This window comes from Bradyrhizobium sp. USDA3010 (assembly GCF_056429065.1).
Genome location: NZ_JBWJZD010000048.1, coordinates 1 through 41,032 on the forward strand (window position 1 = coordinate 1; position 41,032 = coordinate 41,032).

38 protein-coding genes are annotated in these 41,032 nt (G+C 65.2%); 21 read left to right on the forward strand and 17 right to left on the reverse strand.

Going from position 1 to position 41,032, the window contains the following annotated elements; genetic code table 11:
- Positions 1-142: 142 nt before the first annotated feature.
- Together AC066Y_RS38370 and AC066Y_RS38375 are read right to left on the reverse strand one after the other, a co-directional pair.
- Positions 143-631 (reverse strand): SRPBCC family protein, encoded by a 489-nt coding sequence (locus AC066Y_RS38370; RefSeq protein ID WP_092121721.1) that lies wholly within the window; start codon positions 629-631, stop codon positions 143-145.
- 7 nt (positions 632-638) lie between these two features.
- Positions 639-1,595, reverse strand: a complete 957-nt coding sequence (locus AC066Y_RS38375) for a LysR family transcriptional regulator (RefSeq protein ID WP_478278391.1) — start codon at positions 1,593-1,595, stop codon at positions 639-641.
- Between the two features lie 100 nt (positions 1,596-1,695).
- Between AC066Y_RS38375 and AC066Y_RS38380 the strand changes: the two genes are divergently transcribed.
- Positions 1,696-2,877, forward strand: coding sequence for an MFS transporter (locus tag AC066Y_RS38380; protein WP_478278392.1), 1,182 nt, complete (start codon positions 1,696-1,698; stop codon positions 2,875-2,877).
- Between the two features lie 25 nt (positions 2,878-2,902).
- The gene (locus AC066Y_RS38385; RefSeq protein WP_478278393.1) at positions 2,903-3,937 is read left to right on the forward strand and encodes an aldo/keto reductase; all 1,035 of its coding nucleotides are present in this window, start codon (positions 2,903-2,905) and stop codon (positions 3,935-3,937) included.
- Between the two features lie 30 nt (positions 3,938-3,967).
- Here the strand turns inward: AC066Y_RS38385 and AC066Y_RS38390 are convergent, their stop codons facing one another.
- Complete coding sequence (locus AC066Y_RS38390) at positions 3,968-4,870, reverse strand: helix-turn-helix transcriptional regulator (RefSeq protein ID WP_478278394.1); 903 nt, start codon at positions 4,868-4,870, stop codon at positions 3,968-3,970.
- Positions 4,871-5,168: 298 nt separating this feature from the next.
- On the opposite strand from AC066Y_RS38390, the gene AC066Y_RS38395 reads away from it, so the two are divergent.
- Together AC066Y_RS38395 and acmB are read left to right on the forward strand one after the other, a co-directional pair.
- Complete coding sequence (locus AC066Y_RS38395) at positions 5,169-6,809, forward strand: flavin-containing monooxygenase (protein WP_478278395.1); 1,641 nt, start codon at positions 5,169-5,171, stop codon at positions 6,807-6,809.
- A gap of 90 nt (positions 6,810-6,899) precedes the next feature.
- Positions 6,900-8,093 carry a methyl acetate hydrolase AcmB gene (gene acmB, locus AC066Y_RS38400; protein ID WP_478278396.1) on the forward strand — a complete coding sequence of 398 codons (1,194 nt, stop codon included), beginning with the start codon at positions 6,900-6,902 and terminating at the stop codon, positions 8,091-8,093.
- Here acmB and AC066Y_RS38405 read toward each other — a convergent pair.
- Together AC066Y_RS38405 and AC066Y_RS38410 are read right to left on the reverse strand one after the other, a co-directional pair.
- The gene (locus AC066Y_RS38405) at positions 8,090-9,454 is read right to left on the reverse strand and encodes a sensor histidine kinase (RefSeq protein ID WP_478278397.1); all 1,365 of its coding nucleotides are present in this window, start codon (positions 9,452-9,454) and stop codon (positions 8,090-8,092) included. The genes acmB and AC066Y_RS38405 overlap by 4 nt on opposite strands.
- Positions 9,451-10,125: a response regulator transcription factor gene (locus AC066Y_RS38410; RefSeq protein ID WP_478278398.1), complete on the reverse strand. Its 675-nt coding sequence runs from the start codon at positions 10,123-10,125 to the stop codon at positions 9,451-9,453. Before AC066Y_RS38410 ends, AC066Y_RS38405 begins: the two co-directional genes overlap by 4 nt.
- 334 nt (positions 10,126-10,459) lie before the next feature.
- Between AC066Y_RS38410 and AC066Y_RS38415 the strand changes: the two genes are divergently transcribed.
- The 4 genes from AC066Y_RS38415 to AC066Y_RS38430 all read left to right on the forward strand — a co-directional run bounded on the left by AC066Y_RS38415 (position 10,460) and on the right by AC066Y_RS38430 (position 13,860).
- Positions 10,460-11,038: a class I SAM-dependent methyltransferase gene (locus tag AC066Y_RS38415; protein WP_092121744.1), complete on the forward strand. Its 579-nt coding sequence runs from the start codon at positions 10,460-10,462 to the stop codon at positions 11,036-11,038.
- Positions 11,039-11,048: 10 nt separating this feature from the next.
- Entirely contained in the window at positions 11,049-11,708 is a 660-nt protein-coding gene (locus AC066Y_RS38420; RefSeq protein WP_478278399.1) for a DedA family protein, read from the forward strand.
- A gap of 284 nt (positions 11,709-11,992) precedes the next feature.
- Positions 11,993-12,829: a UDP-2,3-diacylglucosamine diphosphatase gene (locus AC066Y_RS38425; protein WP_478278421.1), complete on the forward strand. Its 837-nt coding sequence runs from the start codon at positions 11,993-11,995 to the stop codon at positions 12,827-12,829.
- On the forward strand, positions 12,829-13,860 hold the full coding sequence (locus AC066Y_RS38430; protein ID WP_478278400.1) for a glycosyltransferase family 4 protein: 1,032 nt from the start codon (positions 12,829-12,831) through the stop codon (positions 13,858-13,860). The genes AC066Y_RS38425 and AC066Y_RS38430 overlap by 1 nt, the downstream gene beginning before the upstream one ends.
- Positions 13,861-13,884: 24 nt before the next feature.
- Here the strand turns inward: AC066Y_RS38430 and AC066Y_RS38435 are convergent, their stop codons facing one another.
- Genes AC066Y_RS38435 through AC066Y_RS38445 form a run of 3 tightly spaced genes read right to left on the reverse strand, consistent with a single transcriptional unit; the run spans position 13,885 to position 16,863 of the window.
- Positions 13,885-15,015: a threonine synthase gene (locus AC066Y_RS38435; protein WP_478278401.1), complete on the reverse strand. Its 1,131-nt coding sequence runs from the start codon at positions 15,013-15,015 to the stop codon at positions 13,885-13,887.
- Positions 15,016-15,028: 13 nt separating this feature from the next.
- Entirely contained in the window at positions 15,029-15,685 is a 657-nt protein-coding gene (locus AC066Y_RS38440; RefSeq protein WP_478278402.1) for an HAD-IA family hydrolase, read from the reverse strand.
- Between the two features lie 17 nt (positions 15,686-15,702).
- Complete coding sequence (locus AC066Y_RS38445; protein ID WP_478278403.1) at positions 15,703-16,863, reverse strand: alanine racemase; 1,161 nt, start codon at positions 16,861-16,863, stop codon at positions 15,703-15,705.
- 71 nt (positions 16,864-16,934) lie between these two features.
- Between AC066Y_RS38445 and AC066Y_RS38450 the strand changes: the two genes are divergently transcribed.
- Positions 16,935-17,858, forward strand: coding sequence for a LysR substrate-binding domain-containing protein (locus tag AC066Y_RS38450; RefSeq protein WP_478278404.1), 924 nt, complete (start codon positions 16,935-16,937; stop codon positions 17,856-17,858).
- A gap of 16 nt (positions 17,859-17,874) precedes the next feature.
- Here the strand turns inward: AC066Y_RS38450 and AC066Y_RS38455 are convergent, their stop codons facing one another.
- The gene (locus tag AC066Y_RS38455) at positions 17,875-19,920 is read right to left on the reverse strand and encodes an acetoacetate--CoA ligase (RefSeq protein ID WP_478278405.1); all 2,046 of its coding nucleotides are present in this window, start codon (positions 19,918-19,920) and stop codon (positions 17,875-17,877) included.
- 186 nt (positions 19,921-20,106) lie between these two features.
- Between AC066Y_RS38455 and AC066Y_RS38460 the strand changes: the two genes are divergently transcribed.
- Together AC066Y_RS38460 and AC066Y_RS38465 are read left to right on the forward strand one after the other, a co-directional pair.
- A complete protein-coding gene (locus AC066Y_RS38460; protein WP_478278406.1) occupies positions 20,107-21,108 on the forward strand; it encodes a glycoside hydrolase family 3 N-terminal domain-containing protein in 1,002 nt (333 codons plus the stop codon).
- Positions 21,109-21,204: 96 nt separating this feature from the next.
- Positions 21,205-21,387, forward strand: a complete 183-nt coding sequence (locus AC066Y_RS38465; RefSeq protein WP_092121771.1) for a hypothetical protein — start codon at positions 21,205-21,207, stop codon at positions 21,385-21,387.
- Between the two features lie 89 nt (positions 21,388-21,476).
- Here AC066Y_RS38465 and AC066Y_RS38470 read toward each other — a convergent pair whose 3' ends face one another.
- Positions 21,477-21,875 carry a hypothetical protein gene (locus AC066Y_RS38470; protein WP_478278407.1) on the reverse strand — a complete coding sequence of 133 codons (399 nt, stop codon included), beginning with the start codon at positions 21,873-21,875 and terminating at the stop codon, positions 21,477-21,479.
- 587 nt (positions 21,876-22,462) lie between these two features.
- Between AC066Y_RS38470 and AC066Y_RS38475 the strand changes: the two genes are divergently transcribed.
- Positions 22,463-23,071, forward strand: coding sequence for a helix-turn-helix domain-containing protein (locus AC066Y_RS38475; protein ID WP_176534299.1), 609 nt, complete (start codon positions 22,463-22,465; stop codon positions 23,069-23,071).
- Between the two features lie 148 nt (positions 23,072-23,219).
- On the opposite strand, the gene AC066Y_RS38480 is transcribed toward AC066Y_RS38475, so the two are convergent.
- The 3 genes from AC066Y_RS38480 to AC066Y_RS38490 all read right to left on the reverse strand — a co-directional run bounded on the left by AC066Y_RS38480 (position 23,220) and on the right by AC066Y_RS38490 (position 25,249).
- Entirely contained in the window at positions 23,220-23,612 is a 393-nt protein-coding gene (locus AC066Y_RS38480) for a hypothetical protein (RefSeq protein WP_478278408.1), read from the reverse strand.
- Positions 23,613-23,624: 12 nt separating this feature from the next.
- A complete protein-coding gene (locus AC066Y_RS38485) occupies positions 23,625-24,344 on the reverse strand; it encodes a Crp/Fnr family transcriptional regulator (RefSeq protein ID WP_478278409.1) in 720 nt (239 codons plus the stop codon).
- Positions 24,345-24,538: 194 nt separating this feature from the next.
- Positions 24,539-25,249 carry a Crp/Fnr family transcriptional regulator gene (locus tag AC066Y_RS38490; RefSeq protein WP_478278410.1) on the reverse strand — a complete coding sequence of 237 codons (711 nt, stop codon included), beginning with the start codon at positions 25,247-25,249 and terminating at the stop codon, positions 24,539-24,541.
- Positions 25,250-25,805: 556 nt separating this feature from the next.
- On the opposite strand from AC066Y_RS38490, the gene AC066Y_RS38495 reads away from it, so the two are divergent.
- From AC066Y_RS38495 to AC066Y_RS38520, 6 genes are all read left to right on the forward strand, one after another.
- Positions 25,806-27,404 carry a flagellin N-terminal helical domain-containing protein gene (locus AC066Y_RS38495; protein WP_478278411.1) on the forward strand — a complete coding sequence of 533 codons (1,599 nt, stop codon included), beginning with the start codon at positions 25,806-25,808 and terminating at the stop codon, positions 27,402-27,404.
- A gap of 387 nt (positions 27,405-27,791) precedes the next feature.
- Positions 27,792-30,506, forward strand: coding sequence for a hybrid sensor histidine kinase/response regulator (locus tag AC066Y_RS38500; RefSeq protein WP_478278412.1), 2,715 nt, complete (start codon positions 27,792-27,794; stop codon positions 30,504-30,506).
- Positions 30,507-30,579: 73 nt separating this feature from the next.
- Positions 30,580-31,053: a chemotaxis protein CheW gene (locus AC066Y_RS38505; RefSeq protein WP_478278413.1), complete on the forward strand. Its 474-nt coding sequence runs from the start codon at positions 30,580-30,582 to the stop codon at positions 31,051-31,053.
- A 43-nt stretch (positions 31,054-31,096) separates the two neighbouring features.
- The gene (locus tag AC066Y_RS38510; RefSeq protein WP_478278414.1) at positions 31,097-31,486 is read left to right on the forward strand and encodes a response regulator; all 390 of its coding nucleotides are present in this window, start codon (positions 31,097-31,099) and stop codon (positions 31,484-31,486) included.
- Positions 31,487-31,522: 36 nt separating this feature from the next.
- On the forward strand, positions 31,523-32,380 hold the full coding sequence (locus tag AC066Y_RS38515) for a CheR family methyltransferase (RefSeq protein WP_478278415.1): 858 nt from the start codon (positions 31,523-31,525) through the stop codon (positions 32,378-32,380).
- A gap of 3 nt (positions 32,381-32,383) precedes the next feature.
- Positions 32,384-32,701, forward strand: coding sequence for a pilus assembly protein PilZ (locus tag AC066Y_RS38520; protein ID WP_092121804.1), 318 nt, complete (start codon positions 32,384-32,386; stop codon positions 32,699-32,701).
- Positions 32,702-32,858: 157 nt separating this feature from the next.
- Here the strand turns inward: AC066Y_RS38520 and AC066Y_RS38525 are convergent, their stop codons facing one another.
- Complete coding sequence (locus tag AC066Y_RS38525; protein WP_092121807.1) at positions 32,859-33,167, reverse strand: hypothetical protein; 309 nt, start codon at positions 33,165-33,167, stop codon at positions 32,859-32,861.
- 153 nt (positions 33,168-33,320) lie between these two features.
- On the opposite strand from AC066Y_RS38525, the gene AC066Y_RS38530 reads away from it, so the two are divergent.
- From AC066Y_RS38530 to AC066Y_RS38540, 3 genes are all read left to right on the forward strand, one after another.
- Complete coding sequence (locus tag AC066Y_RS38530) at positions 33,321-33,953, forward strand: response regulator transcription factor (protein ID WP_092121810.1); 633 nt, start codon at positions 33,321-33,323, stop codon at positions 33,951-33,953.
- 233 nt (positions 33,954-34,186) lie between these two features.
- Positions 34,187-35,926: an L-arabinonate dehydratase gene (gene araD, locus AC066Y_RS38535; protein ID WP_478278416.1), complete on the forward strand. Its 1,740-nt coding sequence runs from the start codon at positions 34,187-34,189 to the stop codon at positions 35,924-35,926.
- Between the two features lie 151 nt (positions 35,927-36,077).
- Positions 36,078-36,797 carry a ribonuclease activity regulator RraA gene (locus AC066Y_RS38540; RefSeq protein ID WP_478278417.1) on the forward strand — a complete coding sequence of 240 codons (720 nt, stop codon included), beginning with the start codon at positions 36,078-36,080 and terminating at the stop codon, positions 36,795-36,797.
- A 223-nt stretch (positions 36,798-37,020) separates the two neighbouring features.
- On the opposite strand, the gene AC066Y_RS38545 is transcribed toward AC066Y_RS38540, so the two are convergent.
- From AC066Y_RS38545 to AC066Y_RS38555, 3 genes are all read right to left on the reverse strand, one after another.
- Positions 37,021-39,129 (reverse strand): S9 family peptidase, encoded by a 2,109-nt coding sequence (locus AC066Y_RS38545; protein WP_478278418.1) that lies wholly within the window; start codon positions 39,127-39,129, stop codon positions 37,021-37,023.
- A 217-nt stretch (positions 39,130-39,346) separates the two neighbouring features.
- Positions 39,347-40,045: an ABC transporter permease gene (locus AC066Y_RS38550; protein WP_478278419.1), complete on the reverse strand. Its 699-nt coding sequence runs from the start codon at positions 40,043-40,045 to the stop codon at positions 39,347-39,349.
- Positions 40,042-41,032: ABC transporter permease (locus AC066Y_RS38555; protein ID WP_478278420.1), on the reverse strand; the 991-nt coding region annotated here is incomplete at its 5' end. The genes AC066Y_RS38550 and AC066Y_RS38555, both read right to left, overlap by 4 nt.

Here is a 41,032-nt window from a genome sequence, read left to right on the forward strand (position 1 = left end):
CTCCAACGCGTTCACGAAGTCGGGTCGAAAAGCGGCGAAAAAGCCGAAGCGTTCGCGCGCGCCTTCACCCCGACCGGAAATGTTCCAGCTGCCCCGCCCGGCAATCATGAATAAGACGGGCTAGAGCGCTTTCGAGACCTCGCTATTGCGCGGCGCGTCCTTGCTCGACGGCCTGCTTCAGGCGCGGCAGCGTCATGCGCCAGTAGAACGCGACGTGCTTCGCACCGGAATCGGCGCCGATTTCCCAACCGTCCCCGCGCCGAATCGGCGACGGCGGCACCTGCTGGGTGACGGTCAGCAACGTCTCACCGCCGTCAGCCGCGAGCGTCATCGTGATTGTTGCATAGGATTGCGGAATATCCGGCAGGCCGGAGACCTGCGACCAATAGGAATATTCGAGCCGTGACGGCGGTTCGACACGGAGGACGTGGCCCTTGTCGCGATAGCGCTTCACGCCGATCTCCGCCTCGATCTCGATCGACGCGCCGATCTGCCAATCGGTGTTGAAATGCGCGTTGCGCCATGTCTCGCCCGCTTTGGGACCCGTGATCGCGTCCCACACCTGCGTTGGCTGCGCAGCGATCCGGATCGATTCGGTGACAGTCTGCAAGACCGAGGTTTCGTTCGTCATCAAATGCTCACTTGTCGCTTACGACTTTCCATTTCCCATCCGCGCCACGGCGCAGCGCCGGATCGCCGATGCGGACATTGCTTGCAAGAAAATCGATGAACGCCCGCACCCGCGCCGGCAGCGGGCCGGCGTGGCCGACATAGACCGCGTGGATGTCCTCGCGATCGCCGGGATTGAGATTTTGCAGCACGGGCACCAGACGCCCGGCCTCGATGTCGGGTCCGATGTGAAACAGCGCCAGCCGTCCGAGCCCGATGCCACCGAGCGTGAGTTGGCGCGCGGCTTCGCCGTCGCTGACGCGGGCGACCGGCGGCGGCAGCGCCTCCTCGATCTTTTCAGCGCGGCGGAACGGCCAGCCGCGTATGCTGCGCGGAAAGGTCCAGCCGATGCCGCGATGGGCGGCGAGGTCGGCCGGGGTCTTCGGCGTGCCGAAGCGCGCGAGATAGGACGGTGCGGCGACCACCACCATGCGGCTGGTGCCGAGCTTGCGCGCGATCAGCCGCGAGGCGCCGAGCGGGCCGACCCGGATCGCGACGTCGGCGCGCGCCTGCATCAGATCGACCAGCGTGTCGGTCAGCACGATGTCGAGCGTGATGTCGGGATGCTCTCCCATGAAGCGCGGCAGCAGCGGCATCACATGCAGCATGCCGAACGGGATGTTGCTGTTCACGGTGAGATGGCCGCGCGGCACGCATGAGGCGGCCTCGCGTTCGGCCTCGTCGATGTCGGCGAGGATGCGCTGGGCGCGCTGGTAGAAGGCCTGGCCCTCCTCGGTGAGCTGGAGCTTGCGGGTGGTGCGGTTGACCAGCCGCGTGCCGAGCCGCGTCTCGAGCCGGGAGACCAGCTTGCTGACGCCCGACGGCGTCAGGCGCAGGCTGTTCGCCGCCGCCGTGAAGCCGCCGAGATCGACGACGCGGACGAACACGTCCATCTCCCCGGAGCGGTTGGTGTCTGTTCGGGACATCTTGAATTCACGTCACAAATGATTGGATTGCGGCCATTCTAATCCTTCCTCGTCCGGGCCGCTATGTCGCATTGCGGAATCCTTCCCTCCGGAGCGACACATGCCTGCTGCAGTCCTTGCCTTGACCGCCGGTGCCTTTGGCATCGGCACCACCGAATTCCTCATCATGGGACTGTTGCTGCAGGTCGCTGCCGACATGCATGTGTCGGTCTCCGCCGCGGGCCTGCTGATCTCCGGCTACGCGCTCGGCGTGTTCGTCGGCGCGCCGATCCTGACGCTGGCAACGCGGCGGATGCCACGCAAGGCGGTGCTGCTGGCACTGATGGCGATCTTCACGCTCGGCAACGCGGCCTGCGCGCTGGCGCCGAACTACGAACTGCTGATGGCTGCGCGCATTCTCACGTCGCTGGCGCATGGCACCTTCTTCGGCGTCGGCTCGGTGGTCGCGACAAGCCTCGTGCCGGAAGACAAGCGCGCGTCGGCGATCGCCACGATGTTCATCGGGCTGACGATCGCGACCCTGCTCGGCGTTCCCTTCGGCGCCTGGTTCGGCCTGATGCTGGGCTGGCGCGCGGCGTTCTGGGCGGTGGCCGTGATCGGCGTGATCGCGTTCATCGTGCTGGCCGTGCTGGTGCCCGGCCATGTCGGAGCCAACGACAAGCCCGCGCCGCTGCGCGAGGAGCTTGCCGTGCTTGGCCGTCCGCAGGTCCTGCTCGGGCTTGCCATGACGGTGTTCGGCTTCGGCGGGCTGTTCGCGGTCTTCACCTATGTGCAGCCGATCCTGACGCGTCTCACCGGATTTTCCGACGCCGCGGTGTCGCCGATCCTGCTGGTGTTCGGCGCCGGCCTTGCGATCGGCAATGTCGCGGGCGGGCGGCTCGCCGACAAGGGAGTTGCGCGTGCGTTGCTGGTGTCGCTCGGTGGCCTTGCCGCCGTTCTGGTCGCGCTGGCGGCGGTGATCTCGATCAAGGCGTTGGCAGTCGTACTCTTGTTCGTGCTCGGCATCGCGGCGTTTGCAACCGTCGCGCCGCTGCAGCTTCGCGTGCTCGAAGCCGCCGGTGCGGAAGGGCGGACGCTGGCTTCCAGCCTGAACATCGCGGCCTTCAATCTCGGCAACGCGCTCGGCGCCTGGGCCGGCGGCGTCACCATCGATCGTGGCTTCGGTCTCGGCGCGCTGCCGCTGGTGGCTGCCGTCATCACCGCGGTCGGGCTGCTGCTCGCGCTGTGGAGCCTGCGCCTCGACCGGCCGGTCGTCCTCGCCACGCAGTGCCCGGCCGAATGAACCGGATCATCAAAGGAGTATGACGATGGAATATCGCAATCTCGGTGCGTCCGGCCTCAAGGTCCCCGTGCTCAGCTTCGGCACCGGCACCTTCGGCGGCCAGGGACCGTTGTTCTCGGCCTGGGGCCGCAGCGGCGTCGACGAAGCGCGACGGCTGATCGACATCTGCCTCGAGGCCGGCGTCAATTTGTTCGACACCGCCGATGTCTATTCGAACGGCGCGTCGGAGGAGATCCTCGGCGCCGCGCTCAAGGGCCGCCGCGACAAGGTCTTGATCTCGACCAAGACCGGCCTGCCGATGGGCGACGGCCCGCTCGATGCCGGCACGTCGCGATACCGCCTCGTCGCTTCGGTCGATGCCGCGCTGAAGCGGCTCAACACCGACTATATCGATCTCCTGCAGCTTCATGCCTTCGACGCCTTCACGCCGATCGACGAGGTGCTGTCGACCCTCGATGCGCTGGTGCGCGCCGGCAAGCTGCGCTATGTCGGCGCCTCGAATTTCTCCGGCTGGCATCTGATGAAATCGCTCGGCGTTGCCGACCGGCACGGCTGGCCGCGCTATGTGGCGCACCAGGTCTATTATTCGCTGGTCGGCCGCGACTATGAATCCGAGCTGATGCCGCTCGCGCTCGACCAGGGCGTCGGCGCGCTGGTCTGGAGTCCGCTCGGATGGGGCCGGCTCACCGGCAAGATCAGGCGCGGGCAACCCTTGCCGGCGAACAGCCGTCTGCACGAGACCGCGCAGTTCGGACCGCCGGTCGACGACGACAAGCTTTATGCGATCGTCGACGCGCTGGACATCGTCGCCACAGAAACCGGCCGCAGCGTGCCGCAGGTTGCGATTGCGTGGCTGCTGGCACGGCCGAGTGTCTCGTCCGTGATCATCGGCGCGCGCGACGAGACGCAGCTTCGCGACAACCTCGGCGCAGTCGGGTGGTCGCTCTCGGCGGACCAGATCGCGCGTCTCGACAAGGCAAGCGCGGTGATGCCGGCTTATCCGTACTACCCTTACCGAATCCAGGAAGGCTTTGCGCGGCTGAACCCGCCGCCGGTGTGAGCCGGCCGCGGGCCTGCCGGCGCCACGGTCTCACGCTTGTGTGGAATGTTCGCAGACTTGCCGGCGGTATTCCGCCGGCGTGACGTTCATGTGCTGGCGGAAGACGCGATTGAGGTGGCTCTGATCGGCAAAGCCACTCAGCAGCGCGATCTCCTTCAGGGCAACGCGGTCCTTGCGCAGATGCTGGCACGCGTGCTCCACCTTGCGCCTCAGGACATAGGCATGTGGCCGCGTGCCGTAATGCACGCGGAATTTGCGGGCGAACTGGATCGGTGTGCAATTGCAGATGTTCGCGAGCTCTTCCAGCGTGATGTTCCGGAAAATGTTCTGCTCGATATAGTCCTCGATCAAGCGCGCATGTGCCGGGCGAAAGCGTCCTTGCGCGCACGGCATCTTGAATTCGATCGCCGCATATTTCCGCAGGATGTGCACGCTGGCCTGCAGCGCCAGCGCGTCATAGCAGAGGCGTCCGCCCGGACCGGCTGCGGCAACCTCCTGGACCATCTGGTCGTTGATCCAGGTCAGCATCGGGTCTTCCGCCTTGAGCAGGTCGTGAAGCTCGATCGCCTCGGCGTCGCGGTCGAAGGCATCGCTCGCGGTCTTCATCATGAGTGCAGGGGCGATATAGAAATGGGTGACCTCGATGTCGTTTTTCCAGTGCCAGCTTGATGGCTCGGCGCGGGTCAGCAACGACGTGACGCCGCGACCGACGTGATCCTGCTTCCACGCGCCGGTGACGCGACGATTCATCGACGTCACGCCGTCGCGATAGAGCACGAGCAGGAAGTTTTCCGACGGGGGAACCCAGATATCCGATGGTTTGTAGCGGAAAATCCGCAGCCGGAAGTCGCTCCTCCCGACTGAGGCGCTGTCCAGCTTCAGCTCACCGGGCGCATAGCGCGGCAGCTCCTCGACCGTGATCAATTGGCCCATCCCGCGAGCCTCCTCCGTGGAATCCGTAGCGCGGTTGACCGCTTCTTCTTGGCCGAACGTCTGAGCGCAGGATAGGCCGCTTTCGCCGTTTGCCAAGGCGACCAACGGCCGATGCGCGATTGCACGGCCGCGTTCCAGAGATTGTCGGTTTCATCCAAGCCGCCCGGTTGCACAATCCGTAGCCTGCTCTGCGTCTCGGCGACAACGCCAGTGGCCGAGATCCAATTGACGCAACGCACCATCGCCCGGCGACACGGCGGGTATGAGCGCGTGCGAAGCAAGACAACAGGAGGACACGATGACCGAGACCGTCACAAGGTCGAATGGAAGCAATGGTGCGCGTGCAACGACCAGGCTCGACGCCGTGGTCGTCGGCGCCGGCGTCGCCGGTCTTTACCAACTGTTCCGTCTGCGCGAGCAGGGGCTGAGCGTGAGGGCGATCGATGCGGGTTCAAGCGTCGGCGGCACCTGGTACTGGAACCGCTACCCCGGTGCACGCTTCGATTCCGAAGGCCACACCTATCAGTACCTGTTCTCCGAAGAACTCTACAAGGGTTGGAGCTGGAGCGAGCGGTTCCCGGGCCAGCCGGAGATCGAGCGCTGGCTGAACTACGTCGCCGACCGCCTCGCCCTCAGGAAGGACATCCAGTTCGGCACCACGGTCAAGAGCGCGCATTTCAATGAGGCGACGCAACGCTGGCTGGTGACGACCGACCAGGGCGATGTGATCGATACCCAATTTCTGGTCACCTGCTGTGGCATGCTCTCGGCGCCGCACGTATCCTTTCCGGGACAGGAGACATTCAAGGGCGAGCTGTTCCACACCGCGCGCTGGCCCAAGGGACCGATCGAACTCGCCGGCAAACGTGTCGGCGTGGTCGGCAACGGCGCGACCGGAATCCAGGTGATCCAGTCGATTGCCGGCGAGGTCGGTCATCTCAAGGTGTTCATCCGCACCCCGCAATACATCATTCCGATGAAGAACCCGAAATGGGATGCGGCGGATGCCGAGGCCTACAAGTCGAAATTCAAATTCCTTAGCGAACGGCTGCCGAAGACATTCACCGGATTCGAGTTCGACTTCGAGCACGCCTGGGTCGACCTGACGCCGCAGCAGCGCCGCCAGGTGATCGAGGACTGCTGGAATGACGGATCGCTCAAACTGTGGGTTTCGTCCTTCGCCGAACTGTTCTTCGACGAAGCCATCAACGCCGAGATCACGGAGTTCGTGCGCGAAAAGATGCGCGAGCGGATCAAGGACCCCAGGCTGTGCGAGCAGCTGATTCCGTCCGACTATGGTTTCGGCACGCACCGGGTGCCGCTGGAGAGCAATTTCCTCGAGGCCTTCCACCGGCCCAATGTCGAGATCGTTAGCGTCAAGAACAATCCGATCGCCCGCATCACGTCCGACGGCATCCAGACCGCCGACGGCACGGTGCACGCGTTCGACGTCATCATCCTGGCCACCGGCTTCGACGCCGGAACGGGGGCGTTGACGCGCATCGACATCCGCGGTCGCGACGGACGATCGCTGAAGGACGATTGGGGCAGGGACATCCGCACCACGATGGGCTTGCAGGTCCATGGCTATCCGAACCTGTTCACGACAGCGGTGCCGCTCGCGCCCTCGGCCGCGCTTTGCAACATGACGACCTGCCTGCAGCAGCAGGTCGAGTGGATCGCCGATTGCATCAAATATCTGCGCGGCAAGAACCTCAACGTCATCGAGCCGACCAGGGACGCCGAGGATCAGTGGGTGGCGCATCACGACGAGACCGCCAACGCAACGCTGATCGCCAAGACCAACTCCTGGTATCTCGGCTCGAATGTCGAGGGCAAGCCGCGCCGGGTGCTGTCCTATTGCGGCGGCGTCGGCACCTACCGCCAGAAATGCGACGAGGTCGCTGCGAGCGGCTATCAGGGCTTCGCCGTGCAATAGCGCTTGATCGCGATCCGGCGCTGCGGTTTCGATGACCGCACCGCCGCTCACGATTGATCACATCACAAAGCAGAATATGGGAGGAAGACAATGAGCACGAATTTCGGTGCGGCAGCAGATGCGATTCTCGACGGCGTCGTGACATCCAACCCGCGCGTTCCCGGCGTCGTTGCCATGGTGACCGACCGCCATCGCAACATCTACGAAGGCGCCGCCGGCAAGCGCCGCCTCGACCAGGCCGCGGACATGACGACCGACAGCGTGTTCGCCATCTTCTCGACCACCAAGGCGATCACCGCGACGGCCGTGCTGCAACTCGTCGAGGAGGGCAAGCTCGATCTCGACGCGCCGGCCAAGACCTACGCGCCCGACCTCGGCAAGCTCCAGGTCATCGAGGGATTTGACGACAGGGGCGAGCCACGGCTGCGTGCGCCCAAGCGCGACATCACCACGCGCATGCTGATGGTCCACAGCGCAGGCCTGGGCTACGACTTCATCAATCACACCTACAACCGCCTCGCACAGGAGAAGGGGCAGCCCAGCGTGATCACGGCGTCCAAGGCTTCGTTGATGACGCCGCTGCTGTTCGATCCCGGCGAGCGATGGGAATACGGCACCAACCTGGATTGGTGCGGCCAGATCGTCGAGGCGATCACGGGCCGGCGGCTCGGCGAGGTCTTCAAGACGCGGATATTCGAGCCGCTCGGAATCCAGGACACGGCATTTGAGCTCACCGATGCGATGCGCCGCCGGCTCGCCGGGATTCACGCCCGCAACGCCGACGGCTCGCTCACGCCGATGGATTTCGAGCTGCCGGCCAATCCGGAAATCCATATGGGCGGCCACGGACTCTACGGCACCATCGGCGACTACATGCGCTTCATCCGGATGTGGCTGAACGACGGCGCCGGCGAGCATGGCCGGGTCCTGAAGGCCGAAACCGTGCGGATGGCGGAGAAGAATCATCTCGGCAACAACAAGGTTACCGCCATTACCGGCGTGATCACCTCGCTCGCCAACGACGCTGAGTTCTTCCCCGGCCAGTCGAAATCATGGGCGCTCAGCTTCATGATCAATGACGAGCAGGCTCCGACCGGCCGCCCCGCCGGTGCGCTCGGCTGGGCGGGCCTCGCCAACCTGTTCTACTGGATCGATCGCCAGAACGGTTTCGGCGGATTCTGGGCGACGCAGATCCTGCCGTTTGGTGATCCGACATCCTTCATCGGCTACATCAATTTCGAGACCTCATTCTACGAGGCCCTGAAACTGCGCAAAGCGGGCTAGACCTTCGGAAACACCATGCGCATGCAGGCGCCGCCGGACGGCGCCTGATCAACCTCGATCCGGCCGCCGTGCAGACGCATGATGGATTGCACCAGATCGAGGCCGAGGCCGGCGCCGCGTCCGCCCGGATGCAGCCGGCGGAACGGCTCGAAGATCTGCTCGCGCTCGTCGGGCGGAATGCCGTCGCCGTCGTCGCAGACCTCGATGCAACCGGTCGCCGTCACCCGAACCAGGATCGTGCCACGCCGCTGTCCATGGTCGATGGCGTTCTGCACGAGATTGGTGAGGGCACGTTCGAGCGAGGTCTGGTCGCCGCTCACCATGACCGTCTCGACGTCGTGCTCAAACGACATTTCATATCCCGCCGCGAAGGCGAGCGGCGCGAGGTCGAGGACGACCTGCCGCGCGATGCCGACGAGATTGACCTGGCCGAACGTGTCGGCGCGCTGATCGAGCCGTTGCAGGTCCAGCAATTGGCCCGCCATGACGCTGAGGCGTGTCGCGTCCTCGAGCAGATGGGTCTTCTCCGGTCCGGCCTCCAGCGAAGCGACCCGTGTCGAGAGAATCGCGATCGGGGTGCGCAGCTCGTGCGCGGCATCGGCGAGGAAGCGGCGGTGGCGTTCGTAACCCTTGTCGAGGCGGTCGAGTGCGGCATTGATGGCCTTGACCAGCGGGGTGATCTCGATCGGCACCTCGTCGAGCGGCAACTGCGCGCCGCGCTGATCGATGTCGATACGCTCGGCCTGCGCCGCGACCTGTGCGAGGCCCTTCATGGCCCGGCGTACCACGAACGGGGTCGCGACGAGCGTCGCCAGCGTCATCAACACGACGATCGGCAGGATCATGTTGAGGAACAGCAGCGGTGTGCTCTCCAGCGCGCGCCACATCGAGAGCTGGCCGTAAGTGCCGGTCAGGATCTGGATCTGTCCCGCCGAGGTATCGACCCATTTGACGAGACCCGCGGGCCGCGTGGCTTCCGCTGCATTCCATTTGAGCCGCGCCTCGCTCACATGATCGAGCGCTGAGGCGATCGGCGCGAATTGTGCGGGCACCGCGCCTTCGGCCAACTGGTGTCCCTCGGCGTCGCGGATGACGAACCAGAGATCGGCGTGCTCGGCGCGCAAGGCGGCCAGTTCCGGCGTCTGGCGCAGCGTCAGTCCGCCCGCTTCATCGCGGGCGACGGCGTCGCGGAGCGTATCGAGCGTACTGCCTTCGTACTCGCCGATCAGCAGTCCCGCTCGCAGCAGCCCGATCGCGGCGGCCCCGATCAGCAGGATCAGGAGGGTCAACGCAACGGCCTGCAGACCCGCGAGGCGTCCGACCAGGCGCCAGGTGAGGGATCGCGGTCGGAGCACGCTCACGGTGTTTCCCGCAGCACATAGCCGAGGCCACGAACGCCGTTGATCGTGACGCCGGCGTCGGCCTCGGTGAGCCTGCGGCGCAAACGCGACACATGGGTGTCGAGCGCATTGGGCTGCACCTCGTCGTCGAGGCCGTAGACCGCCTCCATCAGCGCGGAGCGCTGCACCATGCGTCCCATCCGATGCAACAGCGTCTCGAGCACCAGCCGCTCGCGACGCGGCATCTCCAGGGGATGTCCATCGACGCTGGCCTCACGATGGGTGAAGTCGAACGACAGGCGGCCGATCCGCGCGGTATGCTCCTGCACGCTCGCGGGGCGGCGCAACAGCGCGCGCAGCCGCGCCAGCAACTCCTCGAACGCAAACGGCTTGCCGAGATAATCGTCGGCGCCGCTATCGAGACCCGAGACCCGGTCCGCGAGCTCGCCGCGGGCGGTCAGCACCAGCACCGGCACGGTGTTGCCGCTCGCGCGCAGTTTCGGAATCAGCGACAGCCCGTCGCCGTCAGGCAATTGCCGGTCGAGCACGATGGCGTCGTAACTTCCCGCAGCGGCAATCGCCTCGGCTTCCGACAAATCCGGCGCGTGATCGACCAGCATGTCGTGGCGCGCGAGTGCCGCACGCAGCGCCGCGACCATGTCCGGCTGGTCCTCCACCAACAGCACGCGCATTCGTCGTCCTTACCTCTGCATCGGTTCGTCATTCGATCCGCCGGCTTTATGCCCGATTCATTGCGGCAACCTTGCGGTTTTCTCCGCGCGAATGCGTCGCGGAGCGAAATTTCGCACGCGCGCGCATTCGCGACAGGCTGACGCAAGCTTCGCATGAGACAGAGGCGTGCATCGGGACGGTCGAATCGTCTCGACGCCGACCGACACTGCTCAACCGGCGGGAGCGTGCCACACATGATGGTGGGCACCCGCAATGCGAAAGACACGCGAATGGCCTTGTTAATGAATCCGTGGTGCCAGACCGATTGCGCGCTCATCGTGCGGGAGCTCCAGCATGTCGGCCGCTGACATCCTGCCGTTCGTCCGCGCCTGGGTGCGTAATCCGTTGCGTGTCGCCGCGGTCGCGCCGTCCGGGCCCGCTGTCTCGTCGCTCATGGCGCAGGAGATCACCGCGGATACCGGCCCCGTGCTCGAGCTTGGCCCCGGCACGGGCGTCTTCACCCGCGCGTTGCTGAAGCGCGGCGTCAGGCAGCAGGATCTGACACTGGTGGAGTACGGCTCCGAATTCATTCCGCTGCTGCAGCGGCGCTTCCCGGGCGCGCGGGTGCTCTGGATGGACGCGGCCTGGCTGCGGAGGGAAAGGCTGTTCGACGGAGCGCCGGTCGGTGCGGTCGTGAGCGGCCTCGGACTCCTCATGATGCCGCCGGAGAAAGTCATAACCATCCTCCACGGCGCCTTCGGCTATCTTCGCGCCGGCGGGGCGTTCTACCAGATCACCTATGGTCCGCGTTGTCCTGTCGCAGACGCGATCCTGGATCGCCTCGATCTGCAGGCGAGCTGCATCGGACAGACGTTCCTCAACCTGCCTCCGGCTTCCGTGTACCGGATCAGCCGCCGCCACTCCCACGCTTGATCGAGGCGTCATGGACACGTCGAGCACGATCGCGATGTTTCTGCACTTCGGCCTGGTGGGTATCGGCTGCCTCGCCATCGCCGAGAAGTTCATTCCGCTGCTGCCGTCCTACGTGCTGCTGATGCTGCTCGGCTTGACGGTCTCCGACGGCACGATGCTTGCGATGACCATCCTCGCGACCAGCGCCGGGTCGGTCGTCGGTGCCGTCGGCTGGTACGGGCTCGGGCGCGCGCTCGGCTCGCGACGCATCGAGGGGCTGGTGGCGCGCTATGGCAAGTTCGTGTTGCTGCGGCCGTCGCTCTATCGACAGCTCACCGACGCCTATCGCGGCAATCATTTCTGGGTGACGCTGATCGGTCAGACGCTGCCCACCGTGCGGATCTACCTTGCACTCCCCGCTGGCGTGCTGCGGCTGGAGCCGCGCGCCTTCGTGATGGCGACGGCGATCGGCACTGTGATCTGGAACATGCCGTTCCTCACCCTGGGCTATGCCCTGCGCGGCAGCAGCCACGATCCGGTCAGCCTCGGGTTCTGGGTGGTGGTCATCCTGGTCGCCGTGGAGGTTGCGCTCTTCCTCGGATTTCGCTTCTACAAACGCTCGCTCGCGCCGCGCCCTCTCGGGGAGCCGCGCGCACTCCCCTCACGCTTGCCGGTGGAGGAAGGCGTATGAGAGCCCTGCTGTCCCGCCTGCGGCCCGGCTCGGATACGCTCGAGCGTGCAGCCGCGACCCTGCTGGTCCTGGCCGCGAGCTATCAGTTCGGTCACGCTGCTTCCGGCGGGCGATATCGCGCGGCCGAGTTCGCGCTGCTGGTGCTTATCGCAGGCATCTATTGGCACCGCTCGATCTTCAGGCGATGCGCCAGCCGCGATGTCACGAAGGTTCTCGCGGGATTGGCCGAGGCCATGGCGGCGGCGTTTCGACCGGACGGCGGCAAAGTCGAGTCCCAATTTGCGATGCATGGGGCAAGCGATCGCGCGGAAGCGAGGTGGGCCGCGCCGCGGGATGTCGTCAAGGTCAGGAGCCTGTTCATCTCCGACGTACATCTCGGGACCCGGGGATGCCAGGCCGAGCGGTTCATCGACTTCCTCCGCCACCATGATGCCGAAACCGTGTTCCTGGTCGGCGACATCGTCGATGGCTGGTGTCTGCGGTCGAGCTGGTACTGGCCCACGGCGCACAATGCCGTCGTGCGGGAGCTGATCGAGCTCGCGCAACGGGGCCGTCGCCTGGTCTACATTCCCGGCAATCACGACGAGTTCCTGCGTGACTATGCCGGCGCGGCGTTCTGCGGCGTCGAGATTGTCGAACGGGCGATCCATCGTGGCCTCGACGGTCGCGACTACCTCGTCGTGCACGGCGATCATTTTGATCTCGTGGTGCGGCATGCGCGCTGGCTCGCGCTGATCGGCGATGTCGGCTATCGGGCCGCGCTGGCCTGCAACGTCTGGCTCAACTGGATCAGGCGCCGATTTGGGTTCGGCTATTGGTCGTTCTCGTCCTGGGCGAAGTTGCGGGTCAAGAATGCGGTCAACCACATCGGCCGGTTCGAGGAGGTGCTGTCATCGGAGGCCGCGCGCAGCAACGTTCAAGGCGTGATCTGCGGCCACATCCACCACGCGGCGCTGCACGACGATTTCGGCGTCCGCTACATCAACACCGGGGATTGGGTGGAGTCGTGCACGAGCGTGGTCGAGCGCCATGACGGGCAGTTTGAAATCGTCCGATGGACGGAAGCGCGGGCAGCGTTGGATAGGGCAGGCCTCGCTCCGCTCACGCAGGCGGTCGCCTGATGCGCGTGCTGGTGGCAACCGACGCCTGGCGGCCGCAGATCAATGGTGTGGTCCGCTCGCTCGAATATCTCGCCAGTGAAGCGCCGTCGCTCGGCGCGGAAATCTTCTTCTTGACGCCGGCCGATTTCCGCACCGTGCCGTTGCCCGGCTATCCGGAAATCCGGCTCGCGCTGCCGACGATCGGGCGAATCGCGCGCGCCATCGCGGTTGCGCGCCCGGACTCGGTGCACATCGCGACCGAAGGTCCGATCGGCTGGATCAGCCGGCATGTCTGCCGGACACGCGGCTATCCGTTCACGACCAGCTACCACACGCGCTTTCCCGAATATCTCGCCGCGCGGCTGCCGGTCCCGCTGCGGTGGAGCTACGCGGCGTTGCGTCGTTTCCATAATAGCGGAGACGGCATCATGGTCGGCTCGCCATCGCTCGAGCAGGCGCTGCAGGCGCACGGCTTCCGCAAATTGATGCCGTGGTCGCGCGGCGTCGATGCCGAGCTGTTTTGTCCCCGTACGGAGCGGCCGCTCGCCTTCCCGGCGCCGGTGTTCCTCTATGTCGGCCGCGTCGCGGTCGAGAAGAACCTCGACGCCTTTCTCGATCTCGATCTGCCGGGCTCGAAAGTCGTGGTCGGGGACGGGCCGCTGCGCGGCAGTTTGCAGACCCGGTTTCCGCACGTCCATTTTCTCGGCACGCGGACGGGCCGCGCGCTCGCCGATGTCTATGCGTCCGCCGACGTCATGGTGTTTCCAAGTCTGACCGATACGTTCGGGATGGTGATCCTCGAGGCGCTGGCCAGTGGCCTGCCGGTTGCGGCCTTTCCGGTGATGGGGCCGCTCGACGTGATCGGCAAGTCGGGCTGCGGTTGTCTCGATCACGATCTGCGCCGCGCGGCACTCGGCGCGCTGCTGGTGCCGCGCGAGCAATGCCGCGCCCACGCCCTGACCTTCACCTGGCGGGAAAGCGTGCGGCAGTTCCTCGACAATATCGGCCGGGCGCACGCCTCGCCGACGCGCGCGGCAGCTGCGGGAAGCTGACGTAGCGATCGATTTGCGGGCCGATTAGCTGCCCAGCAATTCGGTGATCAGCCCGGCTGCCTTGATCCCGGTCCCGCTGATGATGACGACGGTGCGCTCCGCCGGCCGGATCGCGCCGCGCGCCTTCAGGACGTCGAGCGCGGCGGCGGCCGAGGCCGAGGTCGGTTCGACAAACAGGCCGGTACGCGCCAGCCGCTTCAATGCGGCGACGATGTCGTCTTCGGGAATCGCGACCGTGCCGCCGCCGCTCTCCTTCAGCGCCGCGATCATCTGCTTCAAGCGCAGCGGATGCTTGATCGCGGTGCCTTCGGCGATGGTCTTGCGGACCGCGCGATCGACCGGCGTATCGACGCCGGCGACGAAGCTGGCATCGACCGGCGAGCAGTTGAGCGGCTGGGCCGCGAACAGCCGCGGCAGCCGCGTGATCTGTCCGGCCGCGAGCAGCTCCTTGAAGCCGATATAGCAGCCGAGCAGGCTGCTGCCGGCGCCGACCGGCATGATGACATTGTCTGGCGCGGTGAAGCCAAAGTCTTCCCAGATCTCGTAGGCCAGCGACTTGGTGCCTTGCAGGAAGAAGGGCTGCCAGTTGTGGCTGGAGTAGAAGATCTGCTTCGACTGGCGGATCGCTTCCGCCTCGGATTCCTCGCGCGGGCCTTCGACCAGCTGCACCTCGGCGCCGAAGGCGTGCATCTGCGCCACCTTCATCGGCGATGTCGTCGCCGGCGCAAGGATCCTGACCCGCATGCCGCCCGCCGCGCCATAGGCCGAAACCGACGCGCCGCCATTGCCGGAAGAGTCCTCCAGCACCGCGTCGACGCCGAGCTGGCGCAGGAAGGACAGCATCACCGTGGTGCCGCGATCCTTGAAGCTCGAGGTCGGATTGAACCATTCCAGCTTGAAATGCGGCCGCAGATCGCCCCACGCCTTTTCGACCGCGGGTGTGCAGCCTTCACCCATCGTGATCGGCTGCTTGATCTCGACCGGCAGCGCCGCGCGATAGCGCCACAGCGACCGCGTCCCGCGCTCGATCTCGTCGCGGGAGATGCCGGGCAGCGCTGTGACGAGCAGCGGCTTGCCCTCGTCGGAGCACCAGCGCGGGACATCCAGCGGATAGAGCTTGCCGTTGAGCGGGTCGATGTAGCTGGGTGATGGCATCTCAGTTCGGTCCTCAAGGGGCGCGCCGGCCGGACAAGTCGCGACCGAGCACGAAAGCCGGCAAGGTCGCAAGGTTGTCACGAACAACGATCGGGGCGGGCGCCCCTTCCGGCAGGTTCATTGCGGCCCGATTATGCCACCAAGTCGGCAACTGCACACGTGCCGTGCCGAACAGATCATAGCCCGACCCGGCGACGAACAGGCATCGATTGGCCGGAACCGGCAGTTCGTCGAGCGCGAGCTGATAGGGTTGCGGCTGCGGCTTGTAGTAGCCGGCGCGCTCGGCCGTCACGAAGACCGTGAAGGGAACGCCGATGCGATCGGCGGCGATGCGGCCGAGCCGCTCCGAGCAGTTGGTCACGACGCCGAGCGCGACGCCGGCGCCGTGCAGCGTTTGCAGAACATCAAAAACCTCGGGCCAGGGATCGAGCTCCGCATAGCGTGCGCCGAGCTCCGCAGCCCGTTCGAATGGCAGCCCGACATTGCGCGCCGCCTCACCCACCAGATCCTCATAGGGACGATAGCGTCCGGTGGCATAGGTGTTCCTGAGATACTCGGCCCGCCAGCGCAGCCCGGCGTCGTCGGAGCCCGCGACCTTGTTCCAAAGCGTCCAACTGTCGAGCAGCGCGGTCAGCAGATCGAACAGAACGGCGTCATAGGCTCGGGTCATGGGCTGCGCTCTGTCTCCTACCATCCGCGAAACCGCTCCCATTGCCTGACCGTGTCGGAGCCGGCGGCGACGACATGATAGCGGTCGTGCTGGGCTCCGGTCGCGCAGGCGTGGTTCGGCAGGATCCGCACCTTGGTGCCGACCGGCAACGTCACTTGCGGCGCTGTGCTGCCGGGACGGCGGGCGATGATGCCGTGCTCCTGATTGGTTTCGATTACGATCTGATCGGGATAGGGCCGTCCATCGATGTCGCAGACGATGCCGTAGCCCTGGTCGATCGGCTGCTTCGCGGTGCCGCGATCGCGCGACAGCGCCATCCAGCCCGCGTCAACGAAGGTCCAGCCGCGATCGGCGCGATCGCCGATCACCGTCGCGAGCACCGACAGCGCGATGTCCTCGACCGTGCAGACCCCGATCCCGGCCATCACCAGGTCGAACATCACGAAGACGCCGGCGCGCACCTCGGTGACGCCGTCGAGCCGGCGCGCGAAATGTGCCGTCGGCGTCGAGCCGACGCTGACCACGGGGCAGGGTAGTGCGGCTGCGCGCAACGCCTCGGCGCAGGCGACCGCGGCGGCGCGCTCCTGCTCGGCCGCTTGCTCGAGTGCCGCCACGCTGCGGCAGGAATAGGATTCGCCGGCATGCGCCATGACGCCGCGCAGTTCGGCACCGCCTTGATGCAGCGCGCGGCCGATCTCGACCAGCAGCGGATCGTGCGCGCCGACACCGGCGCGATGGCCGTCGCAATCGATCTCGATGAGCGCGGGAATGCGATCGTTCGTCATGCGCGCCATCGCGGCGACGGCGACCGCCTGCTCAGGGCTGTCGAGCACCACGGACAGGTCCACGCCCTGCCGCCGCAGCGCTGCGACGCGATCGAGCTTTTGCGGCGCGATGCCGACGGCATAGAGGATGTCCTTGACGCCTGCCGCGGCAAAGGCCTCGGCCTCCTGCAGGGTCGAGACCGCCGCGGGGCCGCCTGGGCCGTCCATCACGGCGCGGGCTGCCGGAATGGATTTCGCGGTCTTCAGATGCGGGCGCAGCGGCACGCCGAGCCGCGACAGCCGCGTCTTCAGGCGTGCGATGTTGTGCAGCATCCGGTCCTCGTCGAGGACGAGGCAGGGCGTCTCGATCCCGGCAAGCGGATGCGGTGCGTTCAAGGCAGGGGCTGATGACATCCGGCGAGACTAGCCGTTTCCATGCTAAGTACAATTTACCGAATGTCATTCTTAGATTAAGTCTAGGCTTAATGCTCTCGACCGACGACATCCGCTTCTTCCTGGCCATCGCTGCGGCCCGGTCGCTCGCGGCCGCGGCCCGGGCGCTCGACGTGACGCCATCGGCGGTCTCGCAGCGGCTGCAGAGCCTCGAGCAGCGTCTGGGCGTTCAGCTGGTCAGCCGTTCGGCCCGGCGGCTGACATTGACTGATGAGGGCGAGCTGCTCGTGCTGCGCGGCGGCACGCTGCTCGACGAGGCAACGGAGTTGACGGAAGCGCTGCAGGCGCGTCGCGGAACGATCGCAGGTCACCTGAAGATTCTTGCGCCGCTCGGCTTCGGACGCCGTTACATCGCCCCGGTCGTTGCGGCCTTCCGATCCCGCCACCCCGACGTGTCGATCGAGCTCGAGCTGTCCGATCGGCCGGGGCGTGCCGCCGCGAGCGCCTGGGATGTCATGATCCATATCGGTGCGTTGAAGGATTCCACGCTTCGCTTGCTGCGCCTTGCGCCCAATGAACGCTTTCTCTGCGCCTCGCCGGCCTATCTGAAGCGCCAGGGAACGCCGGCGAGCCCGCAGAGGCTGCGCGGACACCAATGCATCGCGCTGCGCGAGAACGAGGAGGACGTGACGCTCTGGCGCTTCTCGCGCAGGCGCGCGCCGGCGGAGCCTGATGTCGTCAGGATCGAGCCGATGCTGTCGAGCAATGACGGCGAGGTGGTGAAGGCCTGGGCGCTGGCGGATCACGGCCTGATCGTCAGGTCGGAGTGGGATGTCGCCGAGGATCTCGCCGGTGGCCGGCTGGTGCGTGTCCTGCCGAACTTCCGCCTGCCGCCGGCCGACATCGTTGCGCTGCTCAATCCGGGCCGCGGCGGCCGGGCCAGGCGCACGCAGGCTTTCGTCGAGCAGTTGCGCGCTGCCCTCGCGCCGCCGCCCTGGCGCAGCAGGCCGCGCTGACAGGCGGCGCGATCGCTTACGCGGCGCCGGCCTGCCTGCTCAGATAGCTCCTGGCAAAGTCGAGATACCAGTCGAGGCAGCCGGGATTGGCCATCGCGTCGCGGTTGATGACCTTCTCGACGGGGTGGCCGAGCAACAGCTTCTTGACCGGCAACTCCTGCTTCTTGCCGGACAGCGTGCGCGGAATCTCCGCCACCACGAAGATGTCGTTGGGCAGGAAGCGGCGCGACAGCCCAGCCTCGACCGCTTTGTTGATCTTCGCCTTCATCGCGGCATCCAGCGCAACGCCTTCGCGCAGCACCACGAACAGCGGCATGTAGCTGTCGCGGCCGAGATATTCGAGGTCGACGACCATCGAATCCAGCACCTCCGGCAGCGCCTCGATCGCCGAATAAAGCTCGCTGGTGCCCATCCGCAAACCATGGCGGTTGATGGTGGCGTCGCTGCGGCCGTAGATCACGCAGGATCCGTCGGGGTTGATCTTGAGCCAGTCGCCATGCCGCCACACCGGGCCGCGGCCGGTGCCGTCGAAATTGTCGGGATAGGTCTCGAAATAGCTCGCCATGTAGCGCGCATTGCCGGGATCGTTCCAGAAGCGCAACGGCATCGAGGGCAGCGGCTCGGTGCAGACGAGCTCACCGACTTCGTCGATCACGGCACGGCCCTGCTCGTCGAAAGCTTCCACCGCGCAGCCGAGCAGCCGGCATTGCATGATGCCCGGAGTCTGCGGCAGTTCGCGATTGCCGCCGATGAAGGCGCCGGCGAAATCGGTGCCGCCGGAGATATTGGCCCACCACATGTCGGCCTGCGCGGCGTTGCCATTCTGCTTCGAAAGCGCGGCGAAGCGCTCGTTGAACCAGGCCTGTGTGTCGGCGCTGAGCGGCGAGCCGGTCGAGCCGAGCGTGCGCAGGCCGGAGAGGTCGCCGACCCCTGCGAGATCGATCTCCGCCTTGGTGCAATTGGCAAAGAATGCCGCGCCCGCGCCGAAGAAGGTTGCCTTGGCGTCGGCGACGAAGCGCCACAGCGTGGTCCAGTCCGGCTTGTCCCTGGTGCCGCCGGGACTGCCGTCGAAGATGCAGCAGGTCGTGCCGTTGAGCAGGCCGTTGGCCTGACAGTTCCACATGATCCAGCCGGTCGACGAGTACCAGTGGAAGCGTTCGCCGAACGAGTTCGGCTGATAGCTGCAGCCGATGTCGTTGTGCAGGGTCGAGAGCGGCAGCGCCACGACGATCACGCCGCCATGGCTGTGCAGGATCGGCTTCGGCAATCCGGTGGTGCCCGAGGAATAGACGATCCAGAGCGGATGATCGAACGGCAGCCATTCCGGCTCGAAGGCGTCGATCTCCGCGCTCTGGCCCGCGAGGATGGACGACAATCGTGTCTCTGACGGTGCGGCATCGCTGTGCAGGATGACATGCTGCACGGTCGGCAGCGCGTGCCGCAGCTCCTCGATCACCGACTTCCGGTCATGACGCTTGCCGGCATAGGTCACGGCGTCGCAGGCGATCAGCACTTTCGGCTCGATCTGCTTGAAGCGGTCGATCACCGCCGGTGCGGCCATGTCGGGCGCGCAGACGCTCCAGATCGCACCGATACTCGCGGTCGCAAGAAACGCGATGATCGTCTCGGGGATGTTCGGCAGATAGGCCGCGACGCGATCGCCGGCGCGGACGCCCCTGGCCTTCAGATGCAGCGCCAGCGCCGCCGATTTGCGCCGCAGCTCCGGCCAGCTCGTCTCCGAAAGCTTGCCGTCCTCGCCGCTCGAGATCAGGGCCGGCAGGCCGGCGGCATGCGCCGGCGCGACGTGCCGGAAAACCTGGCGCGCGTAATTCACCGAAGCGCCGGGAAACCACACCGCGCCCGGCATCTTGCGTTCGGCCAGCACCGCCGAATGCGGCGTTGGCGACCGCAGATCGAAATAATCCCAGACGCTCTGCCAGAAGCCGTCGATGTCGGTGACCGACCAGCGCCGCATCGCCTCGAAATCCGCAAACGTGAGGCCGCGCGTCTGCTGCAGCCATTGCCGGTAAAGGGCCATTTGCGGGACGTAAGGTGCTGTCATGGGCGTTTCCGAAATGTCTTGTGTTGTGGCATGCGCGATCGTGGCGTGCCGGCGTGTCTTAACATAGCGATGCGAACGCGGGGAACGCAGTCGCGCAGCGGCTTGCGTCATATTCTTACCGCCGTCGCAGCGTGCTATTCCGTAGGGGGCGGGCTGATTCCATGTGTATCCAATGAGCGAGCGGCGATGACCGTCGGCGAACTTTTCATCCTCGGCTTCTACGGCAAGGTCATCCCGCCCTGGCTGAGGGAGTTTGCCGCGCGGTTCGGGCTCGGCGGCGTGATCCTGTTCGATTACTCCTGCCAGACCCGGCAATACGACAACAACATCGCCTCGCCCGCGCAGCTGCAGTCGCTCTGTGCCGAGATCGCGGCGCTACCGTCGCAGCCGCTGGTCTTCGTCGACCAGGAGGGCGGCCTGGTGCGCCGGCTCAAGGACGGGCTGGGTTTCCAGCCGCTGCCGAGCGCGAAGGATTTCAACCGGCTCGGCCATGCGGAAAAGCAGGCGATCCTGGCTGCAAGCTATGGCGAGCTGCGTCGGCTCGGCATCCGCTACAACTTCGCGCCCGTCATCGACGTCGATTACAATCCCGACAATCCCAACATCGGCAGGATCAAGCGGTCGTATTCGTCCGAGATCGGCGAGGTCGAGGCCAATGCCCGTCTGGTCGACGCCGCGGCGCGGCAGGCAGGGGTGGGCCTTTGCCTGAAGCATTATCCGGGCATCGGCGGCGCGCAGGTCGATTCACATCTGGAGTTCATGGACATTTCCGATGCCCTGCGGCCGGAGCAGGAAGAGCTGTTCTACACGCTGGCGCCGCAGATCTTCGGCGATGCGGTGCTGGTCAGCCACGCCATTGTCCGCCAGTGGGACGCGCGGCATCCGATGACACTGTCGTCGGCTGGAATCGCCCGGCTTCGCCGCCGGCTGCCCGAGACGCTGCTGATCACCGACGACATGCAGATGCAGGGGCTGCAGAAGGCGCTCGGCACCAGCGCGGCCAGCCTGCAGGCGATCGCCGCCGGCATGGACATGATCTGCATCGGCAACAATCTGCTCGACCAGGAGCAGGCGATGGCCGGCATCGCCACCGCGGTCGCGGGTGCAGTGCATGACGGATCGCTGGATCAGGCCACGGTGCAGCGCTCCATTGCGCGGGTGCAACAGCGCAAGGCACTGCTCGCCTGACGGCATTGAACCAAATTCTCTGCCGCGCGACCATAGGGAGCGGAACCAAATTTCATTGCCGCGATTTAACAAAGACGCTCATCGGGGCTAACAACCATGAAGATGCTCAAGCGTCTCTTTCGATTGACCTGGCTACGCCGCGTCGCACGCAACCCAGCCGATCTTCCACCTGCCTCCATCGATCCCGACGAATTCAGCCGCCTGCTCTGCAGCGGGCGCCGCCAGGATCTGCGGACACTGGCAAAGCGGCTGAGCCAGCGCACGCGGGCCCACGCATAGGCAGTGCATCGGGTCAAAGGTGAGCCGGTTCTGACTGATTCAGAACCGGTAAGTCCGGCGCATGGCTTCAACTCTACTCTTGCGACTGGCTATTGTTTTGCCTTTTCGTGCTTGTCGACTCCGACCGCCTTGTAGTCGTAGGTCGGATAGAACTCGGTGTGGTAGGCGCCCCAGGCACTGTTCTCGATGACGCGGTTGACCTCGCGCAGCCGCGAGGCCGGTAGCCGCAGGGTCACCACCTGGCCGATCCCCATCATCACGTACCAGCTCACGACCTCGACACCTTCGGGCGGAAACGCCTTGTAGAAGCCCTGCCGCTCGAGTTGCGCATTCAACTCACTGAGCGGGCGTGACTGATCATGCTTGAAGAAGATGGTGACCATGATCGCGCTGTCTGACGTCGGCGCTGCATCGCCGGTCGGGGGCGTGGTCTGGGCCTGCGCACCGGTACCGACCAACAGTGCTGCGGCGAGTGCCGCAATCGTCATCCAGGATCCATGCCGCCCGTTCCGCCCTCGCTTCATTGTCGCGCCCTTTTGTTGTTGATCGAGAGGCGGCGATCATCGCGGCGCATGCCGGGGCTGTAAATTGACATTCGGCTGGCCCCGACGCCGATCGATGCGAACTCGGGCCAATGTGATCCGTCTCATACGTGCGGCGCCCGGCGTGCGGTAACCCGATGCGATCTCGATGCCCGGAGGGGTGGTCGATGAAGACCCGGCGAATGGCGTCCTTTCGGGACGGTTCCTGCAGAAATTCCTTCGGCTCCGGCGTCCTTGATGTCTGACGGTCGGCGCGCATCCCGCCCATTTCAACCTGAAGCCAGGGGCGAGCGAATGCTGCCGGGAGCGCCTCAGGATGGTAAATATCCACCTGTGGGATCATCGAGCTAAAGCGCCTCGATATCCCGTAAGACTACTGTCCCTTGGCTCAAACAAGCGAGATTCGTTGCCAAATCAGCGGTAATCTGCGCCTGCTTGGCAGATCGGGGCCCGAGGTCACAGTTGCGTCACCCGTAGTTTTACGGAGTCCCGTGTTAACGCGGCCACAAGTTCACCTTCGGTAAACCATACTTATGACGCAACATGACAATCGAGCCGAGGCGCGCCTTCCGCCATGGATGGGCGGAACCGCGACGCTCGAGGCGCATCCGCCCGAAATTCAGGGAGCCGCCGTGCCGCGACCGCAGGTGACCGCGGACGCGGGGGCGGCGATCGTCCGGCAGTTCAACGGGCCGGTGACGGCGCTGCTGCTCTACATGAACGAGCTCAAACAGCACAGTCAGCAGTTCGCGCATGCGCCCGGCAACGGTGTCTATCTGCGGCAGGTGATCGAGAACGCGCTCGAGCAGACCGAGCGAGTGTCCGCGATGCTGAAGCAGATCTCCGATCTCTACCCGAATGCGATACCGGCCACCGATCTCAGGCCGCCGCTCGACGACAAGCCGGCAGGCGCCCGGTCACCCGATGTCATGTTCACGCCGGAGGCAGGCCGCAAGCCGCTGACCAAGCGCGAGCGTGAGGTGCTCAGCCTGATCAGCGACGGCTATTCCAACAAGCAGGGCGCGTTGCGGATGAACATCAGCCCGCGCACGTTCGAGAGCCATCGCGCCGAGGCCATGCGCAAACTGGGTGCGCGCAACACCGCAGATCTCGTCCGCAAGGCCTTGTTGCATTCCGCATAGAGCGTTTTCAAGCGAAGTCTGCCCCGCACTTGATGCGGGGTGGGCACCGGTTCGCGCAAAGAAACGCGTCAAAACTAAAGTCCAGAGCCCGTTCCGATTCGATCGGAGCGGGCTCTGAGCGGTGAATCGGTTCGCTAGGACCCGGCCCTCAGAAATCGTCTTCCGCGGCGAAGCACAGGCGCGGCGCGAGCCGCGCGGCGGAGGCGGCTGTCTTCGGCTCGTCCGGAACGATCGTGACCACCCATGCCGCCGTCGCGCCGGATTTGCTTTCGACGATCGCGCGCACGCGTCCCGTGACCGTCGCGCCGGCGGACCTGATGGTGGCGGTCCGGCCGTTGAATTGGGCCATGCGGAAGCGCCGGGCTTCCTTCCGGTCGGTGGTCTCGTACGTGAACATCGGCTCCCCCGTGCGTCGACGCGACTTTGCGGATGCAGCGTTATCCGACGGTGAAAATCGTACGCCGTAGAAGTACGGCTTGTGTGCCGGCGGGAGCGCTTTTGCGCAAAGCGGGTAGTGGTTCGCGTGCAGAAGACGCATCAAGAATAGCAAGCTCTAGCCGCCGGCTTCCTGGCAGCTCAGCAGCCCCGCATACTGCGCCTTGACCGTGGCATAGCATTCGCACGCGGTCCTGATCAGTCCATCCGCATTGGTGATCTCGATGTGGCCGCGGCTGTAGTGGATGAAATTCGCCTGTTGCAAGGTATGCGCGACCAGCGACACGCTGTTGCGGCGTGCGCCGATCATCTGGGCCATCGCCTCCTGCGTCAGGGCGATCTTGTTGCTGCCGGAGAGGTCGCGCGTCTGCAGCAGGCATCGCGCCAGCCGCGACTCCACGGTGTGCGCGGCGTTGCAGCCGGCCGTCTGCTGGATCTGGGCATAGACGGCGAGACCGTGCCGAATCAGCTTCGCTCGCAGCGTCGGGCTCTGGCCGGCGGCCGCCCGCAAGGCTTCGACCTCGATCGTCGAAGCGACGCCAGGCACCAGCACCACGGCGCTGTTCAGCGTGGGGGCTTCACCAAGCCCCGCGAACGCACCATAGATGCTGCCGCGGCCGACCATCGCGATCTGCACGCACACGCCTCTTGCCAGCCTGACCACCAGCGAGATCACCCCCTTGTGCGGCATGTATGTCCGCTTGAGCATCTCGTCGGTCTCGATCAGGACCGACTCGGCGGCGAGGTCGACCGTCCGCAAATACGGCCGGATCAGCCCAAAATCGCTCTCCGAGAGCGAAGACAGAAATCCGTTGGGCGATCGCGGAACCGTATCCAAAGCAACCTCCTGCCTCCCGGCAAAGCTTGTCTCTGGTCATCAGGACTGACGCGTGCAGTGGAGCCGTTATGCAACTTATTCTGGCACGTCTTGGTTCCAATGGAAACATATCTTGGTTCCATTAGGAATACATATCGCCCCGGGATCGCGTTTTGAGTTGCCTGGCAATCAGTTGAGCGTGCGCGCCGCCCCGATCAATCTTCCGGCCCGATCAATTGCTCGGCGTGCGCCTTGACGGTCGCATAGCATTCACACGCCGCCTTCCGCAGACCGTCGATATCGGTGATTTCGATATGGCCGCGGCTGTAGCGCAGGATACCGGCCTGCTGAAACCCATGCGCGACGATCGAAACCGCATTGCGCCGCACACCGATCATTTGCGCCAGCATCTCCTGGGTGAGCGGCAAGGCTTCGCTGCCACACAGGTCGCGCGCGCGCAGCAGCCAGCGCGACAGCCGCGCCTCCACCGGATGCGACACGTTGCAGGCGACGGATTGCTGGGTCTGCGCCATCAGCGCCTGCTCATAGAGAGCAACCAGGGTCCGGAACTCCGCGCTGCGATTGGCGGCCTCGCGGAAATCTTCCGCCCGCACCATCGATGCCGTGCCCGGCACCACGACAATCGCGTCGGCGAGCAGCGGCCGCTCATGCAGGGCGGCGGATGCGCCGACGATGCCGTCACGACCGATGGTTGCAATCTCGACCGATTGCCCGTCGGACAGATTGACCATCATCGAGACCACGCCGCCGTGCGGGAAATAGACCCGCTGCACCGGCGCGCCGGCATCGGCGAGCACCGTTTCCTTGGTCAGGTCGACGGTTTCCAGAAGGGGATGAAGTTGCGCGTATTCCGTGGAGGGAAGTGCTTGCAACAGACGATTGGGCGGACGCGATACCGCAGACATTGGAGCTCCTGCCGAGGGCGGGAGCACTACGGTCTCGCATCACCTACTCTTGGCGTGTGGAGAGCGAACATAGCTTGCCTGTCCAATAGCACAAGGGTTGTGGTGCGAACTCTATACCCTCTAGGGGGCAGACGGTCGGCAATCGCATCGGCCTGCGCGGCGTTCGAGGCGATTCGAATGCTGCGTATCCCGGACGAGACGGTTGCGACATTGTCTCGCATTTATTGATTTCCATTAACTCTGATGCGTACCGAAACGTGCGCGGTCGTGATTGCCGTGGCGGATGTCGAAGCGCGCGATCGGCAACGCAAGCATGTGGCAAGTCCCGCAAATGCGAGGAAAAATTCGCCGTCGCGAGATTGATCCGGCGGCGGATACGCGCCGCTCGGCCGGGCGTCTGCGCCGGCGGCCATAGAATTACCAGCAAAGCCATCCTGGGTATTTGTACGGAGCGGCCCTTTAACGAACGGGTAGCGCGGACGGACCAGTGTGGCACCGGTCGCCGTGCGAAATTTACGGCGTCGCGTCAATCGTGTTCATCCAGAAGGGTATCAGTATGTCCGGCATCGTCCTCTCGGCATCGGTCCGTCAAAACCTGCTTTCGCTGCAGTCGACGGCCGACCTGCTCGCCACCACGCAGAACCGCTTGTCCACCGGCAAGAAGGTCAACACCGCTCTCGACAATCCGACCAACTTCTTCACGGCGCAGTCGCTCGACAACCGCGCCAGCGACATCAACAACCTGCTGGACGGAATCGGCAACGGCGTGCAGGTGCTGCAGGCCGCCAACACGGGCATCACCTCGCTGCAGAAGCTCGTCGACAGCGCCAAGTCGGTCGCCAACCAGGCCCTGCAGGCCGCGGTCGGCTATTCCCAGAAATCGCAGGTGACGACCGCCGTGGTCACTGGCGCGACCACCGACGATATCCGCGGCACCGCCACCTACAGCAATGCCACCCTGGCTGGTACGGTCGTCAACAATAATCTCTCGACGCCCGTGCCGATCACGGCCGCGACCAAGCTCGTCACTGCGGCCAACTCCGATACCTTGGCGGCGACCCCGACCGGTACGATCAGCGTCAACGGCAAGTCGATCACGTTCTCGACCTCGCAGACCACCGCGACGACGGACTCGTCGGGCAACGTGACCCTCGGCACGGGCGCGGGCAGCACGCTGACGGTCGGCGACCTGCTCACCGCGATCGACGGCATCACCGGCACGGCCACCGCCTCCACCGTGGCGGCTGGTGCGCTCCAGATCAGCACCGGCACCAACCAAGATCTCAACATCTCCGGCTCGGGCCTAGCCGCTTTCGGCCTTACCGCCGGAACCAAGGCACGCACCGTGGCAACGCCTTCGCCGCTGGATGGCTTGACGCTGACGATCGGCGCGACCGGCAACGGCAAGGCCACCAACATTACGTTTGGTAGCGGCGCGGGCCAGGTGAAGTCCCTCAACGACCTGAACAACGCGCTGTCGGCGAATAACCTGCAGGCGTCGCTCAGCGCGGGCGGAGCGCTCACCATCAGCACCACCAACGATGCGGCGTCCGCGACCATCGGCACGATCGGTGGCACGGCAGCCGGCGCCGGCAAGCTGTTCAACGCCCTTGTGGGCAGCGCCCCGGTGCAGGATCCGAATGGGCTGGCGAACCGCGCCAACCTGGTCAACCAGTACAACAACATCCTGGACCAGATCACCACGACCGCCCAGGACGCGTCGTACAACGGCATCAACCTGCTCAATGGCGATCAGCTCAAGCTGACCTTCAACGAGACGGGCTCCTCGACGCTGAAGATCCAGGGCGTCACCTTCGATGCCTCCGGCCTCAACCTCACCAAGCTGACCGCCGGCACGGACTTCATCGACAACGCTTCGGCCAACGCCACGCTGAAGACGCTCAACAGCGCGAGCGGCCTGCTGCGCACCCAGGCTTCGACCCTCGGTTCGAACCTGTCGATCGTGCAGATCCGCCAGGACTTCTCGAAGAACCTGATCAACGTGCTGCAGACCGGCTCGTCCAACCTGACGCTGGCCGACACCAACGAGGAAGCGGCCAACAGCCAGGCGCTGTCGACCCGCCAGTCGATCGCGGTGTCCGCGCTGGCTCTGGCCAACCAGTCGCAGCAGAGCGTTCTGCAGCTGCTCCGCTAAGCGTAGCCGCGACAGACAACGACTATCGAGGCGGCGGAGGAAACTCCGCCGCCTTTGCTTTTGGGTTCGCTTAACCATCCCGCCGGTTTCAACCCATGGGCGATCACGTCCTGATGCAGGTGGATGTCGTGGCCGCCAGCGTTTCGCTGGATTTCACGACCCCTCGATCTCATTTCGTTCAAATTGCGACGACGGGTGGAACGGGCTCTTTCCCGTCCGGGTGGTAAGGCCTTGTTGCTGTGAAACCGGCCGTGATGTCGTGATGCGTCGTCCTTGAAGGGCTTCATCGTCCGTATTTGCACGGACGACGAAATTAACGTCGCCGTGAAGCCGGCCAAGTTATCGATGCGAGGCGTGCGTTCCGTAGCACCTTGAGGGGACCGATTCATGGACGATCTGTTGCGCGAGTTCCTGACGGAGAGCAGCGAGAGCCTGGATACGGTCGACAACCAGCTGGTGCAGTTCGAGCAGGATCCGAACAACGCGAAGATCCTGGATAACATTTTCCGGCTTGTGCACACGATCAAGGGGACCTGCGGCTTCCTCGGGCTGCCGCGGCTGGAAGCGCTGGCGCATGCCGGCGAGACCCTGATGGGCAAATTCCGCGACGGCATGCCGGTGAAGGCGGAAGCCGTGACGCTGATCCTGTCCTCGATCGACCGCATCAAGGAGATCCTCGGCGGGCTCGAGGCGACCGAGGCCGAGCCGGAGGGCAACGACCGCGACCTGATCGATCAGCTCGAGGCGATGGTCGAGCACGGCATGGCCGCCATGGCTGCTGCCGAAGAAGATGTGCCTGTCGTCGAATCTCCATCCGTGCAGGCGGCGATGACCGAAGGCACGCTGGTGGTGCAGACGCTGGAGCGTCCGCTGCGCCCGGGTGAGGTCTCGCTCGACGAGCTCGAGCGCGCCTTCCGCGAGACCGAGATCGAAGTCGCAGCACCCGCGCCCGCGCCGGTCGCCAAGCCCGCAGCCGCTGCCCCCGCAGCCGAACCGACGGAGCCTGCAAAGAAGCCGGCCCGCAAGGCCGCCACCGAGGACGTCCAGGAAGGCGACAAGATCGCCAACCAGTCGATCCGGGTCAATGTCGATACCCTCGAACACCTCATGACCATGGTCTCCGAGCTGGTCCTGACCCGCAACCAGTTGCTGGAGATCAGTCGCCGCAACGAGGACACCGAGTTCAAGGTGCCGCTGCAGCGGCTCTCCAACGTCACCGCCGAGCTGCAGGAAGGCGTCATGAAGACGCGGATGCAGCCGATCGGCAATGCCTGGCAGAAGCTGCCGCGCATCGTCCGCGATCTCTCCGGCGAACTCGGCAAGCAAATTGAATTGGAAATGCACGGCGCCGACACCGAGCTCGACCGCCAGGTGCTCGACCTGATCAAGGATCCGTTGACGCACATGGTGCGCAACTCCGCCGATCATGGCCTCGAGACCACCGCCGAGCGGGTCGCTAGCGGCAAGCCCGAGCAGGGCACCATTCGCCTAAGCGCCTATCACGAGGGCGGCCACATCATCATCTGCATCGCCGACAATGGCCGCGGGCTCAACACCGAGCGGATCAAGGCCAAGGCGCTCCAGAACGGTCTCGTCACCGAGGCTGAACTGGAGAAGATGACCGAGGCCCAGATCCACAAGTTCATCTTCGCGCCGGGCTTCTCGACCGCGGCGCAAGTGACCTCGGTGTCCGGGCGCGGCGTCGGCATGGACGTGGTGCGCACCAATATCGACCAGATCGGCGGCACCATCGACATCAAGAGCGTGGCCGGCGAGGGCGCCTCCGTCACCATCAAGATCCCGCTGACCCTGGCCATCGTCTCCGCCTTGATCGTGGAAGCCGGCGGCGACCGCTTTGCCATTCCCCAATTGTCGGTGGTCGAGCTGGTGCGGGCGCGCGCCAACTCCGAGCACCGCATCGAGCGGATCAAGGATACGGCAGTGCTGCGGCTGCGCAACAAGCTGCTGCCGCTGATCCACCTGAAGAAGCTGCTCAAGATCGACGACGGTGCGACCAGCGATGCCGAGAACGGCTTCATCGTGGTGACGCAGGTCGGCAGCCAGACCTTCGGCATCGTGGTCGACGGCGTGTTCCACACCGAGGAGATCGTGGTCAAGCCGATGTCGACCAAGCTGCGGCACATCGACATGTTCTCCGGCAACACCATTCTGGGCGATGGCGCGGTCATCATGATCATCGACCCCAATGGCATCGCCAAGGCGCTCGGCGCGTCCGGCTCCTCGGCCCATGACATGGCCGACGACAATGCCGCGGCGCATGCCGCGAGCGGCGAGCAGCTCACCTCGCTTTTGGTGTTCCGCGCCGGTTCGAGCCAGCCCAAGGCGGTGCCGCTCGGCCTCGTCACCCGGCTGGAGGAGATCGCAACCGACAAGATCGAGCTCTCGAACGGCCGCTACATGGTGCAGTACCGCGAGCAGCTGATGCCGCTGGTGCAGATGGCCGGCGTCGAGGTGCAGACCCAGGGCGCGCAGCCGATCCTGGTGTTCGCCGACGACGGCCGCTCGATGGGGCTCGTGGTCGACGAGATCATCGACATCGTCGAGGAGCGGCTCAACATCGAGGTGGCGGGCTCGCAGGACGGCATTTTAGGCTCGGCCGTGATCAAGGGCCAGGCCACCGAGGTGATCGACGTCGGCCACTTCCTGCCGATGGCGTTCGCCGACTGGTTCTCGCGCAAGGAGATGCGCCCGTCTGCGTCGGCGCAGTCGGTGCTGCTGGTCGACGACTCGGCGTTCTTCCGCAACATGCTGGCCCCGGTCTTGAAAGCCGCCGGCTACAAGGTGCGGACCGCGCCGAACGCTCAGGAAGGGCTCGCCGCGCTGCGCTCGGGGCAGGCCTTCGACGTCGTGCTGACCGACATCGAGATGCCCGAGATGAACGGCTTTGAGTTCGCCGAGAACATCCGCTCTGACCAAAACCTCGTCGGGCTGCCGATCATCGCGCTGTCGGCGATGGTGTCGCCGGCGGCGATCGAGCGCGGCCGGCAGGCCGGCTTCCACGACTATGTCGCCAAGTTCGATCGTCCCGGACTGATCGCGGCGCTGAAAGAGCAGACCGCCGAACTGCGCCGCGCCGCTTAAAGGAAACGAGAGTGATCCGGAAAAGTGGGAACCGGTTTTCCGATCCGATCATGCTCAAACAAAAGGTTGATCGATGACCAGCAAGACCGAGACCAGTGAAGGCGCCATGGCCGAATACGTCACCGCCGTGATCGGCGGGCAGCTGTTCGGCCTGCCGATCTCGCGGGTGCAGGACGTGTTCATGCCGGAGCGGCTGACGCGGGTGCCGCTGGCCTCCAGCGAGATCGCCGGCGTGCTCAATCTGCGCGGCCGCATCGTCACCGTGGTCGACATGCGCGCCCGGCTCGGCCTGCCGAAGGCCGACGACGGCACGCCGCCGATGGCGGTCGGCGTCGACCAGCGCGGCGAATCCTATGGCCTCTTGATCGACCAGATCGGCGAGGTCTTGCGGCTGCCCGACGACAGCCGCCAGGACAATCCGGTCAACCTCGATCCCCGCATGGCCAGGCTCGCCGGCGGCGTTCACCGCCTCGACGGACAGCTCATGGTCGTCCTCGATGTCGATCGCGTGCTCGAACTGGTGCCCAAGACACTTGCTGCAGCGTAACGCTCCGCCGCGGAGACGGCGGACTCTACAAGGAGGCCAACCTATGAAGACATGTCTTGTCGTCGACGATTCCGGTGTGGTGCGAAAAATCGCACGCCGCATCCTCGAAGGAATGGATTTCACCGTCATCGAAGCCGAGGACGGCGCGGTCGCGCTCGAAGCCTGCAAGCAGGCGCTGCCGGACGCGGTGCTGCTCGACTGGAACATGCCTGTCATGGACGGCTTCGAATTCCTCGTGCAGCTCCGCCGCATGCCCGGCGGCGATGTGCCAAAGGTTGTGTTCTGCACCACCGAGAACGGCATCGACCACATCTCGCGGGCGCTGCATGCCGGCGCCAACGAGTACATCATGAAGCCGTTCGACAAGGACATCGTGATCGCGAAATTCCAGGAAGTGGGTTTGCTGGCGCTCGACGTCTCGGCCGAAGCCTAATACCCAGTTTCCCCCCTTTGCCTTTGCGAGGCTCCCGTGACGCCCCCCGACTACGAGTATCTGCGTAAGCTCCTGAAGGACCATTCCGGTCTCGATCTGTCTGCGGACAAGCAATATCTGATCGAGAGTCGCCTGCTGCCGCTGGCGCGCAAATGCGGCCTGTCCGGCATTCCCGACCTGATCGCCAAGATCAGGGCCGGCTCATCGACGCACACTGTCCAGGTGGTCGAGGCCATGACCACCAACGAGACGTTCTTCTTCCGCGACAAGGTGCCGTTCGACCATTTCCGCGACACCATCATGCCCGAGGTCCTGAAGGCGCGTGCCGCGCGACGCAGCATCCGGATCTGGTGCGCCGCCGGCTCGACCGGTCAGGAGCCCTATTCGCTGGCGATGTGCCTGAAGGAGATGGGCGCTGCCCTTGCGGGATGGCGGGTCGAGATCACGGCGACCGATCTGTCGCAGGAGGTGCTGGAGAAGTCGAAGGCCGGCATCTACAGCCAGTTCGAGGTGCAGCGCGGGCTGCCGATCCAGCTGCTGGTGAAGTATTTCAAGCAGTCGGGAGAACTCTGGCAGATCAATCCCGAGTTGCGCGCGATGGTGCAGCACCGTCAGCTCAATTTGCTGCACGATTTCTCCCAGCTCGGCACGTTCGATGTGATCTTCTGCCGCAACGTGCTGATCTATTTCGATCAGGACACCAAGATCAACATCTTCAACCGGCTCGCCCGGTTGATGGAGGCCGACGGCTTCCTGGTGCTCGGCGCCGCCGAAACCGTGGTCGGCCTGACCGATACGTTCAAGCCGATTCCCGAGCGGCGTGGCCTGTACCGGCCGAGCGGGGCGCGGGCGGCGCTTGCGATACCGAGGCGTGCCATGGCGGTCGGATATTGAGCGATGACGGAGGACGGCAAATCCATTGAGCGTGTCACGTTCAGCCGGGGCGTCGATGTCTGCATCATGGCCATCGACGGCACCTGGCGGCGCGACTGCCAGCTCAATGCCATCTCCGACAACGACGCGGCGTTGACCGTCGAGGGTTCCATTCAGGGGCTCAATCTGAAGGAGTTCTTCCTCTTGCTGTCGTCGACCGGGCTCGCCTATCGCCGCTGCGAGCTGGTCCGCGTCAACGGCACCGAAATGGACGTCAGCTTCCTCAAGGGCAAGCCGAGCAAACGGCGGTCCGGCTCCGACGAAGAGCGGGCCAGAGCCTGACTTGAGGAGGGCCTGACGTGAAGAAGGCCTGACCCGGCTGGGCGGGGCATGCCTGCCGCCAATCCGAACGCGGAACGGATCCTCGCCTCGAGGGTTGGGGCGTCGTCGGGACAATCTGCGTGATTGTGTCGAACCTGGCGTTGGCCGGTCCGGCTGATCAGTTCAGCAGACGTGCCGGTGCCTCTGAATCGCGCAGCCGATCGAGCGCCATGCCGAGCCCGGTGTCACAGGCTTTCAGGGCCGTGGACGCCACGGCGTAGCGCGGGGTGACGTCATCAAGCACGAAGATGTCGGCAGCGGCGTCCTGCTCGGCCAGTACTGCCTCGCGCGCAATCGCCGCCTCGATCAGCCGCAGGCTCGCCTGGACATGGCCGATCAGCGCGACCAGGTCCGTCACGATCAGGCTGTAGGGATCGCTGCCCTCGTCCAGGCACACCGCAACGCCGTCCGCCGCTGCATTTTCCATGCATGTTTCTCCACTGTCCCCACTTTTAGGGAACGCGGTGCTACTTGTGCGTTAAGCGGACGTCCCGTACAAATACGGGTCCATTGATCGAGATGGTCGAGTTACTTCTTGTGCAGTCTGGGCAGCACGCTTCACCACTGATGGACGAGACATATGGTTGAGAATGGCGCTCCTCGCGGGGAAATCTTTGTAGTCGACGACGACCCCGCCGTTCGCGAGACGCTTTCCGTGGTCCTGTCGACCGCCGGCTACAAGGTGATCTGCTTTGCGGACGGCGCGGCGCTGCTCGCGGTGGCGCGCAGCCGGACGCCGGCCTGCATCCTGCTCGACGTGCATATCCCGGGCAAATCCGGCCTCGATATCCTGAAGGAGCTTCACGGCGAGGATTATCCGGCGCCGATCTTCATGATCTCCGGCCAGGGCGACATCACGATGGCGGTCAGCGCCATCAAGAACGGCGCGCTCGACTTCATCGAGAAGCCGTTCCGCGGCAACGAGATCGTCAGCCGCCTCAATGAGGCGATCGACGCCTATACAAGACGCCAGGCCGAGACCTCGGCATCGCGCATCGCCGCGCTGCACTTTCCTGGCCGCGAGCCGCTGACCCGCCGTGAGCGCGAGGTGCTCGAGCAATTCACCGCGGGCGCCTCCAACAAGGAGGCCGGGCGTCACCTCGGGATCAGCCCGCGCACGATTGAGGATCACCGCGCCAACATCATGAAGAAGCTCGGCGCGCGCAACGCCGCCGACCTCGTCCGCATCGTGATGACGGCGCAGCAAAAGTAAGCTAGGTCGGCCGAGGCCGGTTTACGTTCCGATTGCCACATCGCGGGGTTTGTGCGCCGCACGCCCGGCACACCGGCGGCGAACGGCACGTCTGCGCCGCGCGCGGGACGAGACGTCCGGAAATCCTGTATATGCGTGGCGCAGGGCATGCCCGCCGAGGCCGCGCGCGTGCGAGCAATGTCGAGACACGCGATATCGAAACACGCAATATCGAAGCATATGGCGCATCCAAGATGACCAAGAAGAACAAGACCCCGGATCAATTGCGCAGCGCGCGCTGGTTTGCGCCCGACGATTTGCGCGCCTTCGGCCATCGCTCGCGCGCGATGCAGATGGGCTACGCGCCGGAGGAATGGCGCGACCGGCCGGTGATCGCGATCATCAACACTTGGTCGGATGCGCAGCCCTGCCACATGCATTTCAAGAGCCGGGTCGATGACGTCAAGCGCGGCGTGCTGATGGCCGGAGGCTTTCCGCTCGAGCTGCCGGCGCTGTCGCTGTCGGAATCGCTGCTGAAGCCGACCACGATGCTCTACCGCAATATGCTCGCGATGGATGCCGAGGAGCTGTTGCGCGGCCATCCGGTCGACGGCGTGGTGCTGATGGGCGGTTGCGACAAGACCACGCCCGGCCTTCTGCTCGGGGCCACCAGCATGAACCTGCCGGCGATCTATCTGCCGGCCGGTCCGATGCTGCGCGGCAACTGGAAGGGCAAGACGCTCGGCTCCGGCTCGGATGCCTGGAAATATTGGGACGAGCGCCGCGCCGGCAAGATCTCCGACAAGGACTGGGTCGACATGGAGGCCGGCATCGCCCGCAGCTATGGCACCTGCATGACCATGGGCACGGCCTCGACCATGACCGCGATCGCCGAAGCCATCGGCATGACGCTGCCCGGTGCCTCGTCGATTCCCGCGGCCGACGCCAACCATATCCGGATGAGTTCGGAAGCCGGCCGCCGCATCGTCGAGATGGTGTGGGAGGACCTCACCCCGCAGAAGATCCAGACCCGAAGCGCGTTCGAGAACGCGATCACGGTCGCGATGGCGATGGGCTGCTCGACCAACGCCATTATTCACCTCATTGCGCAAGCGCGCCGCGCCGGCCAGGACATCTCGCTCGACGATTTCGAGATCGCGAGCCGCAAGGTGCCTGTGATCGCCAACGTGCGGCCGAGCGGCGACCTCTATCTGATGGAGGATTTCTTCTATGCCGGCGGACTGCCCGGCCTGATCAACCGGATCAAGCAGCATCTGCATCTCGATTGCATGACCGTGTCAGGCAAGACTCTCGGCGAGAACATCGCAGGCGCGGAGGTCCATAACGACGATGTCATCCGCTCCGTCGATAACCCGATCTACAAGGAGGGCGCGCTGGCGGTGCTGAAAGGCAATCTCGCGCCCGACGGCTGTGTGATCAAGCCGTCCGCCTGCGATCCGCGTTTCCTGAAGCACACTGGACCTGCGCTGGTGTTCGACGACTATCCGTCGATGAAGAAGGCGGTCGACGATCCCGATCTCGACGTCACGGCCGATCATGTGCTGATCCTGCGCAACGCCGGCCCGCAAGGTGGACCGGGGATGCCGGAATGGGGCATGCTGCCGATCCCGACCAAGCTCGTGAAGCAGGGCGTGCGCGACATGGTGCGGCTGTCGGACGCGCGGATGAGCGGCACCAGCTACGGCGCCTGCATCCTGCACGTCTCGCCGGAGTCCTATATCGGCGGCCCGCTGGCACTGGTCAGAAATGGCGACCGGATCACGCTCGACGTCGCCGCGCGCACCATCGATCTCGATGTGCCGGAGGCGGAGCTCGCCAGGCGCCGCGCGGAATGGGAGCAGCCTGAGAAACGCTTCGAACGCGGCTATGGCTGGATGTTCTCGAAACACATCAAGCAGGCCAACGAAGGCTGCGACTTCGATTTCCTTGAGACCGGTTTTGGCACACCGGTGGGCGAGCCGTCGATTTATTGACCGTCGTTCCCCAGTGCGCAATTGCGCATCTGAGGGCACGCGTAGCGGCGAGCCCGGAATCCATCGGGCCGCATGCATTTGCGGTGAAATGGATTCCGGACCTGCGCCTTCGGCGCATCCCGGAATGACGAATGGAGAGAGCAAGCAAGTCATGTCAACACTCAGCGACACCACCCGCAACAAGCTGAAATCCGTCTCCACCGCGACGGTTGCGACCGCGCTGTTCAAGCGCGGCTTGCGCATCCAGATGATCCAGGATGTTCGCCCCTTGAGCCCGGATCAGCCGACCATGGTCGGCGAGGCCTTCACGCTGCGCTACATGCCGGCGCGCGAGGATCTCAACACGATCGAGGTGTTCCGCGACCGCGCGCATCCGCAGCGCAAGGCGATCGAGGACTGCCCGCCCGGCAGCGTGCTGGTCATGGACAGCCGCAAGGATGCGCGCGCAGCCTCTGCCGGCGCGATCCTGGTGACGCGGCTGATGAAGCGTGGCTGCGCCGGCGTCGTCACCGACGGCGGCTTCCGCGATTCGGCCGAGATCGCGCGGCTCGGCTTCCCGGCGTTTCATCATCGCCCGAGCGCGCCGACCAATCTGACGCTGCATCAGGCGATCGAGATCAATGTCCCGATCGGTTGCGGCGACGCGCCGGTGTTTCCCGGCGACGTGATCCTCGGCGACAGCGACGGCGTCATCGTGATCCCGGCGCATCTCGCCGACGAGGTCGCGAACGAGACTTTCGAGATGACCGTGTTCGAGGATTTCGTCACCGAGCAGGTCCAGAACGGCCGCGGCATCTTCGGCCTCTATCCCGCGACCGACGAGCAGACGCTGAAGGATCTCGCGGCCTGGCGGAAGGCGAAGGGGCGGTAGCGGCTCCACGCCCTCCGCTGTCGTCGCGCACAGGCGATCGCCGCACGCTCCGCTGTCGTCCCGGCGAAAGCCGGGACCCATAACCGCAGGGAGGAGTTTGGCGAAGACTGGCAGTGATCCATTGCCGTGGTACGACCACCGCGCTTCATCGATAGATCACGCGGTATGGGTCCTGGCCTTCGCCAGGACGACGATGGGGAGGTATCCGGGCTACGGGACCTCGCTACGCCTCCGCCTTGTCCGCCATCCCGACCGCCCACAGCGCGAAGGCGTAGACGATCGCGACTTCGTCGAGGCGGTTGAAGCGGCCGGATGCGCCGCCGTGGCCGGCGCCCATGTTGGTGCGCAGCAGCACCGGGCCGCCGCCGCGCATGGTGGCGCGCAGTCGCGCGATCCATTTCGCCGGCTCCCAGTAAGTGACGCGCGGATCGGTGAGCCCGCCCATCGCCAGGATCGCCGGATAGTCCTTTGCCGCGACATTGTCGTAGGGCGAGTAGGACAGGATGGTGCGGAAATCCTTCTCGCTCTCGATCGGGTTGCCCCATTCCGGCCATTCCGGCGGCGTCAGCGGCAGGGTGTCGTCGAGCATGGTGTTGAGCACATCGACGAACGGCACCTCGGCGACAATGCCGGCGAACAGCTCGCCGGCGCGGTTGGCGACTGCGCCCATCAGCATGCCGCCGGCCGAGCCGCCATGGCCGACGATGCGTTTTTCACCCGTGTATTTCGCCTCGATGAGCGCGCGGCCTGCGGCGGCGAAATCGTCGAACGTGTTGGTCTTCTTCTCGCGCTTGCCGTCGAGGTACCAGCCCCAGCCCTTGTCGGCGCCGCCGCGGATATGCGCGATCGCGTAAACGAAGCCGCGATCGACCAGCGACAGCCGGTTCGCCGCAAACGACGCCGGCATCGCCATGCCGTAGGAGCCATAGCCGTAGAGCAGCAGCGGCGCGTTGCCATCACGGGCAAAGTCCTTGCGATGCAGGATCGAGACCGGCACCTGCGCGCCATCATGCGAGGTCGCCATGATGCGCGTGGTGACGTAGTCCGCCGGGTTGTGGCCGGACGGAATCTCCTGCCGCTTGCGCAGCACACGCGTCCGCGTCGCCATGTCGTAGTCATAGACCTCCGACGGCGTCGTCATCGACGAATAGGCGAAGCGCAGATTGGTGGTCTCGAATTCGTAGCCGCCCATGGTGTCGAGCGAATATGCCGCCTCGTCGAACGCGATGGCATGCTCCTCGCCGCTCTTGAGGTCGCGGATGATGATCGCTGGTAACGCGTTGGCGCGCTCCAGCCGCACCATGTGGCCGGCATAGAGCTCGACATCGAGCACATAGACGCCCTCGCGATACGGGATCAGGTCGCGCCAGTTGGCGCGCTCGGGCGCGGCGAGCGGCGCGGTGACGACCTTGAAGTCGATGGCATCGTCGGCATTGGTCAGGATGAAGAGCTCATCGCCGTGGTCGGCGATCGAATATTGCACGCCCTCCTCGCGCGCCGCGACCAGCCGCGGCGGGGCGTCGAGATTGGAAAGATCGATCAGCCGCTGCTCCGAGGTCTCGTGGTCGCCGCCGGCGATGACGCAGAAGCGGCCGCTGGCGCTCTCGTGCAGATGGGTAAACCAGCCGGAATCCTGCTCCTCATAGACCAGGATGTCGTCGGCCTGTTTGGTGCCGAGCCTGTGCCGCCACACCTGCATCGGGCGGTGATTGTCGTCGAGCTTGACGTAGAAGAAGCTCCTGGAATCCGCGGCCCAGACCACGCCACCGTCGGTTTCCTCGACGATATCATCGAGATCGCCGCCGGTTGCCCAGTCGCGCACGCGGATCGAGAAATATTCGGAGCCCTTGGTGTCGGCACTCCAGGCGTGCAGCCGGTGATCGTTGGAATGCCGGCTGCCGCCGAACTTGAAATATTTGTGGTCTTTCGCCAGCGCGTCGCCGTCCAGCACGACATGCGCGTCGCCGCCGTCGCGCGGCGTGCGGCAGTACAGCTCGTGCTGGCCGCCCTCGCGGAACTTGCGGAAATATGCGAACGGGCCGTCCGGCGACGGCACGCTGGAATCGTCCTCCTTGATCCGCCCGCGCATCTCCCTGACCAGCCGCTTCTGCAAGCCGTCGGTGTGGCCGAGCAGGCTCTCGGTGTAGCCGTTCTCGGCTTCGAGATAGCTGCGGATGTCCGGATCGAGGATCGAGGGATCGCGCAGCACCTCCTGCCATTTCGGATCCTTGATCCAGGCATAGTCGTCCGTCACCGTGATGCCGAGGGTGGTGAAGGAATGCGGCCGGCGCGGCGCGACAGGGGGCGGTGTTGTGGTGGCGGATTTGGTCACACGATCCTCATGGTGCGGGGTTCCGCTTTATATCGGGACGAATGTGGCGATTGCCAGATGGGGTGGGGCTGTTGGACGCTGTCACCATCCCCGTCATTGCGAGGAGCAAAGCGACGAAGCAATCCATCGTTCCCCGAGCGGTGAGATGGATTGCTTCGCGGAGCCTGTCATCGGGCGCGCGTTCGCGCGACCCGTTGGCTCGCAATGACGGTGAGAGCTACCCGTTCCGCAACTTCGCGCCTGCATTTCCGCCGGACATCGGGATCTGGTTCACCGCCAGCACCACGGCGAATGTGATCACCAGCATGGCGATGCCGAGCACCGCGATCGCGGCGAGGTCACCGCCTTCGTTGAGATCGTAGATCAGGACCGACAGCACCTTGGTCTGCGAGGTGAACAGCACGATCGCGGCCGACAGTTCCCGCATCACGCCGATGAAGATGAAGCACCAGGTTGCGATCACGCCGGTGCGCAGCAGCGGCGCGGTGATCTGGCGCAGCGCCTGCAGCCGCGTCGCGCCGAGGATGCGGCTCGCTTCCTCGAGCTCAGGATGAATGGTCGCGAATGCCGCCTGCAATTGCTGATAGGCCGACGGCAAATTGATGGTGAGGAACGCCAGCAGCAGGATCCACAGCGTGCCGTAGAGCACGAAGGGCGGCCGCGTATAGCTCAGGAACAGGCCGACGCCGAGCACGATGCCGGGGACGGCCACCGGCGCCGTGGCAAGGAAGCCGAGCACCCGGTGGCCTGCGATCACCTTGCGGGTCGTCACATAGGCGATGACGAGCGCGAGGAGGGTGCCGATCGTCGCGGTCGCGGCGCCGAGGATCACGGTGTTCTTCAGCGCGAGCTGGGTCGACGACAGTTCGGTGAATACGAAGACGATGTTGTGCAGCGTTGCCGTCGACGGCGTCACCAGCGTGGTCGCGTTCGGCGAGAACGCGGCATTGAGCAGCGCGAGGTAAGGCAGGAAGACGGGATTAGCAAGACCAAAAAGCAGAAGCCGAGCGCGGCCCAGCGCCAGCCGTGCAACTCGACCTGGCGCGGCGCGCCATATTTGCCGCCGATCACCGAATAGCCGCGCCGTCCGAGCAGCGCCTTCTGTCCCTGCAGCAGCAGGATCGTCAGCACCAGCAGCGGCACCGCGGCGGCCGCCGCGAGCTCGAGTTTCGGCGGATACTGGAACAGGCTCCAGATCTTGGTCGTCATGGTGTGGAAGCCGGCCGGCAGCGCCAGGATCGCCGGCGAACCGAACAGCGTCATCGCCTGCAGGAAGGCAATCAGCGCGCCCGCGACCAAAGCGGGTAGTGCGAGCGGGATCGTGATCCGCCGCGCCGTGGTCCAGGCATTGCCACCGAGGATCGCGGAGGCGTCTTCGAGCTCGCCCGGCATGGTGTCGAGCGCATTGGCGACCAGCACGAACACAAACGGAAACGTGTAGCAGGAGATCACGAAGATGATCCCGGTCATCGAATAGATATTGAACAGCGCATCGGCATCCTCGCCTGCGAACAGCCGGTAGAGCTGGTTGAGCAGCCCCGAATTCGGCGCCGCCAGCAATTCCCAGGCGACCGCGCCGAGGAAGGGCGGCGTCACGAACGAGGCCGTCACCAGCGCGCGGATGGTCTGCCGGCCCGGCATATCGGTGCGCGACACCAGCCAGCTGAGCGGCGCCGCGACGATGCAGCAGATCAGCGCCGATGTCGTCGCGATGATCGCGGTGGTCAGCAGCGGATCGAGGAAATCCGGATTGCTGAACAGCGTAACGAAGTTCTGCAGCGTCGGATTGCGGTTCTTGTCGGTGAAGGCGTAGACCGCGAGCCACGACAGCGGCAGCAGGATCAAGAGAATGAGCACCGCGGCGAACAGCCACAGCACGGGGCGCGTCCAGTCGATGCGGGGG

Coding starts and splice junctions, on each gene's coding strand:
- AC066Y_RS38370 (WP_092121721.1), bottom strand. CDS start 631: ATGACGAACGAAACCTCGGTCTTGCAGACTGTCACCGAATCGATCCGG.
- AC066Y_RS38375 (WP_478278391.1), bottom strand. CDS start 1,595: ATGTCCCGAACAGACACCAACCGCTCCGGGGAGATGGACGTGTTCGTC.
- AC066Y_RS38380 (WP_478278392.1), top strand. CDS start 1,696: ATGCCTGCTGCAGTCCTTGCCTTGACCGCCGGTGCCTTTGGCATCGGC.
- AC066Y_RS38385 (WP_478278393.1), top strand. CDS start 2,903: ATGGAATATCGCAATCTCGGTGCGTCCGGCCTCAAGGTCCCCGTGCTC.
- AC066Y_RS38390 (WP_478278394.1), bottom strand. CDS start 4,870: ATGGGCCAATTGATCACGGTCGAGGAGCTGCCGCGCTATGCGCCCGGT.
- AC066Y_RS38395 (WP_478278395.1), top strand. CDS start 5,169: ATGACCGAGACCGTCACAAGGTCGAATGGAAGCAATGGTGCGCGTGCA.
- acmB (WP_478278396.1), top strand. CDS start 6,900: ATGAGCACGAATTTCGGTGCGGCAGCAGATGCGATTCTCGACGGCGTC.
- AC066Y_RS38410 (WP_478278398.1), bottom strand. CDS start 10,125: ATGCGCGTGCTGTTGGTGGAGGACCAGCCGGACATGGTCGCGGCGCTG.
- AC066Y_RS38415 (WP_092121744.1), top strand. CDS start 10,460: ATGTCGGCCGCTGACATCCTGCCGTTCGTCCGCGCCTGGGTGCGTAAT.
- AC066Y_RS38420 (WP_478278399.1), top strand. CDS start 11,049: ATGGACACGTCGAGCACGATCGCGATGTTTCTGCACTTCGGCCTGGTG.
- AC066Y_RS38425 (WP_478278421.1), top strand. CDS start 11,993: ATGCATGGGGCAAGCGATCGCGCGGAAGCGAGGTGGGCCGCGCCGCGG.
- AC066Y_RS38430 (WP_478278400.1), top strand. CDS start 12,829: ATGCGCGTGCTGGTGGCAACCGACGCCTGGCGGCCGCAGATCAATGGT.
- AC066Y_RS38435 (WP_478278401.1), bottom strand. CDS start 15,015: ATGCCATCACCCAGCTACATCGACCCGCTCAACGGCAAGCTCTATCCG.
- AC066Y_RS38440 (WP_478278402.1), bottom strand. CDS start 15,685: ATGACCCGAGCCTATGACGCCGTTCTGTTCGATCTGCTGACCGCGCTG.
- AC066Y_RS38445 (WP_478278403.1), bottom strand. CDS start 16,863: ATGTCATCAGCCCCTGCCTTGAACGCACCGCATCCGCTTGCCGGGATC.
- AC066Y_RS38450 (WP_478278404.1), top strand. CDS start 16,935: ATGCTCTCGACCGACGACATCCGCTTCTTCCTGGCCATCGCTGCGGCC.
- AC066Y_RS38455 (WP_478278405.1), bottom strand. CDS start 19,920: ATGACAGCACCTTACGTCCCGCAAATGGCCCTTTACCGGCAATGGCTG.
- AC066Y_RS38460 (WP_478278406.1), top strand. CDS start 20,107: ATGACCGTCGGCGAACTTTTCATCCTCGGCTTCTACGGCAAGGTCATC.
- AC066Y_RS38465 (WP_092121771.1), top strand. CDS start 21,205: ATGAAGATGCTCAAGCGTCTCTTTCGATTGACCTGGCTACGCCGCGTC.
- AC066Y_RS38470 (WP_478278407.1), bottom strand. CDS start 21,875: ATGACGATTGCGGCACTCGCCGCAGCACTGTTGGTCGGTACCGGTGCG.
- AC066Y_RS38475 (WP_176534299.1), top strand. CDS start 22,463: ATGACGCAACATGACAATCGAGCCGAGGCGCGCCTTCCGCCATGGATG.
- AC066Y_RS38490 (WP_478278410.1), bottom strand. CDS start 25,249: ATGTCTGCGGTATCGCGTCCGCCCAATCGTCTGTTGCAAGCACTTCCC.
- AC066Y_RS38495 (WP_478278411.1), top strand. CDS start 25,806: ATGTCCGGCATCGTCCTCTCGGCATCGGTCCGTCAAAACCTGCTTTCG.
- AC066Y_RS38500 (WP_478278412.1), top strand. CDS start 27,792: ATGGACGATCTGTTGCGCGAGTTCCTGACGGAGAGCAGCGAGAGCCTG.
- AC066Y_RS38505 (WP_478278413.1), top strand. CDS start 30,580: ATGACCAGCAAGACCGAGACCAGTGAAGGCGCCATGGCCGAATACGTC.
- AC066Y_RS38510 (WP_478278414.1), top strand. CDS start 31,097: ATGAAGACATGTCTTGTCGTCGACGATTCCGGTGTGGTGCGAAAAATC.
- AC066Y_RS38520 (WP_092121804.1), top strand. CDS start 32,384: ATGACGGAGGACGGCAAATCCATTGAGCGTGTCACGTTCAGCCGGGGC.
- AC066Y_RS38525 (WP_092121807.1), bottom strand. CDS start 33,167: ATGGAAAATGCAGCGGCGGACGGCGTTGCGGTGTGCCTGGACGAGGGC.
- AC066Y_RS38530 (WP_092121810.1), top strand. CDS start 33,321: ATGGTTGAGAATGGCGCTCCTCGCGGGGAAATCTTTGTAGTCGACGAC.
- araD (WP_478278416.1), top strand. CDS start 34,187: ATGACCAAGAAGAACAAGACCCCGGATCAATTGCGCAGCGCGCGCTGG.
- AC066Y_RS38540 (WP_478278417.1), top strand. CDS start 36,078: ATGTCAACACTCAGCGACACCACCCGCAACAAGCTGAAATCCGTCTCC.